This is a genomic window from Streptomyces sp. NPDC048644 (assembly GCF_043199105.1).
Taxonomy (GTDB): Bacteria; Actinomycetota; Actinomycetes; order Streptomycetales; family Streptomycetaceae; genus Streptomyces.
Genome location: NZ_JBICVO010000002.1, coordinates 616,011 through 673,254, shown reverse-complemented (window position 1 = coordinate 673,254; position 57,244 = coordinate 616,011). Strand labels below are relative to the sequence as shown.

Below are 57,244 nucleotides of genomic sequence, written 5' to 3'. Positions count from 1 at the left end.
CCGTGGACCCCGGCCCATGCGCTGCTGTCCGGTTCGAGCGTCGCGGTGTCGTCCTGGTCGCCGAGGTCGATGTCGTAGCTGTCCGAGTCGTCCGAGTTCTCCGGGATCTTGACCGCGCAGCGCACGACGGTGTGGTCGCCCTGCGTGGGGTACGTGCACGCGTCTGCGCTCGCGGCACTCGCGTCGATGGCGATGTCGTACCGGTCGTGGAAGGTGAGGACGTAGTACGAATCGAACTCGCCGCGGTGCTCGATCTCTTCGCCGACCGTCAGCCTATTCTGCTGCCCGGGGGCGGCTTTGTACCAGAGTTCACTGTCCTCGTGGACGACGGTGGCCGTGGCCTTCGCGGCTGCCTGGGCGGCCGGCGCCGCGAGAGCGGTCGAGCCGAGAGCGAGGGCGAGGGCGGCTGTGGCGGTGAGGATGCGGTAGCTGCGCATGCGGAAGTGGCCCTTCGGGGTGTCGGTGCGCCGTGGTGCCTGTGGTCACCCCGTTGGACCGGAGGCTCTACACGGGAGTTGTGCCGTCGCTCGTGAACAACGGCGGGCCGGGCAGTGGCCGGGACATGGACGGCTCCGCGGGGACGCCGACCCCCGTGACGGCACCCGCCCGGGGCGTGCCCGCGCTCCCGCTTCCCGCCGGTCTCAGCGGTCGGCGCAACATCTGGACGAACGGAACGGACGGCACGGAAGATGGCACAACGACCCTTGGCGGTCTTCGACTTGGACGGCACGCTCGCCGACTCCGGGCACCGCCAGTACCTCATCGAACGCACCCCGCGCGACTGGCGCGCCTTCTTCGCGGCGGCCACCGAAGACCCCCCGCTGCCCGAAGGCGTGGCGCTGGCCCTGGACAGCGCCAGGGACTGCGAGGTCGCCTACCTCACCGGCCGCCCCGAACGCTGCCGCCGCGACACCCTCGCCTGGCTCGCCGCGCAGGGCCTGCCGGACGGCCGCCTCTGGATGCGGGCCAACGACGACCGCCGCCCGGCCCGGCAGGCCAAGCTCGACCTGCTGCGCCGCCTCGCGAACGGCCGCGAGGTCCGGCACGTCGTCGACGACGACGAACTGGTCTGCGACGCCTGCGAGAAGGCGGGCTACCCGGTCGTCCGCGCCCGCTGGGCCGCCTCGTCGGACGCGATGAAGGACGCCCAGGAACGGGAGGGGCGTACGTAGGGCGGCGCCTCGCGAGGGGTTTCCCGAAGCTGTTCCCTCAGGGATACCGACCGCTTAGTATGCCCGTGGCGCCGGAGCCCGTACGGTCCCGCGCCACCCGCGAACCCGAGGTCTGTGGAGGCACCAGGTGAAGGCATGGCGCGTACACGCGAACGGCGAGCCGCGCGAGGTGATGCGGCTGGAAGAGGTGCCACAACCGCAGGCGGGTCCTGGGCAGTTGCTGCTCCGGGTGCGGGCCGCGAACATCAACTTCCCGGATGCGCTGCTGTGCCGCGGCCAGTACCAGGTACGGCCGCCGCTGCCGTTCACCCCTGGTGTGGAGATCTGCGGCGAGGTGCTGGACGTCGGCGAGGGCGCGGCGGGCGAGGTGGGAGCGCGGGTGCTGGCCCAGCCGCCGCTGCCGGCCGGCGGTTTCGCCGAACAGGTGGTCGTCGACGCCGCGACGGTGCGCCCCGCCCCTGAAGCACTGGACGACGCGGAGGCCGCCGCCCTGCACATCGGCTACCAGACGGGCTGGTTCGGCCTGCACCGCAGGGCACGGCTCCAGCCGGGCGAGACCCTGCTGGTGCACGCCGCGGCCGGTGGCGTGGGCAGCGCGGCCGTCCAGCTCGGCAAGGCCGCGGGCGCCCGGGTGATCGGCGTCGTCGGCGGCGAGGAGAAGGCCCGCACCGCCCGCGCACTGGGCTGCGACCTCGTCATCGACCGGCGCGGCGACGACATCGTCGCGGCCGTCAAGGAAGCCACCGGTGGCCGCGGCGCCGACGTGGTCTACGACCCGGTCGGCGGCGACGCCTACGCCAAGTCCGTCAAGTGCATCGCCTTCGAGGGCCGGATCGTCGTCGTGGGCTTCGCCGGCGGCGCGATCCCCACCCCCGGGCTCAACCACGCCCTGGTGAAGAACTACGCCATCCTGGGCCTGCATTGGGGCCTCTACAACACCAAGGACCCGGACGCCGTCACCGCCTGCCACGAAGAGCTCACCAAGCTCGCGGCCGGCGGCGTCGTCAAGCCGCTGATCGGCGGCCGGGTGCCGCTTCAGGACGCGGCGGACGCCGTCCAGCGGGTCGCCGACGGCACCACCACCGGCCGCCTCGTCGTCATCCCCGGAGCGGAGCAGGCCCGATGACCGACGCAGCCGACCTGCGCGGGCGCGCCGCCGAACTGCTCGCCGCGCATCCGCCCGCCACCACCGCACCACTCGACTTCCTGCGCGCCCGCTTCGACGCCGGACTCGCCTGGATCCACTTCCCCGAAGGGCTCGGCGGGCTCGACGCGCCCCGCGCACTCCAGTCCGTGGTGGATGCCGAGCTGACCGCCGCCGGCGCCCCCGACAACAACCCAGGCCGGATCGGCATCGGCCTGGGCATGGCGGCACCCACCCTCCTGCGCTACGGCACCGACGCACAGCGGCGGCGCTTCCTGCGCCCCCTGTGGACCGGCGAAGAAGTCTGGTGCCAGCTGTTCAGCGAGCCGGGCGCGGGATCCGACCTCGCGGCGCTGGCGACCCGCGCGGTGCGCGCGGAGGGGGAAGGACCCGAGGGCACGGGGGACTGGCTGGTCGACGGGCAGAAGGTCTGGACGTCCGGCGCCCACCAGGCCCGCTGGGCCATCCTCATCGCGCGCACCGACCCCGGCCTGCCCAAGCACCAGGGCATCACGTACTTCGTGTGCGACATGACCGACCCCGGGGTCGACATCAGGCCGCTGCGGCAGATCACCGGCGAGGCGGAGTTCAACGAGGTCTTCCTGACCGGCGTGCGGATCCCCGACGCGCACCGGCTCGGCGAGGTCGGCGAGGGCTGGCGGGTCGCGCAGACCACCCTCATGAACGAGCGGGTCGCCATCGGCGGTGCCAGGACACCGCGCGAGGGCGGCATGATCGGCGTCGCGGCCGGTGACTGGCGCGCCCGCCCCGAACTGCGGACCCACGACCTCCACCAGCGGCTGTTGTCCCTATGGGTGGACGCCGAGGTCGCCAGGCTCACCGGTGAACGGCTGCGCCAGCAGCTCACCAAGGGGCAGCCGGGCCCGGAGGGCAGCGGCATGAAGCTCGCCTTCGCCCGGCTCGCCCAGCAGATCAGCGGCTGGGAGGTGGAATTCCTCGGCGAGGACGGGCTGACGTACGACGACTGGACGCTGCGCCGCCCCGACGGCGTCGACTTCACCGGGCGCGAGGCCGGCTACCGCTATCTGCGGGCCAAGGGGAACTCCATCGAAGGCGGCACATCCGAGGTGCTGCTCAACATCGTCGCCGAGCGCGTACTGGGGCTGCCGCCCGAGCCACGCAACGACAAGGACGTCGCCTGGAAGGACCTCCCCCGATGACTGCATCCACACCCGGCCCCGACCTCCTCTACAGCGAGGCCGAGGACGATCTGCGGGCCGCCGTCCGCGCGCTGCTCGCCGACCGCTGCGATCCGGCCATCGTGCTCGACGGCCTGGAATCGGCCACCGGGTACGACGCCGGCCTGTGGCGGGCGCTCGGCACGGACATCGGCACCGCGGGCCTGCTGGTGCCGCAAGCGTTCGGCGGCGCGGGCGCGAGTGCCCGCGAGGCCGCGGTCGTGCTGGAGGAAGTGGGCCGCTCCGTGGCGCCCGTCCCGTACCTGACCAGCGCCGTCATCGCGGTGACCGCACTGCTGGGCTGCGAAGGGGAACTCCCGGACGTGGCCGCCCTGCTGACCGGGCTCGCCGATGGCCGCACCGTCGCGGTGCTCGCGCTGCCGCTGCCCACCGCGCCTGGCACCGCGTACCCGCAGCGGGTGCGCGCCGACGCGCAGGGTGCGCTCAGCGGCCGGATCACCTCGGTCGCCGACGCCGCTGCCGCCGAGGTCCTGCTGGTACCGGCCGAAGGCCCCGAAGGCCCCGCGCTGTACGCGGTCGACGCCACGGCCGACGGCGTCCGGCACGACCCGGTGACGCCGCTCGACCTGACCCGCCCGCTCGGGCACCTCACCCTCGAAGGCGCCGCCGGCCGGCCACTGGCCACCGGCGAACGGGCCCGCGCCGCGGTCGGGCGGGCGCTGCTGACCGGGGCGGGCCTGCTGGCGTCCGAACAGCTCGGCGTCGCCGAGTGGTGCCTGGCCGAAACCGTGCGGTACACCGCCGAACGTAAACAGTTCGGCCGCGCCGTCGGCTCGTTCCAGGCGCTCAAGCACCGGCTCGCCGCGCTCTGGCTCGACGTCGCATCCGCCCGCGCGGCGGCCCGCAATGCCGCCGACGCGCTGGCCACGGACAGCCCCGACGCGCCGGTCGCGGTGGCCGTCGCCCAGGCGTACTGCGCGCCGGTGGCGGTCCGGGCCGCCGAGGAGTGCATCCAGCTGCACGGCGGGATCGGCATGACCTGGGAGCACCCGGCGCACCTGTTCCTCAAGCGCGCCAAGAGCGACGAGATCGCACTCGGGGCGCCGGGCCGGCACCGCGAAACCCTGGCGGACCTGGCGGCACTGCCCGCACCGTAGCGGCGCCCCGGCCGTACGGAGGCGCCCCGGCCACGGCACCCCTGTACGGCCGGCACCCGCATAACGGACCGCGACCCCGGCGGAACACTCCGCCACCTCATCGGTCCGGCGGCCCGCCGATGCGCCTGCCCGCGCCCGTAGCCGTGTCCAAAATGGGGCCTTCGGGTAGCGTCGTAGGTATGAAGACCGCACGTCGTAGCGCGCTGCTCCTGCCGGTTCTCGCGCTGGTGGCCCTCCTGTTGGCGGCGGTCGCCGCGCTGGCGCCGGGCGCCAGCGCGGCCGGAGGGCTCGATGAGGCCGCCGCGGCGCTCAAGAAGGGGCCGGTCTACGTCGATTCACGGGCGTCGGACCAGCTCTCGTCCGGCCAGGCGGACGCGCTGGCCAAGAAGATCAAGGACTCCGGCAAGCCGATCTTCGTCGCCGTGCTGCCCAAGGCCGCCGAGTACCAGCCCAGCACCCTGCTGCGCGACCTGCGCACCAAGGTCGGCATCAGCGGCGTCTACGCCGTGGAGCTGGGCGACGGCTTCAACGCGGGCGCCGACGCGCGCGTCATGTCGTCCAGCTCGGTGAAGAACCTCGTCGGCGCGGTCAAGAACTCCCAGTACCCGACCGTCAACGAACGCCTGAACAGCTTCGTCGACACCGCCGACCAGCAGGCCAACGGGCACGCCCCGGCGTCCTGGGGCGGCACGGGCAACGGCGGCGGCTTCGGCACCGGCACCGCCGTTGGCATCGGCGTGCTGGCCGTCGTCGGCGGTGGCGGCGCGTACGCCATCGCCCGCCGCAACCGCAAGCGGCGCGCCGAAACCGAGCGCGCGGCCCTGGAAGACCTGCGGGTGGTGGTCGACGAGGACATCACGGCGTTCGGCGAGGAACTGGACCGGCTCGACTTCCAGCCGGGCGAGCCGGGCGCCGACGACGCGATGCGCGCGGACTACAGTCACGCGCTGGACGCGTACGAGAGCGCCAAATCGGCGATGGCGGCGGCCGAGCACCCGCGCGACGTACAGCCGGTGACCGAGGCGCTGGAGGACGGCAGATTCTCGCTCGCCACCCTCGCCGCACGCCGCACCCAAGCCCCGCTCCCCGAGCGCCGGGTGCCCTGCTTCTTCGACCCGCGGCACGGCCCGTCCGTCGTCGACGTGTCCTGGGCCCCGGCCGACGGTGCCCAGCGCACCGTCCCGGTCTGCGCCGCCGACAAGGTCAGGCTGGACGACGGCAGGGAGCCGATGGCCCGTACGGTCAGGACCGCGGAAGGCGACCGCCCGTACTGGGACGCGGGACCGTCCTACGGTCCCTGGGCCGGCGGCTACTTCGGCGGCGGCATGCTCCCCGGCCTGCTGATGGGCACCATGCTCGGCAACATGATGATGGCCCCGCACGCCTACGGCGCCGACCTCGGCGGCCCCGGAGGCACGGAAGGCGGCGACTTCTCCGGCTCCGACTTCAACGCCGACGACTTCGGCGGCGGTTTCGGTGACGGCGGCGGTTTCGGTGACGGCGGTGGATTCGGCGGAGGCGGTGGCTTCGGAGGCGGCGACGGAGGGTTCTGAGGGCCGCCCCCGGGCCGCGCCCGACGGACCGCCGCCACCCGACGGCCACGTGTCGGACACGTCCTACAGGCCCGGCGGACGGACACCCCCACGCACCCGCTTCGTGCCCAGCAGCCGGGCATAGCGGGTGCGCGCCGCGAAGTCGGCGGGACGCCAGACCACGGGCCGGCCGACCTCCTTGCACAGGTGCAGCACCTGATCGGGGCCGAGCCGTACCCCCACGTGCGCCCCGTACCCCTCCGGCCGCCCTGCCACCGGGCCGCCGTCGAAGAGCAGCAGGTCCAGCGGCCCCGGCCGGTCCACCCGGTACGTCGCCCGCACGTCGGCCCACAGTTCCGCCGACCGCAGCGGCGGCACCCACAGGCCGAAGTGGTGGAGCACCGCGTACGCGTACCGCTGGCAGTTCGCGCCGCCGCTGAGATCAGGCGCGCCGGGGGAGCCGCCGCCCGTCCGCAGGTCGCCGCCGCCCCGGGCCGTGGGTGACGCCTCATCAGGTGCCCCGGCTCCCGGATGGCGGGCGGCCGAGTAGGCGACGTTGCGCAGGGCCGCGGGGAGGCCGCCGAACGGGTCGGGGCCGTATGGCCCGGGGGCGGCGGGCCGGGTCTCGGGTGGCATCCCCTCATGATGCCGGGTGATCTTTCCCCTGCCGCGAGCGGCGAGGTCGAGCAGGCTCAACGAGCCGGAACGACGCGAACTCGACCCCCCGCGAGGAGAGATCCCATGCACCGCCGCTACCGCCAGGCAGCCGTCTGGGGCGCGACCGCTGCCGCCGTCATGGCAGCCGTCGGCCCGATCAACCCGGCGCACGCAGCGCCGCCCCCCGACCCGACGCCGACGCCGGGTCCTGCGCAGCGCGGGATGCTCGACGCGATGCGCAGGGACCTGGGCCTGACGCCCGAGCAGGCGCGCGCCCGGCTCGCCCAGGAGGCCGAGGCGCAGCGCACGGCGGCAGCGGTACGCCACGCGCTGGCCGGTCCGGCCGCCGGAATGTGGTTCGACAAGACCACCGGCAGGCTGGTCGTCGCGGTCACCGGGGCCGACGAGGCGCGGCGGGTGGAAGCGGCGGGAGCGGTCGCTCAGCGGGTCGGGCACAGCCACGGCCAACTCGCCTCCCTGGTCCGCCAGATCTCGGTGAAGGCGGGCAACGGCGTGGCAGGGGTGACGGGTTGGGGCGTCGACGAGCGCGCCAACGGCGTCGTGGTGCGCGTCGACCGCACCGCCCGTACGGAGGCCACCGACACGTTCGCCGGCACCGTGCAGCAGCTCGGCGCCGCGGCGGGCATCCCGGTGCGCGTCGCCCGCGGCGACCAGTCGCCCCGCCGGCAGGGCGGCAAGGTCGTCGGCGGCGAGAAGTGGCTGCCGGGCAACGAAGGCATCTGCTCCATCGGCTTCTCGGTCACCGGGGCCGCCGGGTTCCGGGGTTTCCTGACGGCCGGACACTGCACCGCCGAGGCCGACCAGCCGGCGTACGGCAAGGACGGCAGCCGGCTGGGCACCTCCAACACCGGCGGCACGCACAGCGTCAACGGGCGGGAGGGCGACTTCGGCCTGGTCACGGTGGACCGGCCGGAGTGGACGCTGAGCGCCGACGTGGCCGGGCAGGGCGGCGCCCCGGTCGCGGTCACCGGCTCGCAGCAGAGCGTGGTGGGCACCTCCGTCTGCCGCTCGGGCGAGGCCAGCGGCTGGCGTTGCGGCGAGATCACCGCCGTCGACCAGACCGTGGACTACGGCACCGACATCGTCGAGGGCATGGCGTTCACCAACGCCTGCTCCACGGCAGGGGATTCGGGCGGCGCCTACGTGACCCAGCCCGGCGACCCGAAGGCCATCGGCGTGCACTCCGGGGGCGGCACCGCGGGCTGTGACAGCGACGGCGAGACCCTGACGATCTTCCAGCCGGTCGACGAGGCCCTGGCGAAGTGGCAGCTCACGCTGAAGACCGGCAGCGCCTGACGGACGGCGTCCCGCCCGCGCCGCCGCGCCGGTGTCTGCGCCCCAGGACACCGGCAGGCGGGCGCCGGGGGAGAACTGGAACATCCGGCCGGTTGATGACCCCACCTTTACGTTTGCTTTAATTGCATTGAATATGCAAGAGCAGTCGATGCGCAGAGGAGAGTGGGGATGACGGCCCGGTCCATACGGGGAGCCGCCGCGGTGACGCTGGCGGCCACCATGGCACTGACAGCGACGGCCTGTTCGACGCCGGACGACGGCAAGGGCGCCGCGGCGGGGCGCGCGGATTCCGCCGTGGTCGGCATCGCGTACGAACCGGAGACGCTCAGCCCGCTGCTCGGCTACGGCAAGGACGGCAACTCCAAGATATTCGACGGGCTGCTCACCCACGACGCCGAGATGCGGCTCAAGCCGGCCCTGGCAGCCGCCCTCCCCGAGATCACCGACGGTGGCAGGACCTACACCTTCACCCTCCGCAAGGGCGTGAAGTTCAGCGACGGCAAGCCCTTCACCGCCGACGACGTCGTCTTCACCTACGACACCATCCTCGACGAGAAGACCAACAACGCCTCCAAGGCCGAACTGGACGCCGTCAAGGACGTCAAGAAGAAGGACGACCACACCGTCGTCTTCCACCTCAAGTACCCCTACGCGCCGTTCGCCGAGCGCACCGTCCTGCCCATCGCCCCGCAGCACATCGCCGGCAAGCAGGACGTCAACCACGGCAGCTTCACCACCAAGCCGGTCGGCACCGGCCCGTACGTCCTCACCCGCTGGTCCAAGGGCGAGAAGCTCGCCTTCAAGGCCAACCCCTCCTACTGGGGCGGCGCGCCGAAGGTGAAGAACTTCACCATGGCGATCATCAAGGACGACGACATCCGCGCCACCCGGCTGCGCTCCGGCGACCTCGACGGCGCCATCCTGCCGCCGCAGCTCGCCGCCACCTTCAAGGACGACAAGGCCCGCACGACGCTGACGGCGAAGACCTTCGACTACCGCAACGTCACCCTGCCCAGCGGCAACCCCGTCACCGGCGACCGCTCCGTACGCCGGGCCCTGGACCTCGCCGTGGACCGCGAGGCCATGGTCAAGGGCATCCTGAACGGCGCGGGCAAGCCCGCCTACGGCCCGGTGCCCACCGACAGCCCCTGGTTCGCCAAGGGCACCGAACGGCCGCACGACCTGAAGAAGGCCGAGCGGATCCTCGACGACGCCGGCTGGAAGAAGGGCGGCGACGGCATCAGGAAGAAGGACGGCACGCGTGCTTCCTTCACCCTCTGGTACCTCTCCGGCGACAAGCTCCGCCAGGAGCACGCCCTCGCCTTCGCCTCCGACGCCAAGAAGGCCGGCATCGAGGCCAAGGTCGAGTCCGGCACCTGGGAGGCCATCGAGCCGAACATGACCAAGGACGCGGTACTCGCCGGCGGCGGCAGCCCCGCCGACCCGGACTTCGACCAGTACCTCCTGCTGCACTCCTCGCTGGCGGGCGACGGCTTCAACAACATGTCGAGCTACGCCGACAAGACCGTCGACGCCAAGCTCGTCGAGGCTCGCCGCACCGACGACAAGGACGCCCGCAAGGCCGCCTACGACGCGATCCAGAAGCGGCTCGTCGACGACCCCGCCTACACCTTCCTCACCCACGTCGACCACGTCTACGTGCTCGCCGACCGCTGGAAGGACCTCACCACCCAGACCGAGCCGCACGACCACGGCCTGGCCTCGGGCCCCTGGTGGAACGTAGAGGACTGGCAGCCCGCCACGTGACCCCCACGTCTGTGCCCTGGGGGCCGATGGCGCGGATGACGGCACGGCGGGTCCTGCTCGCCGTGCCCGTTCTGCTCGCCGTCACCCTCGGGGTGTTCGCCATCGCCGCCGCCTCACCCTTCGACCCGGTACGGGCCTACGCGGGCGACGCCGGGCTCACCGCATCGCAGCAGAACCTCGACCAGCTCCGGCACAACCTCGGCGTCGACCAGCCGCTGCTCGCCCGCTGGTGGGACTGGCTGACCGGCGCCCTCACCGGCGACCTCGGCGACTCCGCCACCCTGCGCGCCCCCGTCTCGCAGGTCATCGGCGAGCGCATCGGCTGGTCCGTGCTGCTGTGCGCGCTGGCCTTCGTGCTCGCCGTCGCCGTCGGCACCCTGCTCGGCGTGCTCGCCGCCCGCCGCCGCGGCGGGCTGCTCGACCGCGCCGTCACCTCCGTCGCCTACGCGCTGGAGGCCGCCCCGCCGTTCTGGCTCGGCCTGCTCGCCGTCTGGCTGTTCGCCCTCAAGCTGGGGGTACTGCCGGCCGGCGGACTCACCGACACCGGCAGCGACGTCGCATCGGCCGGACAGATCGCCCGGCACGCCGTCCTGCCCGCCCTGGTACTCGCCGTCTCCCAGCTCCCGTGGTTCGTGCTCTACGTACGGCAGGGCGTCGGCGACGCCCTGGAGGAGGACCCGGTACGCGGCGCACGGGCCCGCGGCCTGAGCGAGCGGACCGTCCTGCTCCGGCACGCGCTCCGCTCCGGGCTGCTGCCGGTGCTCACCCTGATCGGCTCCCGCGTGCCGGAACTGATCACCGGCGCGCTGCTGGTCGAGACGGTCTTCAGCTGGCCCGGCATCGCCGCGGCCACCGTCGACGCGGCGACCTCGGTGGATTTCCCGCTGCTGGCCGCGCTCACCGTCCTGGCCACCGCAGCCGTCCTCGCCGGCAATCTCCTCTCCGACCTCCTGTACGGACTCGCCGACCCGAGGGTGGGTTTCGATGGCTGACCCCACACCGACCGCGAAGGCCCCCGCGGCCCCCGTCACCTGGCACCGGCGCGGCACCGGCACCGCGGCCGGACACCGCAACCGCACCCTCCGGGTGCGCACCTCCGCCGTCCTCGTCGCCGCCGTCGTGCTCGCCGTCCTCGTCGTCCCGCTGCTGATCCCCCTCGACCGGCAGGCCGTCGACCTGGCACTCAAGCTCAAGCCGCCGTCCTGGGCCCACCCCTTCGGCACCGACGAGGTCGGCCGCGACCTGCTGCTGCGCTGCGTCTACGGGCTGCGGGTCTCGCTGCTCGTCGGCGTGGTCGCCGCGCTCGCCGCCGCGGTCATCGGCACCGCCGTCGGCGCGCTGGCCGGCGCGCTCGGCGGCTGGGTGGACCGCGCGGTGATGCGGGCCGTCGATCTCTGCTCCTCGGTGCCGCACCTGCTGCTCGGCATCTTCATCGTGGCGATGTTCCGGCCCGGCGTCTGGCCGGTGATCATCTCGGTGGCGCTGACCCACTGGCTGTCCACCGCCCGCATCGTCCGCGCCGAGGTCCTCTCGCTGCGCTCCCGCCCGTACATCGACGCGGCGGTCTCCGGAGGCGCCTCACGATGGCGGGTGGCGCTGCGGCACCTGCTGCCCGGCGTACTGCCGCAGGCCGGCCTCGCCGCCGTGCTGATGGTCCCGCACGCCATCTGGCACGAGTCCGCCCTGTCGTTCCTCGGGCTCGGCCTGCCCGCCCACGAAGCGAGCCTGGGCATCATGGTCAACTCCGCCCGCAGCTCCCTGCTGGCAGGCGACTGGTGGCCGACGCTCTTCCCCGGCCTGTTCATCATCGTGCCGACCCTCGCCATCGCCGGCCTGGCCGGCGCCTGGCGCGAGCGGCTGAACCCACGCCGCCGATCGGAGCTGATGCTGTGAACGCGCAGGAAACCACGCACCCCGAGCCCCCGGTGCTGTCCGTACGTGGCCTGTCGGTCCGCTTCCGGATGCGTGGTGGCGGGCAGGTCGAGGCGGTATCGGACGCCTCCTTCGACCTGGCGCCCGGCAGCTGCCTGGCGCTGGTCGGCGAGAGCGGCTGCGGCAAGTCCGTTCTGGCGTCCGCCCTGCTCGGGCTGCTGCCGGGCAACGCCGAGACGGCGGGCTCGGCCCATCTGGCGGGGCAGGCGCCGGGGGAGCCAGCCGTCGAGCTGCTGACCGCGTCCGAACGGCAGCTGGCCCGCACCATCCGTGGCCGGCGCATCGGACTCGTCCCGCAGAGCCCCGCCGCCCACCTCACGCCGGTCCGCACGGTCCGCGCCCAACTCGAAGAGACCGTACGCGAGTTGACCGGGCGGCGCGGCGCGCGGTCCGAGCTGCGGGCGGCGGCCGAGGCGGCGGCGGAACGCGCCGCCTTCCCGCTCGACCACCTCGACCGCTACCCCCACCAGCTCTCCGGCGGTCTCGCCCAGCGCGCGGCGAGTGCGCTGGCCCTCGTCGGCGACGCCCGGCTGCTGCTCGCCGACGAACCCACCACGGGACTCGACCGCGACCTCGTCGAGCGCACCGTCGACGCGCTGCGCCGGCACGCCGACGACGGCCGCGCGCTGCTGATGATCACCCACGACCTGGCGGCGGCCGAGCGGATCGCCGACCGGGTCGCCGTGATGTACGCCGGACGCATCGTCGAACTCGCCGACGCCACCGCCTTCTTCGGTGCCCGCGGCCCGCGCCACCCGTACGCCCGCGGACTGCTTGACGCGCTGCCGGACCGCGGCTTCACCCCGATCCCAGGGCTGCCGCCGGAACTCGGCGCGCTCCCGGCCGGCTGCGCCTTCGCCGCCCGCTGCGACCGCGCCACCGACCGCTGCGCGACACCGCCCGTGCCGTCCGGCGGCGTCGCCTGCCACCACCCCGAAGGCGCGCCGGCCACCGCCGGCACCCCCGTCAAGGAGCCAGGCCGTGCTCGAACTGCGTGACATCACCGCCGGATACGAGCGGAAGCGGCCCGTCGTGTCCGGCATCTCGCTGACCGTCGGCGCGGGGGAATCGGTGGGCCTGCTGGGCCCCAGCGGCTGCGGCAAGTCGACGCTGGCACGGGTCGCGGCGCTGCTGCACAGGCCCGAAGGCGGCACCGTCGTCATGGACGGCGGGACGGTACGGGCCTGGCGGCACCGCGCCCCGCGCGAGCTGCGGACCGCGTTCGGCGTGATCTTCCAGCAGCCGCGGCTCTCCGCCGACCCCCGGCTGCGCCTCGCCGACCTGATCGCCGAACCGCTGCGCGCGACCGGTCGCCGCACGGAAGCCGCCGCGTCCGTCGCACAGTGGGCGCCCGCCGTCGGCCTCACCGACGACCTGCTCGCCCGCCGCCCGCACGAAGTGAGCGACGGGCAGCTGCAACGCGCCTGCCTGGCCCGCGCGTTGGTGCTGCGCCCGCGCTGGCTGATCTGCGACGAGATGACCGCGATGCTCGACGCGTCCACCACCGCCGCCCTCGTGCGGGCCGTCGAGGACTACCGGGAGATGACCGGCGCGGGACTGCTCGCCGTCGGCCACGACCGCACGCTCCTGGAACGCTGGTGCGACCGCACGGTCCGCTGGGATCAGCTCCAGGAGACGAACGGCCCGGCGGGCCCGCCCGATCAGGCCCGCTGACGATCAACGCCGCCTACGATGGGAACACACGGCCGGAACGTGCCGCCGGCGGACCGCCGGACCGGTACCGAGAGCAGCGGGAGCGATCGTGACGGATACGGCAGCCGGGAGCGCACTCTTCACCGTGAGTGTCACGGTCCGCGGCTACGAGACCGACACCCAGGGCCACCTCAACCAGGCGGTCTACCTCCAGTACGCCGAACACGCCCGCTGGTCGGCGCTCCGGGCCGCCGGTGTCCCGCAGAGCACCCTGGTGGAACGGGGCATGGGCCCGGTGACGGTGGAGACCACCATCCGCTACCTGCGGGAGCTGCGGGCCGGCGACGAGGTCGAGGTCAGCTGCGCCTTCGTCTGGGGTGAGGGCAAGTCCTTCCGGATCGAGCAGCGGATCGTCAAGACCGACGGCACTCCCGCCGCCGAGGTGCACGCGGTCTGCGGCCTCCTGGACCTCACCACCCGCAGGATGCTCACCGACCCGCGGGGCCGCTTCACGGCGCTGGCCACCGACCCCGCACTGCTCGGCATCGAGACGGTCTGACACCACTGCGCGCCCTCCCGGTGGAAGGGCGCGCAGTGGCGGTTGCGGTGGCGGTGCTCAGCGGCGCCGCACCAGCGGGAACGGGAGCGTCTCGCGGATCGACAGGCCGGTGAGGAACATGACCAGCCGGTCCACGCCGATGCCGAGGCCGCCGGTGGGCGGCATCGCGTATTCGAGTGCCTGGAGGAAGTCCTCGTCCAGCTCCATCGCCTCCACGTCGCCGCCGGCCGCCAGCAGGGACTGTGCGGTCAGCCGCCGGCGCTGCTCCACCGGGTCGGTCAACTCCGAGTAGGCGGTGCCCAGTTCGGTGCCGAAGGCGACCAGGTCCCAGCGTTCGGCGAGCCGGGGGTCCACCCGGTGCTGGCGGGTCAGCGGCGAGACGTCGGTGGGGAAGTCCTTGTAGAAGGTCGGCAGCGTCGTGCGCTCCTCCACCAGCCGCTCGTACATCTCCAGCACCAGGTCGCCGCGGCCCATCTCCGGCTTCACCGGCACCGCAGCGGCATTGCACAGCCGCCGCAGCACATCCGGGTCGGTGTCCGCGTCGACCGCCTCGCCCAGCGCCTCCGAGATCGCGCCGTAGACGGTCTTGACCGGCCAGATACCGGAGATGTCGTGCTCGACCAGGCGGCCGTTTGCATCCGCCTTGCGCGCGGTCGCACTGCCGAAGGCGGCCACGGCCGCGCCCTGGATCAGCTCCCGGGTCAGGTCGAGCATCACGTCGTAGTCGGCGAACGCCTGGTACGCCTCCAGCATCGTGAACTCGGGGTTGTGCTTGTAGGAGATGCCCTCGTTGCGGAAGGTCCGGCCCATCTCGAAGACCTTCTCCATGCCGCCGACGCACAGCCGCTTGAGGTAAAGCTCCGGCGCGATCCGCAGATAGAGGTCGAGGTCGTAGGCGTTGATGTGGGTGTGGAAGGGACGGGCGTTGGCACCGCCGTGGATCTGCTGGAGCATCGGCGTCTCGACCTCCAGGTAACCCCGGTCGATCAGCCCCTGCCGCAGCGCCTGCACGGCCGTGCTGCGGGCCCGTACGGTGTCCCGCGCGTCCGGCGAGACGACCAGGTCGACGTAGCGCCTGCGGACCTTGGCCTCCGGGTCGGACAGACCGCGCCGCTTGTCGGGCAGCGGGCGCAGGCACTTCGCCGTCAGCCGCCACGTCGTGACGAACACGGTCAGCTCGCCGCGGTCGCTGGTGCCGACCTCGCCCTCGGCCTCGACGTGGTCGCCGAGGTCGATGTCGGAGCCGAAGCGGTCCAGCAGCGCGTCGCCGCTGCCGTCCCGGGTCAGCGCGATCTGGAGGTCGCCCGACCAGTCCCGCAGCACGGCGAAGAGCACCCCGCCGTGGTCACGGGTGAGCAGCACCCGCCCGGCCACGGTGACCGACTTGCCGGTGTGCTCGCCGGCCCCGAGCCCGGGGTGCTCGGCGCGGACCTCGGCGAGCGTGTGGGTGCGCCGCACGCCCACCGGGTACGGGTCGGTGCCCTCGGCCCGCAGCCGCTCCAGCTTGCGGTGCCGGGTGCGCACCTGGTCGGGCAGCGCGGCCAGTTCCCGCTCACGCTGCTCCTCCTCGGTGGCCGGCTCGCTGACCAGGCCCAGTTCGTGCAGCGAGGGCAGGCCCGCGGTGCTGGCCGGGGCCAGCAGCTTCTTCTTGTGGCCCTTGCCCCACAGCTTGCCCAGGCTCGGTACGGCGACGAAGCCCTCGGCGATGCCGGAGGCCAGGCCGATCCTGGCCAGCGCGCCGGCGTCCGCGTAGCACAGGAACCGCGGGTACCACTCGGGGTTGTACTTGGCGTTCGAGCGGTAGAGCGCCTCCAGCTGCCACCACTTGGAGAAGAACAGCAGCAGCTTGCGCCAGAACTTCAGCACCGGGCCCGCGCCGATCCGCGCGCCCTCCTCGAACGCCGACCTGAACACCGCGAAGTTCAGCGAGACCCGGTGCACACCGAACTGCCCGGCCTGCGCGCACAGCTGCGCGACCATGAACTCCATGACGCCGTTGGGTGCGCTGCGGTCGCGGCGCATCACGTCCAGCGAGATGCCGTCGTCGCCCCAGGGCACGAACGACAGCAGCGCGATCATCTTGCCGTCGCCGTCGAACGCCTCGGCCAGCAGGCAGTCGCCGTCCTCCGGGTCGCCGAGCCGGTCAAGCGCCATCGAGAAGCCGCGCTCGGTCTCGGTGTCGCGCCAGGCGTCCGCCCGGTCGATGACCTCGCGCATCTCCTCGTCCGACAGTGCCGCGTGGCGCCTTATCCGGAAGGTGGCGCCGGTGCGCTGCACGCGGTTGACGGCCTGCCGGGTCACCCGCATCTCGCGGCCGTCCAGCTCGAAGTCCTTGATGTGCAAGATCGCTTCGTCGCCGAGCTGCAGCGCGCCGAGACCGCAGCGGGCGAACGCCTTCGCGCCGTCCTCGCTCGCGCCCATGACGGCCGGCTGCCAGCCGTAGCGTCCGGCGACCTCCAGCCACGCCTCGATGGCCTGCGTCCACGCCTCACGGTCACCGACCGGGTCACCGCTGGCCAGGCAGACGCCGGCCTCGACGCGGTAGGTGACGGCGGCCTTGCCGCTGGGGGAGAAGACCACGGCCTTGTCCCGGCGGGTGGCGAAGTAGCCGAGCGAGTCCGCGCCGCCGTAGCGCGCGAGCAGCGCGCGGATGCGGGCCTCTTCGTCGCCGTGCAGCGCCGCTTCCATGCGCTGCGAACGGAAGAGCGTGGCGGCGGCGTTCAGCAGTGCCAGCGCGCCGAGCAGGCCGAGCAGGGCGCCGAGCCAGTGCGGCGGGTAGCCCTCGACGAGCCGGCCGCCGACCAGCCCGCCGCAGACGCGGTTGGCCGTCCACAGCAGGCGGTTGCCGCCGCCGGCCTCCAGCGAGCCGGGGAACAGCGAGACCAGGCCCCAGCCCACCAGCACCGCCGCGACAAGACCGCCGACCAGCACGAGCGCGGCACGGGCGAAGGCGCCGCGCCGGGTGATGGCGTAGAACTCGCGGTGCGAGACGACCAGCAGGAGCAGCGCCGCGGTGCACAGCACCAGCGAGAACGCGTACTCCCAGTAGCCCGCGGCGAGGAACAGCGCGTCCGCGAGGGCGACCAGCAGCATGTACGCCACCACGAACCACAGCACCACCTGTTTGCGGGCGGTCATCGCCGCGCCCAGGAGGAACAGGAAAACGGCGTAGGCGAAGTTGGGCGCCACGGGGATGGTGAGGGTGTCCAGCCAGTAGATCACCGGATGGAGTCCGCGTCGCAGCGGTCCGAACAGCGCCGTGATGGCGCAGAACAGCCCCAGCACACTGAAGATGATGGCGAAGCCGTTGGGGACGCGGCGCCGGAAGCGCCGCCACCCCGTGAGTTGATCCTGGTCCTGCACGGTGCTCATTCCGTCACATTAGGCTCTGAAGGGGTCAGTTGGTCGGCGCGAGGGCGCTCAGGCGCTGCCAGCGCGACCAGTCGATCGTCCAGTCTGGGGTCCGGTGGTCGGTCTCGGCACTCCCTCCCGCGGATGAACCGGTGATCTCGAAGGGGTCGCCGGGTGCCAGGCGGGCGCGCAGCCAGTCGGCGGCCTCCTGCGAGACCCCGATGCAGCCGGCGCCGGCCCGGACCCGGTGCGGTGCGTCCCCGGGTGCCGCGGGCGCGGGCCTCCCGGAGGGCGCGGGGCGGACGGCGTGGTGCGGCGCGCGGTGGCAGGCGGCGCCCGGCAGTACGGACCCGGAGGGACCGGCGGCCGAGACGTCGCGGGCGGTCAGCGGGAAGACGCCGGTCCGCGGCGGCTTCGTGCCGTCAGCTCCGGCCGTGACCGGGAACCGCTTGACGGCCTTGCCGTCCTCGACGAACGTCAGCCGCCCGTGGTCGAGGTCGACCTTGACGATCCGGCTGCGGCCGATGGTGAAGTGCAGGTCGTGGTCCTTGGCGAAGTAGCGCCCGCCACCGGAGTCCACCCCGTCGAGGCCGGCCTGGACGCCGACCCGGGTGCCGGGTTTCCAGTAGTCCTTGGGGCGCCAGTCGACCCGGTCCCTGCCCGATGCGGTGCGCACCCAGCCCCACGACCCGGTGGTGTGGTTGTCGGTGGTCACCTTCAGGTGCTTCTCCACCTCGGCCCGGTCGGTCACCGGGAAGTCGAAGGTGACCGAGACGGGCTGCGCGACCCCCGCGACGGCGCCCTGCGAGCCGGGCCGCAGCGTCACCTTGTTGAACTTGCCCGCCTTCGCGGTGGTCACCGATTCCTTGGCCTCGCCGGTGCCGCCCTGCGGGTTCCTGGTCCGCGCCAGCACCGAGTATTTGGTGCCGGGCGCCGTCCTGGCCCCCGAGGTCCAGACGGTCCCGCCGTCCCCGAGCCCGCCGGTCAGGTGCCGGCCCTCCGGGTCGGTGACCGTCACCTCCGTCAGTACCCCGCCGGACGCCGTCACCGTGAGCCGGTCGCCCGCCCGCACGGTGGCGGTGCCGCTCGCCGCGCCCAGTGTCACGCGTACCGGGTCGCCCTTGGCGGGGGACGCGGCGGCGGAGCCGCAGGCGGTCAGCGCGCCGAGGCCGAGCACCGGGAGCAGCGTGAGCACGGCGTGCCGCAGCCCGGTGGGCCGGGTGCGGCGGCTGGGGCACGGATTCTGGCTCATGGTGGTGCTTTCGTCTGCGGTAGCGGTACGTCGAGGCGGGGGAGTATCGGCGCCGTCGGCCGCTAAGACGGCGGAAGGCGAAGACTCGTTGCCCAAAGTGACGTGATCCACGCCACACTGCGGCCCGTGGTGCCGGGGCCGCGGACGGACCGTGGAGCGTGACCCGCAGTGATCACCTGATCGGCGCACCTGGTGACGAAGCTGATATACGCCGAAATACGCCAAACTGGCCACTCGTAGCCGTCCGTTCGGGCGGCGGTCCAGGAGGTGTCCCATGGCTATTTCGATCTCGGTCATCCTGCTGCTGCTGATTCTGACGGTGATCTTTCTGCGCAGCGGAAAACTCAAGCTCTCGCACGCCATCGTCTGCGGCATGCTCGGCTTCTACCTGGCGGGCAGCAGCCTCGCCCCCGACATCCACAACGGCCTGTCCGGAGCGGCCGACGTCGTCAGCAGCCTGCGCCCGTGACCGCGGCGGCGCCCCGCCGTCCCGCCGCCGGTGGCCTCCCGGGCGGCGCGGCCCTTCATCCGGCCGAGAAGACCCCGACCGCGTTGGCCACCGGCCGCTCGGCGCCGCCCGACGGGTGATTGCGGACGACGGTGTCCGTGCTGCCCGGTGCGCGGGTGACCAGGGTCGACGAGCCGCCACCGTCCAGATCCATGCCGTCCCGTGCCCCCAACCTGCCCAGTGCGTCGGCCAGTTCGGCGATCGTGAGCCCCGGTTCGCCCCGCGTGCCGTCCAGGGACAGCAGGTAGAGCCGACGGCCGCCGTCCCCGATGCCGGCGCCGGTCCGCACCGCCCGGGTCGCGGTGTCCAGGCCAGGCAGCGGGCGGCTGTCCCGCAGGATGGGGAAGCCGCCGACCGCGAACCGCAGCGGCGAGCCGCCTCGGCCGACGAGCCGGTGGCGGACGCGCACCGGGTCGCCGGGCCGCAGGGCACGCAGCCGGCGCGCTCCCTCTTCCCGGCCGACCAGCACCACGCTCCCCGGAGCGATCGCGCCGCTGCCCGGCCGCCGCGCCACCGCGCGCACCCGGCCGCGGCGGACCGTGACCTCGTACGTCGTGTCGCTGCACGGCGCGGCGCGGTCGGTGTCCGTGCCGCAGGTGGCGCGCACCCGGGAGGCCGGGCCCCAGCGGGAGGTGTACGCGCCGATGCCGTTCACCGGCAGCGCGTACTGGTTGAGCCCGCGCAGTGGCAGCGTGCGGCGGGCGGTCAGGACCGCGCCGCGCAGGGTGAGCCGGTCCAGGCGTGCCCGCCGGTCGCGGCCGACGCCGAGCACGTCATGGGTGGTCGTGCCGGGTGGCAGGGCGGGGCCGAAGCGCTGGCCGTCGGGTACCGCGGCCTTCAGGGTGCGTCCGGAGGAGATCGCCGGGCCGACCGATGCGCCGGTCGGCTCGACGCCGGGGTGCTGGGTTTCGGTGATGTGGAAGAAGTCGCCGTTGACGGCGCCGACCGCGCGGCGCGCGGCGGCCAGCCGGGACACCGGGGACCGTGCGCCGACCGCCCCCGGGTACAGCAGGTCCACCGACACCTGCGGCGCGCCCAGGTCCACCGTCAGCAGATGGCCGTGTGCGACGCCGCCGGGCACCGTCATGCGGAACGCGTTGTACTGCACGCCGGGTGCCAGCCGGACGGCAGGTAACCGGTGCAGCGTGCCGGGCGCTGCGGTGGCCCGCGCGCCCTCGGCCGCTCCGGCGCCGGCCAGTACGCCCCATGCCGCCACTACCGTCAGCGCCGCCCGGAGATGTCCATGCCGCCGTCTCACGATGCCCCCTGAGGTCACGCCAACTGTCCCATGTGTCATGGAAGTTCACTATGGACCGGAGATGTCGTGAATCCGTAGAAGCGGTGAACGGCCGCCGTGCCGCCCGGCCGCCGGGGTGCCGGCGGCCGGGCGGAGTGTCAGGACGACGCGTCGGTGACCAGTTGCATGTAGCGCGCCCAGTCCCAGTACTGGCCCGGGTCGGTGTGGTCGGTGCCGGGCACTTCGACGTGGCCGATGATGTGGGTGCGGTCCTTGGGGATGCCGTAGCGGTCGCAGACGGCCGCGGTCAGCAGGGCGGACTGCTGGTACAGCGCGTCGGTGAACCAGGTGGGATCGTCCACCCAGCCCTCGTGCTCGATGCCGATACTGCGGGTGTTGTAGTCCCAGTTGCCGGCATGCCAGGCGACGTTGCGTTCGCGTACGCACGAGGCGATGTAGCCGTCGGACGACCGGACGACGTAGTGCGCCGCCGCTTGGTGTGCCGGGTCCTGGAAGAGCTTGATGGTGTCGGTGTACGTCTCCTGCGTGACGTGCACCACGACCATGTCGACGGGGTATTCCGTCGGGCGGTCGGCGGCCGTGTAGTTGGCGGTGTCGGCGGGGTTCCAGTGGGTGGGGGGATACGCCGTGGCGCGCGGGGTGCGGGTGCGGGGTGTGGCGCGGGCCGATGCCGCAGACAGGGGGGTGAGGGCGGCGGCAGCGGCGAGCGCGGCGGCGCCGGTGAGCAGTCGCCGGCGGGCCGGGGGCTGGCGGTCGGGCTCCATGAGGACTCCTGACAGGGCCGAGGGGGCGCGTACATGACATGTGCGGCCTGTGTTCATGATGCGCAACGGCGCGTTGCCTGCCAAGGGTGTGGCCGATCCGTCAATGGCCCGACCAAAGAAGAAAATCCGCAGGTCAGAACTGTTCGGAAAAGTGACACCGGATCACCCGGATGCCGTAGCGCGGCGCGTGGGCCGAGCGTGGACGGGCGGCGGCGTACGGGCCGTCAACGCCCGTTCCAGGGGCGGCGGGACACCGGACCCGGCACGCGCCCCGGCCGGCGGCGGGGCGCGGCGGGCGCTCACCTGCGCAGCAGCGTGTCCCCGTCCGCCAGCGTGCCGGCCAGCCGTTCCCAGGCGCTCGCGTCCCGCTCCCGCGCCGCGTACCGCGCACCGCGGGCCGTACCCCAACGACGCGCCACCGCCGCCGGATCCTCGCCCAGCAGCAGCCCCGCCGCCTGCGCCGCGGCGCCGAGCGCGACCAGCTCCTGCGCATCGGGCACCGCGACCGGCCGGCCGGACAGCCGCCGTACGGTCTCCCGCCAGGCCCTGCCCTTCGCGCCGCCGCCGATCAGCAGCAGCGGGGCACCGGCTGCCGCGTCCTCGTCCAGCACCTGGTCCAACGCCTTCAGCAGCGCGAACACCGCGCCGTCGTACGCCGCTTGGAGAAGCTGCCCGGCCGTGGTGTCGTGCCGCAGACCGTGCACCAGGCCCGAGGCGCCGGGCAGGTTCGGGGTGCGCTCGCCGTCGAGGAACGGCAGGACCACCGCGTCGCCACCGGGCTCGACGGCCTCACGGTCCCTGCCCAGCAGCGCGGCGATCCGGTCCACGGCGAGGGTGCAGTTCAGGGTGCAGGCGAGCGGCAGCCAGTCGCCCCGGGCATCGGCGAAACCGGCGACCGTACCGGACGGGTCCGCGGGACGGCGCCCGGAGACCGCGTACACCGTCCCCGACGTCCCCAGGCTCAGCACCGGCTGCCCCGGGAGCAGGCCGAGGCCGAGGGCAGCCGCCATGTTGTCGCCGGTGCCGGCCGCCACCAACGCACCGCGCGGCAGCGGCAGATCACCGGTGTGGACGGTGCCCGCCGCCTCTCCAGGGAGGGCGACCCGGGGCAGCACCGCGGGATCAAGACCGACGTGGTTGAGGATCGCGGTGTCGTAGGACTCGGTCGCCGAAGCCCACCAGCCGGTTCCCGACGCGTCGCCGCGGTCGGTGACGGCTTCGCCGGTGAGCCGCTCGGTGAGGTAGTCGTGCGGCAGCCGCACCGCCCTCGTCGCGGCGGCAGCGGCCGGCTCGTTGGCCCGCAGCCAGGCCCACTTGGCCACTGTGAAGGCGGGGGCGGGCACGCTCCCGACCCGATCGGCCCACGCCTTCGGACCGCCTAGCTCCTCGATCAGCCGCGCGCTCTGCGGCGCCGGGCGGACGTCGTTCCAGAGCAGCGCGGGGCGTACCGGCGCGCCCGCGGCATCCAGCGTGACCAGGCCGTGCTGCTGCCCGGCGACGGACAGCGCGGTGGCCTGCCGTGCCGCGGCGCCGCACTGCCGCAGCGCCTCGCCCAGCGCCCGCCACCACTGCGCGGGATCGCTCTCCTTGCCGTCACCGCCGCTGACCGTGTGCGGCGCCTGCCCGCGGGCGACCACCACGCCGGTATCCGCGTCCACCACCAGCGTTTTGGTGGACTGGGTCGAGCTGTCCACGCCGACGACGAGCGGTCCCGCCGACTGTGCGCCCATCGCGCTGCCTCCCTCTGCCCGGCCGGTGCCCCGGGCCTCGTTCCTGAGGTGTGTGTCGGAGCCGGGGCCCGGATCGGGCGGACGGCCGGACGCCGACGGCGCTTCCGGGAGCCTCCCCGGCGCGCTGCCGCATAGTAGTGCGGCCCTCCGGGAAACGCGGCGGGCCGGGACCACCGGTCAGCCGTCGGCGGCTTCCCCGGTGGCGTCCCGGCCGAACAGGCGGCGCAGGAACGCGATCTGTTCCTCCCGCTGGTGCCCGCCGCCGCCCTCGTGCCCGTTGAACCGCCACACCCGCTGCTCCTTGACGCCCGCATAGTGGTGGAACGCGGCGAAGCCGGTGGACGGCGGGGTGACGGCGTCCCGCAGCGCGGTGCCGAAGAGCGCGGGGGCCTGCGCGCGGGCGGCGAAGTTCAGCCCGTCGACGTGGTCGAGGGTCGCCAGGGCGTGGTCGACGCGGTCGCGCTCGCCCGCGAAGTAGCGGGCCAGTTCGCCGTACGGGCCGGCGTCGGTGAGGTCGAGTGCGCGCCGGATGTCGGTCAGGAACGGCACGTCGATCAGGGCGGCGGCCAGATCAGGCACCAGCCCCGCCACCGCCAGCGCGCACGCGCCGCCCTGGCTGCCGCCCGCGACCACGATCCGGTCCGCGTCGACCGTTTCGTGGGTGCGTGCCGCCTCCACCGCGCGGACCGCGTCGGTGTAGAGCCGCCGGAAGTAATAGGCGTCGGGATCCAGCAGACCCTGGGTCATCTTGCCGGGGACGCCCGGATTCGGGGAGGCGACGGGGTCGGGGGTGTCCCCGGGCCGGTCGGGGCCGCTCTGTCCCCGGGTGTCCATCACCAGCGTCGCGTACCCGGCGCACGGCCACCGCAGCCAGTCGTGCGGACGCTGCCGGCCGCCGCCGTAGCCGAGGTACTGCACCACACACGGAAGCAGCCCGTCCGTTTGCCGTGGTGCCAGGAACCAGCCGCGGATCCGGTGACCGCCGAAGCCGGAGAACTCCACGTCGGCGACGTCCAGTACGGGCAGCCCGGCGGACACCTCGGTGAAACGGGCATCGAGGGCGTGGGCGCGCGCCTCCTCCAGGGTGCGCTGCCAGAACGCGTCGAACCCGGCGGGCTCGGGCAGCGGCGGGCGGTATCCACGCAGTTCGTCCAGGGGCAGGTCGATGAACACGGGAATCCTCCGGGCCGTAGGGTGGGAACGGACGGCTGAGGCCAACCGTGCCCAGTCGCCGGACATTTCAGCCGTTGTATGTACCAGCTCGGTCACGGACTTTCCCAAGACCCCGCAAAGAAGCGATCATTTCTGCCATGAGCTTTCCGCCGCCTCCGCCCCCGCCGCCGAACCAGCCCCCGAACGACGGCTCGGGCGGCTTCGGCCCGCCCGCAGGCGGCTACGGCACCGGCGGACCGGCGCAGGGCGGCTACGGACAGGGCGGATACGGGCAGGGCGGCTACCCGCCGGCCGGCGGCCCGCCGCCCGGTGGCTTCGGCCCGCCCGCAGGCGGCGCGGGCTACGGCCCCGGCGGACCCGCGGGCCCCGGCGGACCCGGCGGCTGGCAGCAGCCGCCAGGACCGCCCCCCGGCGGCGGCAACGGCAAGACCATCGCGGCGATCATCGGCGGCGGGGTCGTCGTGGTGGCCGCCGTGATCGTGGCCGTGGTGATGGTCAACGGCGGCGACGACGACCACAACAACCGGGCGCAGCCCGCGTCGAGTTCCACCACCGAAGCCTCCCCGACCGAGGACGCGACACCCAGCGACGAGCCCTCGCCGACGACGGACCCGGCGAGCGCACTGCCCTCGCCGAGCGACGGCACCATACCGTTCTTCCGGCTCAAGGTCGGCGACTGCTACGACCTGGCAGCCGACGGCGGCGGCAACAACGACGCCGCCTCCTGCAACGGACCGCACGACGCCGAGGTCGTCGCCACCCACCAGCTCGACTCCGGCTTCACCACCAGCTCCGCCATCAAGCAGAAGGCCGCGTCCCTCTGCAAGAGCGAACTGGAGAGCAAGGCAGCCGCGCAGCCGACGGGCACCGCCGAGGGCACCTACGTCCAGTTCCCCAACCTCAGCGGCTACAAGATCGGCATCAAGACCGTCAGTTGCAGCCTGATGGGCAACAGGACCGGCACCAAGAAGCTCAGCAAGCCGCTGAGCTGAGCGGGCCGCCCGGTGGTGGTCGCCTCCTGACACCGTCCGCGACCACCACCGTCAACGCCGCAACTGCGCCGCCAGTCCGGCGATCACCTCCGGGCCGACCCGGCAGCAGCCGCCGATCAGCCGGGCACCGGCCGCCGCCCATCCGGCGACCTGATCTGCGCGGAACGCCGCGGTCCCGCACCACGTCCGCGCCCGCGCGTCCCAGCGCTCCCCGCTGTTGGGATAGACCACCACCGGCTTCCCGGTGACCCGCGCGGCCGTCTCCACCGCACGGTCCACGTCCTGCGGCGCACAGCAGTTGACACCCACCGCGATCACCTCGTCCACGTCGGCGGCCACCGCGAACGCCTCGTCCAGCGGCTGCCCGGCGCGGGTCCTGCCGCCCTCGATGCTGTACGACAGCCAGGCCGGCGTGCCCAGGCCGCGGATCGCCCGCAGCAGCGCACGGGCCTCGTCCGCGTCCGGCACCGTCTCCAGCGCCAGCACATCGGGCCGCGCCGCCGCCAGCACCTCAAGGCGCGGGCGGTGGAAACGCTCCAGCTCCCCGACCGAGAGGCCGTAGCGACCGCGGTACTCCGAACCGTCCGCCAGCATCGCCCCGTAGGGCCCCGCCGACGCGGCCACGAACAGCGGCCCCGCCGCCCCGCCGGCCGTGGCACGCCGCGCCGCGTCGCGCGCCAGCTCCACGCTCCGGGCCAGCAGCGCCGCCGCCTCATCGCGGCCGGTGCCGCGCCGGGCGAAGCCCTCGAACGTCGCCTGATAGCTGGAGGTGATCGCCACCTGCGCCCCCGCCTCGTAGAAGGCGAGATGCGCGCGGACCACCGCCTCCGGATCCTCGGCGAGCAGCCGCGCCGACCACAGCGCGTCACTCAGATCGTGCCCCGCCGACTCCAGCTGCTGGGACAGACCGCCGTCCAGGACCACCGGGCCCGCTGCGAGCGCATCGGCGAACGACGGGAGCGCGCTGACCATGGGACACAACCCTTCCTGCTGCGGTACGACCGCGGTTTCCGGCCTGCTCCGGATCGTACGTCCGCCGCCGCGGCGGGCTCACGCCGCCGTCGGCACGAGGGCGGCCCGCAGCCGCTCCAGGAGCGATCTGGCAGCCGGGCTCGCCGGCCCGTCCGCCCGCCAGACCAGCGCGATCCGGCCACGCGGCTGCGGCTCGCTGATCCGCAACGTCCGCAGCCCGGAATCCGCCGCCGTACCCGGAGGCAGTTCGGGGACGACGGCCACCCCCAGGCCACGGGCGGCGAGCCGGATCAGCAGCAGCGGGGACGCCGCCTCGAAGGCGATCCGCGGCCGGAAGCCCGCCTGCGCGCAGGCACGGTCGAGCACACCGCGCAGCCCCGTGCCGCGCGGCAGACTGATCAACGGCCGGCCCTCCAGGGCGGCCAGCGGGATGCCGGCCTGCCCCGCTTGCGCGACCAGCGGATCGCCGGGAGCGACCGCGACGACCAGCGGCTCGTCCACCACCATCTGGAGGGCGAGGCCGGGCGGCGGCTCCTCGTCGACGAGTCCGGCCGCGGCGATGTCCAGTTCACCGCGGCGCACCGCGGCCAGCATCCGCTCCGACGAGTCCTCCGTGAGACCGATCTCGACCTGCGGATGCCGGTCGTGGAAGTCGGCCAGGACGGACACCACATCGAATTCGTGCGTGGCCGCACCGGAGACCAGACCGATCCCGACCCGGCCGCGCAGCAGCCCGCTGAACTCGTCCACGGTCTGCCGCACCCCGTCCGCGGCGGCCAACGCGGCCCGCGCGTACGGGAGTACCGCATCGCCGGCCTCCGTCGTCGTCACCGAACGCCCCGAGCGGTCCAGCAGCGACTGCCCCAACTCCCGCTCCAGCCGCCGGATCTGGGCGCTCACCCCGGGCTGCGCCACGTGCAGGCGGGCGGCGGCACGGGTGACGTTCGCCTCCTCGACGACCGTGACGAAGTACCGCAGCTGCCGAAGCTCCACAACCAGGGATTCCAGCGACGAGAAAGATCAGCTCTTGGACCGATGGCACCGTCACCCGACACCCTTGGGACAGGGAGACACCCGGACGTCACCGCCACACCACGGGCCTCCCCGCCGACTGCCGACGAACCAGGAGAACGCGATGGACATCCGCACGGCGATCGCCGCCGAACGCCGCGAACTGGCCGACGTACTGGACGGCCTGCCGGCCGGGGCATGGGACGCGCCGACCCTCTGCGCCGGATGGCGGGTACGCGAGGCCGCCGCCCACATGTCACTGGGGTTCAGATACCCGCTGCCCCGGACGCTGTGGGAAATCACCAAGGCCCGCGGCAGCCTCCACCGCATGACCGGCCGCTGCGCCCGCAGGGACGCGGCCACCCACACCACGCCCCAACTGGCCGCGTTCCTCCGGGACAACGCGACGCACCCCTGGACGCCGCCGGTCGGCGGGACCGCGGCGGCACTGGGCCACGACGTCGTCCACGGCCTGGACATCACCGTCCCCCTCGGCATCGACCGCCGGATACCCGAGGACCGCCTGCGGCTCCTCCTGGACCGCGTCACCCCCAAGTCCGCCGCCTTCTTCGGAGCCGGACTCGACGGCGTCCGGCTCCGCGCCCACGACCTCGACTGGTCGTTCGGCACCGGCACGCTCCTGACCGGCCGTGCGCAGGACCTCCTGCTGCTCGCCTTCGGCCGCAAGCTCCCCGCCGGCCGCCTCCACGGTGAGGCCGGCGACCGTTTCCTCGCCGTCTGAAGCGCGCGGTCACCGGCCCCGCGGCTCACCGCACGGTCGAGAACGTGAAGGCGAACCCGGCGGGTGCCGCCTCCAGCCGGTGCTGCGGCAGCACGCCGGGACCGCACGACCGGCTGCCGATGCCGTGCTGCGCATGGTCGAGATGCAGCCACAGCACCTCGCCCGGCGTCAGATCGGTGGTGTGCCGCGCCGCCGTCAGCTCCGCGTCGCTCCACCGCCGCGCCGTGAAGAAGAAGTCGGGCTCGCCGTCGATCCGGAGGCCCGTCCCGTCGGCCCGGGTCAGCGTGGCCCAGCGGACGTCGGGCCGCGCACCGTTCTCCTGGGGCCGGACGTACGGCGTCTGCAACGCGTCCACCGGCAGCTCCCAGCGCCCCACCCGGCAGGCCGCCCGGGTGTCCGGATAGCCCTCACCTGGCCCGCCGCCGAACCACCGCGCGAGACCCAGACTGCCGCACACCGCCATCCGCACACCCAGCCGCGGCAGCGGAACCGGCCAGTCGCCCGTCGGCTCGACGGCCACCTCAAGACGCAGCAGCCCCGCCCGCGCCGTCCAGCGGTAGACCGTGCGCAGCGCGAAATCCACCCCGGCAGGCGCCACCCGGGTGCGGACCACCAGCGCGTCACGGCCCGCATCGACTGCGTCGACGCGGTGCCGCACGCGGTCGAGACCGGCCCGCCGCCACTCGGTGGCAGGCCGCGGACCCGCCTGCCACGCCGCCGCCTCGTCGTTGTCGGTCGGCGCCCGCCACACGTCCAACTGCGGCCCGGTCAGCGCCGATCCGTCGAGCGAGACGAGCCGGCCCGTCACCGCGTCGAAGGCACCGGGGCCGATGACGAGCAGACCGCCATCGGCGCGCCGCACCGCCGCTGCCGTCCCGGACGGGACGACGTGCGTTCGACGGGTGCCCGCAGGCAGCTGCCCCCACGCGACCTCGTGCCCGGCCGCCGCCCACGCGGTGTCGTCGGCCAGCACGGCACGGACCGTCCACCACGCCTCGCCGCCCCCGCGCCCGGCGTCCGGCACGGCGGGCAACGGCACCTCGGCCTCCGCGCCCGCCGTCACCTCCGGCACGGACAGCGTGCCCGCGCCGTACACCTCGCCCGCCACCTCGTATGTCCAACGGAAGGCGAGGGCCGAAAGATCCGCGAAATCCTGGAGGTTACGGATCCGGACGGTACGCGCCGCGCCGCCGGGCCCCGCGCTCCCGGCCTCGATCCGTACCGGCTCGACGACCTTCTTCAGCTCCACCAGGCCGGGCGACGGCACCCGGTCGGGAAAGACGAGTCCGTCGCAGACGAAGTTGCCGTCGTGCAGCTCCTCACCGAAGTCGCCGCCGTACGCGTACCAGACCTCGCCCTGCGGTGTCCGCCGCCGCAGCCCGTGGTCGATCCACTCCCAGACGAAGCCGCCCTGGCAGCGCCGGTACGTCTCGAACAGCCGCTGGTACTCGCTCAGCCCGCCAGGGCCGTTGCCCATCGCGTGCGCGTACTCGCAGAGCAGGAAGGGGAGTTCGCGCCGCCTGGCGTCCAGCGCGGCGTCCGCCAGCGGCTCCTCCGCGCGCCGCCCGATCCGCTCGACCTCGGCGTGCTCGGCGTACATCAGTGAGTAGACGTCGGTGTCGGCACAGCTGCGGTCGCCCTCGTAGTGCAGCGGGCGGGACGGATCGCGCCGCCGCATCCAGGACGCCATCGCGGACAGCCCCCGCCCGGTGCCGCACTCGTTGCCCAGCGACCACAGGATGATGCTCGGGTGGTTCTTGTCCCGCTCGACCATCCGGCGGGCCCGGTCGAGCAGCGCGGGCTCCCAGCGCGGATCGTCGACCGGATTGCCCTGCCACTCCTGCCGGCCGAAACCGTGCGTCTCCAGGTCGCATTCGTCGACGACCCACAGCCCCAGCTCGTCACAGAGCCCCAGGAACGCCGGGTGCGGCGGATAGTGGCTGGTGCGCACCGCGTTGATGTTGTGCCGCTTCATCAGCAGCAGATCGCGCCGCATCGTGCCGGGCCCCACGGCACGCCCGTCACGCGGGTGGAACTCATGGCGGTTGACGCCACGCAGCAGGATGCGACGCCCGTTGACCTTCAGAAGTCCGTCCTCGACCCGCACCGTACGGAACCCGATCCGCAGCGGAATCCGCTCGCCGGGCACCGTCAGCTCGCCGTCGTACAGGACCGGGGTCTCGGCCGTCCACGGCAGTACGGGCACGGTCGCACGCTCACCGGTCGCCAGATCGAGACCGAGCGCGGGCACGGTCACCCGGCCGGCCGGTTCGGAGGTCACGCACAGCGTGCCCCGGCCGGTGAGATGGTCGAACCCGGCGTGCACGGCATGGTCGACTGCCGCGCCGTCGGGGCGGCTGTGGAGCGAGACGCCCCGGAAGATGCCCGGCAGCCACCACTGGTCCTGGTCCTCCAGATAGCTGCCCGACGACCACTGGTGGACCCGCACCGCCAGCACATTGCGGCGCGGTCGCAGGAACTGCCCCACCGCGAATTCGTGCGGCAGCCTGCTGCCCTTGAAATGCCCCAGCTCCTGCCCGTTGAGCCACACCCGGGCGCAGGACTCCACCCCGCCGAAGTGCAGCACGGCGGGCCCGCCCGGCCAGTCGGCGGGCAGGTCGAAGCGGCAGCGGTGGTCACCGGTCGGGTTCTCGTCCGGCACCCGGGGCGGATCGACGGGGAACGGATAGGCGGTGTTGGTGTACGCGGGCGCGCCGTGTCCCGCGAGCACCCAGTGCCCCGGCACCCGCAGCTCCGCCCAGGAGGAGTCGTCGAAATCCGGCCGGGCGAACGCGGCGTCCTCGGCGTCGGCGCGCCCCGACAGCCGGAACCGCCAGGTGCCGTCCAACGACAGCCGCGCGGCATCCGACCCGGCGTACCAGGCGCGCGGCGGCAGCACCCCGCTACCGGGGGACGGGTCCTCGAAGTACGGCAACCCGGTGCCGGGGGGCGGCTCGACGGCGTGCGATGCGGTGCGCGGCGCGTGACGTGGGGTGCCGGTCACGTGTCCTCCTCGCTGCGGGGCGACGGCCTGGCGGTGGGGGATCGCCCCAGCGAACCACGGCCACGGCGCGCACCGCAGCCGGACGGGGCGGAACGGCCGGTACGGGGGAGGCGGGAATCCGCCCCTGTACGGACCGGCCGGCCGGGAATGCACGAAGGGGTGGCGGGTGCGCACCGCATCACCGAATATCGCGCGGAGGCGGACCGGTGTTACCGGTTCATGAACGCGTAATTCCCTCTTCATCGTGCGTCATATTCCGGAAACGGAAATTCAGTGAACCGGAGAGAAATGCTCCAATTCCGTGTGCCATTCGTCGAGTTCGGGGGCGATGTGTATCGCCGAACCGGTGATAGGGTTTTCCTTGAATTGCTGCCCGGCGGTCCGGTCGGGATGATTATCGACGCCGGAGGTGTGTTCTCGTGCGGATCGAGCAGTTGGAATACATCGCCGCCGTGACCAGGCTCGGTTCGCTGCGCAAAGCCGCGGAGGAACTGCATCTCTCGCAGCCGGCGCTGAGTGAAACCGTCCGCAATCTGGAGCGTGAACTCGGCGTCGACATTCTCGAACGCAAGCGTTCCGGCGCGAAGATCAGCGACGACGGCAGGGAACTGCTGCCGCACATCATCGGCGTCCTCGACTCGGTCGACAAGCTGCGCCGGGCGGCCGACGACCAACTGCACATCAGCCGCATGGTGCGATTGGGCACGGTCAATGCGGCCACCGTCCCGCTGCTGGTACCGACCATCCGCGAATTCCGGGCCGGCCATCCGGCGACGCAGGCCGAGGTCATCGGCGCGCAGCAGGCCGAAATACACCGCTCGCTCCTGGAGGGCAGCCTCGACCTCGGCCTCGTCAACTACCTGCGCGGCGACGACCTGCCGCCGGACGTCCACACCACCGAACTCCTGCGCGGCCGGCCGGTGGTGTGCATCCGGCCGGACAACCCCCTGGCCGAGCTGAGCGAGGTGGGAGTGGGCGACCTGCTGTCCCAGCCGCTGATCGTGATGCGCTCCGGCTATGTCATGCACCGCTTCGTGCACCGCCTCCTCAAGGGCCGCGAACCGTCCTTCTCCTACTCCACCGACGGCGCGGAAATGGGCAAGCTGATGGTGGCCGAGGGGCTGGGGGCCACGGTGCTGCCCGACTACAGCGTCATGGGCGACCCGCTGGAACGCAGCGGCGCGCTCACCTGCCGCCCGTTGGCCGGCGACGGCACCGAGGTCCTGATGGTGCTCCAGCGCCCGCGCTCCGCCTCCGTGCCGAAGGCCGCCCGGGACCTCCACGAGATCTTCGTACGCCGGGCCGCCGCGCACCGCGAGGCACGCGGCTGACCCCCGGCGGGGCCCGCACGCCGGAACGTCCACCCGCCGTGCGGGGCACTCCACCCGCCGTGCGGGGCGCGCCCTAAGCGCCGTCATCCGCCGCCGACAAGGGCGCCAGCGCCGCCGCCGGATCGTCGGACGCCGGGCCGGCCGGCACCCACCTGCCGTGTTCCTTGCGGTACGGCCACCAGCGTCCGTCCCGCCCGTACCGGATCTGGGTGTCTTCGCCGACCACCGTCCAACGGCCGCGTGCCGCCCGCAGCCGGGGCCGCGGCTCGCCCTCGTCCCAGGCGGCGGCGAGCCGGTCATCGGCACGTGCCAGCGCGTCGGGGCCCGGCACGTGATCCTCTTCCAGCACATCCAACGCGGCGGCGCCACCCAGCCGCCAGGCCCGCACGGCCAGGGACAGCGCCCGCGCGTCGCGCCCGGAACCCGCCGCGAGCCGCGCCGAGACGGCCGCGTTGGGGCCCGCAGCCGCCAGCCGTACGGCGTCCTGCGCGGGGGACAGCGCGGGCGCGGGCGGGGTGTCCGCGTGCCAGGGGGTGAGCGCTTCCGCGAGCAGGCCCAGGGCCCGTATCGCGGTGTCGGCCGTCAGGAACTCCAGGCACGGCACGTCGACGCCCGGCGCGGGCGGGGCGCCGCCGCCCAGCGAGGGCGCGGGGCCCGGAACATCGACGGGCGGCGGCGGGGCGGGCAGCGGAGGCAGGATGTCGCGCGCGGCGAACACCTCGGCGGCCTCTACCCCGGCCGGTGCCGTCGCCCGCGCCCCGCCGCCGCCCGGTGCAGGCTCGGCGCGGGCCGCGCTGCGCGCCTGCAACTCGTCCAGCAGTTCCCGCTCGCCGCGGCCCCGCATCAGCAGCAGGAGGAACGGATCCTCGTCCAGGAGACGGGCCAGCTGGTAGCAGAGCGCGGCGGAGTGCGCGCAGTGATCCCACGCCTCGCAACTGCACGCCGACTCCAAGTCGCCGATCCCCGGCAGCAGGTCGATGCCGGCCGCCGCCGCGTCCTCGACCAGCACCGGCGGCATGTCGCGGTCAAGCAGCGCGGCGATGTGCCCCGCCCGGTCCGCCATCACGTCCAGGAGACGGTCCCAGTCGGCGTCGTCGAGCTGTTGCAGCAGGACATCGGACCGGTGACGGGTGTGGTCACGGTCCTGGACGACGGCCGTGATCCGGCCCGGCCGCACCGACACCGCGCCGACCGCACCGGCCCGCGCGTGCCGCCTGCCGAGTTTGACCTGTGCACCGTCCAGCGCGCTGTCCTCCAGGGCCTTCAGCCAGGCCCGGCCCCACCAGGTGCGCGCGAAGGCCCCGCCGCGCACCGGTGGCAGCGCGGCGAAGGTACGTTCCGGCACCCGCGCGCCGTCGCTGCCCCGCACGCTCTCGTCTCCACGGTTCTCCGCCTCGGTCATCGCTCGCTCCCTCGCAGTGCGACCAGGTCCGCCAGTTCGGCGTCGGTGAGTTCGGTCAGCGCGGCCTCGCCGGAGCCGAGCACCGCGTCGGCAAGCTGCTGCTTACGGGCGAGCAGCCCGGCGATCCGGTCCTCGACCGTGCCCTCGGTGATCATCCGGTGTACCTGCACCGGCTGCGTCTGCCCGATCCGGTAGGCGCGGTCGGTGGCCTGAGCCTCGACCGCCGGATTCCACCACCGGTCGAAATGCACCACATGCGAGGCACGGGTGAGATTGAGCCCGGTGCCGGCGGCCTTCAACGACAGGAGGAACACCGGCACTTCGCCGTCCTGGAACCGCCGCACCATCTCCTCGCGCCGGGCGACCGGAGTGCCGCCGTGCAACAGCTGCGTGGGCACGCCACGCGCCGCGAGATGCTGCTCCAGCAGCCGCGCCATCTGCACGTACTGCGTGAACACCAGCACGCTCGCCTCCTCGGCGAGCAGCGTGTCGAGCAGCTCGTCCAGCAACTCGATCTTTCCCGAACGCCCGCCGATCCGCGGCGCGTTGCGCCCGGTGCCTGACTCCTTCAGATACTGCGCGGGGTGATTGCAGATCTGCTTGAGCGCGGTGAGCAGCTTGACGACCAGCCCGCGCCGGGCGAAACCGTCCGCCCCCGCGATATCACCGAGCCCCTCACGCACCACCGCTTCGTACAGACCGGCCTGTTCGGCCGTCAACGCCACCGCACGGTCGGTCTCCGTCTTCGGCGGCAGCTCAGGGGCGATGCCGGGGTCGGACTTACGGCGCCGCAGCAGGAACGGCCGCACCAGCCGGGACAGCCGCTCCGCCGCGCCGGCCGCATCCGCCGACGCCGCCGTCCCGCCCTCGATGACCTGCGCGTAACGCGAACGGAAGCGGCCGAGCGGCCCGAGCAGGCCCGGCGTCGTCCAGTCCAGGACCGCCCACAGTTCGGACAGGTTGTTCTCCACCGGAGTGCCGGTCAGCGCGACCCGGGCCCGCGCGGGGATCGCCCGCAGCGCCCGCGCGGTCGCCGAGAACGGATTCTTCACGTGCTGCGCCTCGTCGGCGACGACAAGACCCCACCCCGCCTCCGCCAGCCGCGCGGCATCCAGCCGCATGGTGCCGTACGTGGTGAGGACGAATTCGCCGTCCACCAGGCCCGTCAGATCGCGCCGTCCGGCATGGAACCTGCGCACCGGAGTGCCGGGCGCGAACTTCTCGATCTCCCGCTGCCAGTTGCCCATGAGGGACGTGGGACAGACGACGAGGGTGGGTCCTGCGGTCTCCGGCGCGCTCGCGCGGTGCAGGTGCAGCGCGATCAGCGTGACCGTCTTGCCGAGGCCCATGTCGTCGGCGAGGCAGCAGCCGAGACCGAGCGAGGTCATCCGGTGCAGCCAGTCGAGGCCGCGCAGCTGGTAGTCGCGCAACGTCGCGGCGAGCGCCGGGGGTTGTGCGACGGGCGCGGCACCGGCGCGTTCGGGATCCGCCAGCCGGTCCCTGAGCGCGGCAGGCCACCCGGAAGCCTCGACCGCGACCCGCCCGCCGTCGTCGGTCTCGGCGGACCCGGTCAGGGCGGCGCCCAGCGCGTCCAGCGGCGCGATCGTACGGTCCCTGCGGTCCCGTGCCGCCCGTAGCGCCTCGGGATCGACGAGCACCCACTGGTCACGCAGCCGCACCAGCGGCCGTCCGGCCTCGGCGAGCCGCTCCAGCTCCGCCCTGCCGATCTCCTGGCCGCCCACGGCGAAGCGCCAGCTGAACGAGAGCAGCGCATCGGCGGAGAGCAGCGACGGCGGACCGGACCTGGCACCGCTGCCGCTCCCGGAGCCGGCCACGTCCTCGGTACCCGCCACGTCCTCGGTTCCGCCTCCCGTGCCGTACGGGGGAGTGCCGCCGGAACCGGCAGGGCCCACCACGGCGCGGCTGGTGAGACCGCGGGCCAGCTCCTTCGGCCAGTGCACCTGCACACCGGCGGCGGCCAGCGCACGCCCGGCCGGTCCCAGCAGCTCGCCGATCTCCTCGTCGGCCAGCTCGATCATGTCCGGTACGGCCGCGGAGAGCAGCGGCGCGAGCGGCGCCCAGGTACCGGCGGCCCGGCGCAGAGTGAGCAGGCTGTCCATCCGCGCCCGCGGCCCGAACGCCTCACCGGCCGCTGACACCCCGGCCCACACCTCGGCCGCGTCCGCCACCAGGGAGGGATCGGTGACGCTGTGCACCTGGAGGACGGCGGCGAAGGCCACATCGGGAGCGGTGCCCCCGGTGCCGGACGGTGGAGGGGCGGCGGCTTCGGATGCCGTGGACGCCGCGGATGCCGTGGACGCCGCGGCAGGGCCGGTGGCTCCGGAATTCGGGCCGGGGGAAGGGACGACAGGACCATTCGCCCCCGCCCCGCGTACCTCCACGCGCAGCGAGATCCGTACACCCGCGTCGTGACCTGCGGCGACGTCCGCCGCCCAGGCGTGCTGCTCCGGGACGTGCTGCGGGGCGGCTGCCGCGAAGGCCGGGCCGCCGGTGGCGAGCGGAGCGGCGGGGGAGCGTGGCAGCCCGTCGGCGACCGCGTCGAGAAAGGCCCGCAGATGGCGTTCGGGTTCGGGCAGCCGCACGGGCCCTTCGCCGGGCAGCGGTGTGGCGTGCGCATACGGCGGCATGGCCGCGGCCAGCTCGCGCAGCCGCTCGACGTCGGCGGTGTCGAGCGGGCCCAGCCGCCAGGCGTCGTGATCGCCGGGGCTCAGGCCCGGGAGCAGCCGCCCCCGGGCGGCGAGCTGGAGCGCGAGCAGGACGGCCGAGCCCCAGAAGACGGCGGCCGGATCGGCGGTCCCGGCGGCACGCGCGCGGGTCAGAATCGGCAGCGCCTCGGCAACGGACAGGACGACGGCCGGGACCTCGTCCACCACGACCCCACCGTCCCCGTCCGGCAGGACGACCGTCAGACGGCCGCCGTCCGCTTCGTTGCCGCGCGCTTCGTTGCCCCTCGCGTCGTTGTCGCGCCGGTGGTCGTCGCTTGGGCGGCCGTCGCTCTGGCCGTCGCTCTGGTTGTCGTTGCCCGGGAGGCTGCCGAGGGGTGCGCCGTCGGGGCGCCAGAACGCGATCCGGCCGGTCCGCGGCGGGTCCGACGGCAGGAACGTCGCCGCACAGTGGGCGAGATCGGTGAGGGAGGAGGGCGAAGGAACGGCTGTCGCCGAAGGGAAGTGAGGCACTGCGCCGATGGCTCCTCAAATTTGACTACTGGCGGCTGTGGCGGCCGAGGGTACAGGAAGCCACGATCGTTGAGGGAACCTCCGGAGCCGAAACGGCGTTCAATGGAATACACGAGGCGCGGCACGCGCCGCGGAAGGGGTGTGAAGGATGTCCACACGGGCGAAGGTCGCAGTCGGCGGCGTCGCGGTGGGAGTGATCCTGCTATGGCTGCTGCCCCTTTGGGCGGCTCTTCTGGTCATGGTCGGGGTACCGGCGGTCGCCTACCTGACGCTGGACCCCTCGCAGCGACGCAGGCTGCGCCGCGCCGGCCACAAGCAACTGGGGCGCTGATCCCCCGGGACGGCCACCCCCGGGAGGCGAAATCGCCGGGCGGATGCCCTGGAGCGGGAGGCTCCGGGGCCCGTCGCTGCTGAGCGGCCGACGCGTGGCACGGAAGCTTCGGGCGACGGCCGACGTGCGGCTCTGGACGGCCGAGCCCGATGCGGTCGGCCGCATGTTGTGGCCGACCGGACGGCTGGCATCCGCGCGTCTCAAGGCGCCGAGGCTGACGACGATCCCGACGGTGGCGTGCCAGGGCCGGTGGCATGCTGCTCGCTATGCATGAAGACCCACAGGACAAGGCAGCGCCGGGGGCGTGGGGGCGTATCGCATGTGCCTGGGCGGTCGCTTTCGCCGTGCTGCATTTCTACTGGGCACTGGGCGGCAGTTGGGGCCTCAGCGTCTCGGCCGGGCCCCTGGCCGAGGAACGCCCCGGCTGGTTCGTGGCGGTGGGCTTGTGGGGCGTGGGACTGCTGTGTCTTGTCGGCGGCTCACTGGGATGGCTTCTCGCCGGACCCCGGCCTCGCCGTCCGGCAGGCCGAGTGATCACGGCTCTGGGCTGGTGTGCCTGCGCCGTGCTGCTGGCGCGCGGCATCCTCATCGAGGCGCTGCTGCTGACCGACGCTGCGGGCCAGGAGATCAACGTCAGCCCGCAGCAGCGGCTGTGGACGCTGCTGTTGTGGAACCCCTGGTTCCTGGTCGGTGGCCTCGCCTTCGGTTTGGCCGCATGGAAGTCCGGCAGGCCCGGCAGGCCCGGCAGGTCCGGTAGGTCCGGCCGGGCGGAGCGCCCGAGCGGAAGCGCCGCCTGATGGTGCGCCGGGGACCGCGAACGGGGGCATCCATGCTCGTGACATGAACCGCCGACGAACTGGGACGGGACGCACCGCTCCCGTCGCCTCTCGTCCTCTTCTCTTCTCCTCCTCTCCTCCCTTCCCGTCCCGCCGTTGGGCCCGCCCCGTTGTCGTGTGACGTGCTGCCGGCGTCTTCCAATGACTGCGTTGGGCTGTCGCCGGTCGCCGGTCGCCGGTCGCCGGTCGCCGGTCGCCGGTCGCCGGTCGCCGGTCGCCGGGGGCCAAGGGCCGGGGGCCGGGCGGTGGCCGGGGCGCCGGTGGCGGCAACTCCGCCGTTCCAGCGCTCCGGCACCACCCTCCTCAGCCGAATGTCGTCAGCTCTGCGAATACGTCAGCCAGGGCCTGGCACGCCTCCGAAACGTCCCCCCAACGTGCCCTGCCTCGGCGCCAGCCGCTATCCGCCGCCCACTTCCCCTACCCGCAGCCCATCACCCAAGGGCCGGGCCGCAGCCCCGTACCGGCCGTCGTTGTGCCACTACGGCTGTCAGGCCGCGCAGACCGCCGCCCTGTCGGTGCCTGCCGCACGGCACTTCGGCCGTGGTGCGAACGGCCGGTTGCTGTCCGACCAGTTGCCGTCCGCGCCGCGCCGCGCGGTTGCCGTACGGAACCCTGCTATCGGTTTCGGCCCACGCCGCTCCACCCGGCCCTGCTCCTGGGCCAGCCCCCGGATCCCTCCCCGCGTCGAAGTGGTCATTTGATTGCGCGCACCACTGTTCACCTGCATCAATGCCTCCCCGTGTGTCTTGCTCGATCGATGCAGGACAAGTCCATCACAGGGGTCTGACAATCGCCGTCGGCGAGCGCGGCAGGGCAGCCCGGAGGGTCAGACGGGACGGGTCGGAGGGTCAGACGGGGCGGGCCGTAGGGTCAGACGGGGCGGGCCGTAGGGTCAGACGGGGCGGGCCGCCAGCTCGTCCAACGACGTGAGCAGGGCAGGGAGTTCGGGCCCGCGGCCCACCGGGTGGACCTCGCCCGGTTCCTCGTCGAGGAGCACGAACGCGATGTCGTCGGTGCGCGCCACCATGCTCCAGCCGGGCCCGTCCACGCGCAGGGTGCGCGCCTCGCCCGCGGCGAACGAGGACCGGACCCGGCCGGGCGGCGGCGGCTCGGTCACGTATCCGTGCGCCTCCGCCATGACCCGCCGCACTCCTGGATGCGGCTGCTCACCTGGGCCCACGAAAGTGACGTCGTCGTCCACCTGTTCACGCCACGCCGCCCACTGGAGCGCGATCTCGTCGGCCCCCAGGCGCCGTTGGGCGGGCCCCCATTCGGCCGCGTCCGGAGGCGTCAGCGGCGCCGGGTCTCCGTCCTCGGGTTCGGGATCGTGCGGCTCCGGGACGCCGGGGGCCGCCACGGCCAGCGCGAGCGGCCAGCCGGGCAGGGCAGCGACGATGCTGTCCTCCCCGGGTGAGAGGTCGTATTCCACCCCGCAGTCCCAGGCGGCGACCGCGCAGGCGACCAGCGACACGTCCTCCGTGGCCACCGTCCAGCGGGCGCCCTGCCCGTCCTGCCCGAGAACGAGCCCGTAGCCCTCCGCGTACGGTGCGAGGCCGAGCCCGGCGCACACCTCGGGGTAGTCGTCGCCGAGCACGCTGGGGAACTGGGCGGGTGTCAGCAGTACCGCCGTCAGCACGAACAACTGGTCGTTGTCGGTGCTCTCGGTCGTGGACACGCGAGCCTCCCATCCGTTCCGTCCGACGTTTGTCGGCGCACCCTAATTGGCTGGGTACGCCCTTGTCACCAGCCGCGGTCACTGCCCCTGTGATTCCCCGGCCACCGCCTGCACCGTGCGCGCCGGGAACGCCGGGTCTCCTATGAGAAAGCCCCGGTCCGCCCGTGGAGAAGGCACCGTCCTGCCCGAGCTGCATGCCGATCCGGCCACGCCGCCCCGCAGACCGGCCGTACTTCCCTGCGCCGCCCGTGAAGCACCCCCGAAACACCTAGAATTGATGTTTCGGCGATGGAAGGGGCGGGACACCAGGTGCGGCGCTATGACTGGCTGAAGGAGATCCGGCGGCTCGACCCGGAGCGCGACTTCCTGCGGATCTACCGCATCACCGCGACGTACGAATTCCCCTGGGACCTCACCCGGGCCCTGGAACTCGCCCTCTACCGCACCTATGCGGTGCCGAGCATCGGCCGGCTCCTCGCCAGGACCGCGGAGCTGACGGACCGCCCCCAGAAGCGCTACGACGACACCGCGCTCCTCCTGGACGCCGTCGTCGAGCACGGTTTCGACGGCGAGGACGGCCGCGCGGCGATCCGCCGCATCAACCAGATGCACCGCAGTTACGACATCAGCAACGACGACATGCGCTACGTCCTGTGCACCTTCGTGGTGGTGCCCAAACGCTGGCTCGACGCGTACGGCTGGCGGCGCCTGAGTACGCACGAGACGCAGGCGATGGCCGCGTACTACCGCACTCTCGGCCGCCACATGGGCATCACCGAACTCCCGCAGACCTACGAGGAGTTCGCGCGTTGCCTGGACGACTACGAGGAGGCGCACTTCGACTGGGACGAGGGCGCCCGCAAGGTTTCGGACGCCACCTTGGACCTGATGGCGGGCTGGTACGGCCCGCTCGCACCGGTGGTACGCGGCGCCAGCATGGCCCTCCTGGACGACTCCCTGCTGGCGGCTTTCCGGTACGAGCGGCCCAGGCCCGCGGTCCGTACGGCCGTCCGCTCGGCCCTGCGGCTGCGCGCCAGGGCCGTGCGCCTGCTCCCGCCGCGCCGCAAGCCGCACTACGCCCGGCAGAACCCCGAGATCAAGGGCTACCCCGACGGCTTCCGGGTCGCCGACCTCGGCACGTTCCCCACCTCGCGGCGCACCGGCGCCTGCCCGGTGCCGCACACCGAGCATCCCGATGCGCAGCAGGAGCCCGGCCGCCCCGTGTGACCGCTCAGTCCCTGCGGACCGCCAGCGCCAGGAAACGGCTGTCCTCGTCGGCGTACCGGACGAGGTCCCAGCCACTGTCGGCAAGGAGGGGCCGCAGATTCGGCTCCGCCCGTAGGTCGTCGTGGGTGAGCGGGTGGCCCTTGCGCGCGGCGAGGGCTGCCCGCCCGATGGGGTGGAACAGCGCCAGTCGGCCTCCGGGGCGCACGGTTCTGGCGAGTTCGGTGAGGTTGCCCGCCGGGGCCGGCAGGTGGGAGACGAGCCCGGCGGCGAAGACGGCGTCCAGCGTTCCGGCGCCGAGCGGCAGCCGGCCCGCGTCCGCCAGGAGCAGGCAGGCGGCGGCGTCCCGTCCGGCCCGTACGGCGGCGTGCAGCATCTCGGGGGTGAGGTCCGCGCCCAGGACGGTGCCGCGCGGGCCCACGGCGGCGCGTAGCGCGGGCAGGGCGCGTCCCGTTCCGCAGCCGGCGTCCAGGACCCGGTCGCCCTCCCGCAGGCCCAGTTCGGCGACGCCTGCGGCGTAGGCGGGGCCGTCGTCGGGGAAGCGGCTGTCCCAGCCGGCCGCGCGCGGCGCGAAGAACGCCCGGACGTGCTCCGTGCGGTGGGTGTGGTCGTCGGTCATCGGGCTCCTTCGGTGGCGGCTCGGCCCGCCAGGGGTGCGGTGGCGGCGTAGAGGACGGCCGCGACGACCAGTGCCACCACGACGCCGAGGTTCATGGCGCCCAGTGTGCCGTGAGCGGCGGATTCAGAGAGCAGGAAGCCCACCGCAGAGGCGATGTTGGGGTCGGCGGAGGTGATCAGCCGACCAGGAGGAACGACAGCACGTACCCGGCGGCCCCGGTGACGACGGCCTGCCACGGACTCAGGCCGAGCCCCACGATGTACACGCCGTAGGCGATGGACAGGAGGGACAGTCCCGAGGCTGCCCACGGCCAGAACAGGGCCCGGGGCGTCCCGTGGCGTTCGGATTCCGGCACGGGGCCGATGCCGTTGCGTTCGACCACGCCTGCTGACGGGTTCGCCGTGGTGCCACATTCCGGGCGTTCCGGCGACTCCTGCTGCGTCATGCGCCCATGATCCCGCACGATCCCCTGCGAAAGGGAACGATCGCCATCAGCCAATTCCGGTCAGTGGGTGGTGAGTCGACGGAGGTGATGCCCAACTACACCGGCCAGTAAGCGAATTGATCATGTGTATACGGAAGAGCTTTCCCGAAAATCAAGGAATTCCTCATGGGGCGGGGGTACGGTCCTCGCCATGGATTTCGGACGGCGCTCAGCCGCCCGCGGCTCCGGTCACCGAGCCGTGCATCCGATCGCCCCGTGACGCACGGGGACCTGCATCCTGGAGGAAACGGCCGATGACAGCCGCACAAGGGGATCCGAACGGCGCTGCCCCGGACCCCGGCCCCGACCTGGCGCTGAAGATCCTGGTGGCCGGCGGCTTCGGGGTGGGCAAGACAACGCTGGTGGGATCCGTCAGCGAGATCCGGCCGCTGCGCACCGAGGAACAGCTCACTTCCGCGGGCGAATCGGTGGACGACACGGAGAAGGTGGACCGCAAGACCACCACTACGGTGGCCATGGACTTCGGCCGCATCACCATCAGGTCGGGCCTGTCGCTCTACCTCTTCGGAACGCCGGGCCAGGACCGCTTCTGGTTCCTGTGGGACGACCTTTCGGACGGTGCCCTGGGAGCCGTGGTGCTGGCGGACACCCGGCGCCTGGAGGACAGCTTCCCGGCGGTCGACTACTTCGAACGGCGCGCCATCCCGTTCCTGGTCGCCGTCAACTGCTTCACGGAAGCCCGCTCCTACGGCGCCGACGAAGTGGCCCGCGCACTCGACCTGGACCGCGGCACTCCGGTGGTGCTCTGCGACGCCCGTGACCGCGACTCCGGCAAGGAAGTGCTGATCAGGCTGGTCGAGCATGCCGGACGGCGGTACACATCCCGCGTACTCGATTCGGTCGGATGAACCCCGGGCCGGGCGGGACCGCCCGGCCCCACCGCGGCCTACGGGGCGTACGCGCCGGGTGTCCCGCACGGGGAGGCGGTCGGTCTGCGGCGCACCGTGTGCGCGCCGCCCCGCCTGCCGCTCGCCCCTCAGGAGGCGAGTTCCGCCACGGCCACGGCATGGTCGATCGTGACCCGCACCACCAGCTCCCCGGGCACCCCGTTCCGCGTGCCGTACTCCTCTGCACGCTCCTCACCCATGTAGCGCGCCGCGATACGCGTGGCCCAGTGGAGCACCTCCGCCACCTCGTCATTGATCTCCGCCGTCCCCTGGAGGGTGACGAACGTGAAGGGCGGCCGTTCGTCGTCGACGCACAGCGCCACCCTGCCGTCGCGCAGCAGATTGCGGCCCTTGACCGTGTCCTTTCCCGTGTTGAACACCAACTCGTCGCCGTCCAGGAGGAACCACACCGGGGCCACGTGCGGGCTGCCGTCGGCCCGTACGGTCGACAGCTTGCCGGTGCGGGTTCCCTCGGAGACGAACTTCTGCCACTCGTCCTTGGTCATCTTTCGTGCCATGTGCACATACTCCCCATCCGGAGCTGCGGCGCGGAGCAGGGCACGCCGGGCGGTGGGGCCGCACTGCAGGGCCGCTTGCCGAGACGCCGGAGGTGGGCCACGCTGGCACGGCAGTTGTGGACGGGCTGCCGACCGCGTCGCGGGCGCGGACGGGGACACGGGGAGGAACCGGCATGGCACTGACCAGCGGACTCGACTGGCTGCTGGACGATCTGACCAACCGCGTGGAGAAGGTACGGCACGCGCTGGTGCTTTCCAACGACGGGCTGGTCACGGGCACGAGCCAGGAGCTGACACAGGAGGACGCGGAACATCTGGCCGCGGTCGCTTCGGGACTGCACAGCCTCGCGAAGGGGACGGGGCTCCATTTCCGGGCCGGGCGGGTCCGGCAGACGATGGTCGAATTCGATGACGCGGTGCTGTTCGTGACCGCGGCCGGCGAGGGCAGCTGCCTGGGCGTACTCGCGGGCGCGGAGGCCGACATGGGACAGATCGCCTACGAAATGACCCTGCTCGTCAACCGCGTCGGCGAACACCTCGCCGTCGCGGCACGGCAGCCGCAAAGTTATCCACAGGCTTGAGGCGTGGGTTGACCGACTGTCATCCCCCCTCGCTACAGTCGTGACTGTCAGTGATCGACCGAGCTGTGGGGGAACAGACATGACTGTGATGTGCGACGGGCAGCAGACGCTCGCCACGGGGCGAGCCGCCCGCGAACTGGAGCTGAGGACCGGCGAGTTGGAACTCGCCACCCAACTGGGGGAAGTACGCACCGTACCCGCAGGAACCGACAACCGGCCCGGCGGCGGTGCCCCACTGAACCGCCGCCGCGTCCCGGCGGAGGAGATCGCCAGGCTGCAGGCCGAGCCCGGCTTCCCGGACACCCTCCGGGAACGGATCCGCACCGTCGGGACAACGGAAGCCGCCGAACTCATGGGCATCGCACCCAGCCGCTTCCTGCGCCTGACCAGGTCCGGCTGCTTCGGCCCGGTCAGGTTCTACGTCAACCGCTACGGCGCCCTCGTCTGGCTCTACCTCGCCGCGGAGGTGGCCGACTTCGCCGACCGCGAACCCGAACTCCTACGGGGCAACACCCCCGCGGCGATGCGCGTCATGCTCGACGACGGACAGGACTGGCGCGCACGCCAGTGGCGCGGGCGCCGCGTCGCCCAGCTCATGGGACAGACGGCGGACCCCTGGGAATCAGCCGCGGTCATCGCCGCCGTACTGCCCCCGGAAGAATGCGCATCCGTCGTCGGCGACCCGCTGGAGCGGTCCCTGCTCCGCCGCCTCAAGCCACACTTCGCCTCCGTGATCACGGCCACCGCCGCCGCACGGGAATCCTTCGAACACGTCCTGACCGCCGAGGAGTTCGACGAAGTGCTGTGGTACCGCGTCAACCTCTCCCGGGCCCTGGAGGAGGCCCGCCGGGAAGCCCCCGACCGCCTCCGAGCGGCCCCCGGGCCTTCCACGGCACGCCGACGTCAGCCGCCCAGCTTCCTGAAAAGCCCTTCCTGGACGACGGACACCAGCAGCCTGCCCTCACGGTCGTAGATCGCCCCACGGGCCAGCCCACGGCCGCCCGTGGCGATCGGTGACTCCTGGTCGTACAGGAACCACTCATCCGCACGGAACGGCCGGTGGAACCACATCGCATGGTCGAGGGAGGCCATGTCGAATCCGCGCGGGCCCCACAGCGGTTCGACCGGGACACGCACCGCGTCCAGCAGCGTCATGTCACTGGCGTAGGTCAGCGCGCAGGTGTGCACCAGCGGATCGTCACCCAACGGGTCCACCGCCCGCATCCACACCGTGCTGCGCGGCTCGGCACCCTCGACCTCGTCCGCGGTCCACCGCAGCCGGTCGACATACCGCACGTCGAACGGCTGCCGGCGGGCCATCCGCTGGAGCGCATCGGGCAGCGCACCCAGCCGCTCGCGCACCTCTTCCGAGATCGTCGGCAACCCCTCAGGTCCGGGCACCCGACGCATCGGCAACTGATGATCGAAGCCGGGTTCCGGCTTGTGAAAGGAGGCGGTCAAATTGAAGATCGTGCGTCCCTGCTGGACGGCGACGACCCGGCGGGTGGTGAAGGACCGCCCGTCGCGGACCCGCTCCACCTGGTACACGATCGGCACCCCGGGACGGCCCGGCCGCAGAAAATACGCGTGCAGCGAATGGACCGGCCGGTCCCCTTCCGTGGTCCGCCCGGCAGCCACCAGCGCCTGCCCGGCGACCTGCCCGCCGAACACCCGCTGCAGGGACTCCTGCGGGCTGCGACCACGGAAAATGTTGACCTCGATCTGCTCCAGATCCAGCAGATCGACCAGCTTCTCGGCCGAACCCGTCATGACCGGTGACCCCCCATCGCCTCCGGGGCCGGCGTCCGCCGAACCCCTTTCACAGCTGACCCACATCCGTGACCCGCACCACCGCGCGCCCCTCCTCGTCGGAGGCGGCCAGATCCACCTCCGCGGAGATGCCCCAGTCATGATCGCCGTTCGGGTCGGCGAAAGTCTGCCGCACCTTCCACAGCCCGTGCTCGGCGTCCTCATCGATCTGCAGCAGCTTCGGGCCCCGCGCATCCGGACCGGTGCCCAGCTCGTCGTACTCGTCCCAGTAGGCGTCCATCGCATCGCCCCAGGCGTCGACGTCCCAGCCGGAGTCGGCATCCATCTCGCCGAGCTCCTCCACCTTGTCCAGCGCCGCCAGCTCCACCCTGCGGAACAACGCATTGCGGACCAGAACCCGGAACGCCCGCGCATTCGACGTGACCGGCCGGACCTGATCGGCCCGCTCCGCGGCCTGCTCCGCCGTCTCCACCTCGGGATTGGCCAGCTGCTCCCACTCGTCCAGCAGGCTGGAGTCCACCTGGCGCACCATCTCGCCGAGCCACGCGATGATGTCCTGGAAATCCTCGGACTTCAGATCGTCCGGCACGGTGTGATCCAGCGCCTTGAACGCGCTCGCGAGGTAACGCAGCACGATCCCCTCGGTACGCGCCAGCTCGTAGAACGACGTGAACTCCGTGAAGGTCATCGCGCGTTCGTACATGTCGCGGATCACCGACTTCGGCGACAGCGGATGGTCACCGACCCACGGGTGGCTCTTGCGGTACAGCCCGTAGGCGTGGAACAGCAACTCCTCCAGCGGCTTGGGGTATTCGACATCCATGAGGCGTTCCATGCGGTCCTCGTACTCGACCCCATCCGCCTTCATCTGGGCGACGGCCTCGCCACGCGCCTTGTTCTGCTGCGCCGCGAGGATCTGCCGCGGATCGTCCAGCGTGGACTCCACGACCGAGACCATGTCCAGCGCGTACGACGGCGACTCCGGATCCAGCAGGTCGAACGCCGCGAGCGCGAACGTCGACAGCGGCTGGTTCAACGCGAAGTCCTGCTGAAGGTCCACGGTCAGCCGTACGATCCGGCCCTCCGCGTCCGGCTCGTCCAACTGCTCCACGATGCCGCCGTCCAGCAGCGACCGGTAGATCGCGATGGCCCGACGGATGTGCTTGAGCTGGTTGCGGCGCGGCTCGTGATTGTCCTCCAGCAGATGACGCATCGCCGTGAAGGCATTGCCCGGCCGGGCGATCACCGACAACAGCATCGTGTGCGTCACCCGGAAACGCGAGGTCAGCGGCTCGGGATCGGAAGCGATCAGCTTCTCGAAGGTGTTCTCGCCCCAGTTGACGAAACCCTCCGGCGCCTTCTTGCGCACCACCTTGCGGCGCTTCTTCGGATCGTCACCGGCCTTCGCCAGCGCCTTCTCGTTCTCGACGACATGATCTGGAGCCTGCGCCACGACAAACCCCGCCGTGTCGAAACCGGCCCGCCCCGCACGCCCGGCGATCTGGTGGAACTCCCGCGCCCGCAGCGTCCGCACCCGGGTGCCGTCGTACTTCGTCAGCGCCGTGAACAACACCGTGCGGATGGGCACGTTGACCCCCACACCCAGCGTGTCCGTACCGCAGATCACCTTCAGCAGACCCGCCTGCGCCAGCTTCTCGACCAGCCGACGGTACTTGGGCAGCATGCCGGCGTGGTGCACACCGATGCCATGACGGACGTAACGCGAAAGATTCCGACCGAACTTGGTCGTGAACCGGAAATTCCCGATGAGCTGCGCGATCTCGTCCTTCTCCGCACGCGTACACATATTGATGCTCATCAACGCCTGCGCCCGCTCCACCGCCGCGGCCTGCGTGAAATGCACGATGTACACCGGCGACTGATGCGTCTCCAACAGCTCCGTGAGCGTCTCCGTCATCGGCGTCGCACGGTACTCGTACGACAGCGGAACCGGCCGGGTGGCCGACCGCACGACCGACGTCGGCTTCCCGGTACGCCGGGTCAGATCCCCCTCGAACCGCGACATGTCGCCGAGCGTCGCCGACATCAGGATGAACTGCGCCTGCGGCAGCTCCAGCAGCGGAATCTGCCACGCCCAGCCCCGGTCCGGCTCCGCGTAGAAATGGAACTCGTCCATCACGACCTGCCCGATGTCGGCATCCTTGCCGTCCCGCAGCGCGATCGAGGCCAGCACCTCCGCCGTGCAGCAGATCACCGGAGCGTCCGCGTTGACGGACGCGTCACCGGTCAGCATGCCGACGTTCTCGGTGCCGAACAGCTTGCACAGATCGAAGAACTTCTCCGACACCAGCGCCTTGATCGGCGCCGTGTAGAAGGTGACCTGATCATGGGCGAGCGCGGTGAAATGGGCGCCCGCCGCCACCAGACTCTTACCGGAGCCCGTGGGCGTGGACAGGATGAGATTCGCCCCCGAGACCACCTCGATCAGCGCCTCCTCCTGGGCAGGGTAGAGAGTGATCCCCTGCTGTTCGGCCCAGCTCGAAAAAGCTTCGAAGAGGGCATCGGGGTCGGCGTCTTTCGGCAAATGATCGATAAGGGTCACGCCCCCATACTGCCTGCCCTCGACCCGTATCCGGGAACCGGCCACTCATATGGAGATCATCTGACGCTACGCTGTGTCGCCGACCGGGCGTCAGAAACGCGAGATCCAAGAAAACAAGGGGTGGAGAACGACCATGATGGGACCGGCGCATTCGCTGTCCGGAGCCGCGGCCTGGCTGGGAGTGGGAGCGGCAGCCGCGACCGCCGGGTATCCGATGCCCTGGCCCGTGCTCGTCTGCGGAGCTCTGATCTGCGCCGGGGCGGCGCTCGCGCCCGACCTCGACCACAAGTCAGCCACCATCTCGCGAGCCTTCGGACCGCTCTCGCGCATGCTCTGCGAACTCGTCGACACCCTCTCGCACGCTGTGTACAAAGCCACCAAGATGCGTGGCGACTCAAACCGTGCCGGAGGGCACCGCACGCTCACCCACACCTGGCTGTGGGCGGTCCTCGTCGGCGGTGGAATGTCCCTCCTCGCCACCCAGGGCGGACGCTGGGCGGTGCTCGGCATCCTCTTCGTCCACATGGTGCTCGCCATCGAAGGTCTGCTGTGGCGCGCGGCACGCGTCTCCAGCGATGTCCTGGTGTGGCTGCTGGGCGCGACCATGGCCTGGATCCTGGCCGGCATCCTCGACCAGCCGGGCAACGGCGCGGGCTGGCTGTTCGCCGAACCGGGCCAGGAGTACCTCTGGCTCGGCCTGCCGATCGTCCTCGGTGCACTGGTCCACGACATCGGCGACGCCCTGACCGTCTCCGGCTGCCCCGTGCTGTGGCCCATCCCGATAGGCCGCAAGCGCTGGTACCCGGTGGGCCCGCCGCACGCCATGCGCTTCCGGGCCGGCAGCTGGATCGAGCTGAAAGTCCTGATGCCCGCCTTCATGCTGCTCGGCGGCATCGGCGCCCTGGGAGCCCTCGGCTACCTCTGACCGCCCTGCCACAGCGCTGCCGCCACCACCATCATGGCGACGGGTGGGCCGAGTCGGCTCACGGTGCCCGGAGGCGGGAAGGCCCCGACATTCGCCTCGGCCCGCCCGATGCGGCGGGGGCGGCGGCCCACGGCGCCTCACGGCGACCGGCTGTCCGTAACGCCGTAGCCCGTTTCCGCCCGAGGGGCGGAGAACCGACGCTGACGGTCCACGCGCGCCAGAAGCACTACGGCGCCACGGTCCCGAGCCGGAGGACGGCTCAGGACCGGAACGGTCCGCCGCCGTCAGCTGTGCCAGGAGCGCCAGAGAGCTGCGTAGGCACCGTCCGCGGACACCAACTCCTGATGGCTGCCGAGTTCGCTGATCCTGCCCTGCTCGACAACGGCGATCACATCCGCGTCGTGCGCGGTGTGCAGGCGATGGGCGATGGCCACGACCGTCCGCCCGTCCAGGACCTTGGCCAGGGACCGTTCCAGATGCCGGGCCGCCCGAGGGTCGAGCAAGGAGGTCGCTTCGTCCAGTACCAGTGTGTGCGGGTCGGCCAGTACCAGACGGGCCAACGCGATCTGCTGGGCCTGGGCCGGGGTCAGCGCATGGCCACCCGAACCGACCTCGGTGTCCAGCCTCTTGTCGAGAGCCTTGGCCCACGCGGCGGCGTCCACCGCGGCCAGCGCCGCCCACAGTTCGCCCTCACTCGCCCGCGCGCGGGCCAGCAGCAGGTTGTCACGGAGCGACCCCACGAACACGTGATGTTCCTGATTGACCAGCGCCACATGCTCACGGACCCGTTCCGTCGGCATCTCGGAGAGCGCGGCGCCTCCCAGGGTGACCGTGCCGGCACGTGGCCCGTAGATACCGGCCAGCAGCCGCCCCAGCGTCGACTTCCCCGCGCCGGATGGCCCCACCAGTGCCACCCTCGCGCCGGGACGGACCCGCAGCGACACCTCGTGCAGCACGTCCACCCCCGCCCGATAGCCGAAGTACACCTCGTCGGCGTGCACGTCCCGGCCGTCGGGTGCCGTCGTCTCGTCGGCGGCTTCCGGCTCGATTTCCCGCACACCGACGAGCCGGGCGATGGACACCTGCGCCACCTGCAACTCGTCGTACCAGCGCAGGATGATGGCGACGGGCTCGGCCATCATCTGGGCGAGCAGCGCACCGGTCGTCAGCTGACCGGGGGTGATCCAGCCCTTCAGGACGAACACCCCGCCCAGCATCAGCACCGAACCGTGGAGCAGCACATGGGTCACGTTGATGACGGGGAACAGCACCGATCGAAGGAACAGTGTGTATCGCTCCCACTGTGTCCACTCGCGTACCCGGCGTTCGGAGAGCGCCACCCGCCGGGCGCCCAGCAGGTGCGCCTCAATGGTGCGTCCGGCGTCCACGGTCTCGGTGAGGGCCGCGGAGACCGCGGCATAGCCGGCGGCTTCGGAGCGGTAGGCGCTCGGGGCGCGGGTGAAGTACCAGCGGCAGCCGATGATGAGCAGAGGGAGGGCGACGAGAACGGAGAGGGCGAGCGGCGGCGCGGTCATGGTGAGTCCGCCGAGCAGAAGGATGATCCACACCGCGCCGATGGCCAACTCCGGCACGGCCTCGCGCATCGCTTCGGCGAGCCGGTCGATGTCGGTGGTGATCCGCGACAACAGGTCGCCGGTGCCGGCCCGTTCGAGGACGCTCGGCGGGAGCGCCACCGACCGTACGAGGAAGTCCTCGCGGAGGTCCGCCAGCATCCGTTCGCCGAGCATCGCCCCGCGCAGGCGCACGAGGCGGACGAAGACGGTCTGGAGGGCCAGTGCGACGGCGAACACCGCGATGGTCGGCGCCAGTTCGAGTTGCCGTGCTCCGGTGGACAGATCCTCCACCAGCCCGCCGAGCAGATAGGGGCCGACCATTGAGGCCACCACGGCTGCCGCGTTCACGCTGATCAGCACGGTGAAGGCGCGGCGGTGGCGGCGGATGAGGCCGCCCACATAGGCCCGTACGGTCGCGGGGGAGCCGACGGGCAGGGTCGTGGCGGTCTGCGGGGCATCCGGATCGTGCGCCGGCGGCGCCAGGCCGATCATGAGGTCTCCTCGGAGTGGGCGGCTTGGGTGGCCTGGGCAACCTGGTCGGTTTGGCTGGTTTGGCCGGTCTCGTTGGTGTGGTTGGTCGGGGTGTCGGCAGGTGGGGCGTGTTCGGGTGCGGGGGTGGTGAGGGCGCGGGTGCGGGTGCCGATGGGGGTGTTGGTGCCGGGGCCAACGCCGGTGTTGGCCCCGGTGCCAATGCCGGTGTCGGTGCTCGTGGTGGGGCTGATGCTGTTGAGGGGGGTGGCGTGGGGAGGGGAGGCGGTGGGAGCGGGGGAGGCGGAGGGGGGTGGGGCGGGGGCGGGGGCCCCACCCGGACGGGCCGGTGCGGCCGACTCAGTGGGCTCGGCGGGTTCGGCGGGCACGGCGGACTCAGCCGACCCAGCCGACTCGGCTGACTCGCTGATCCCGCCGGGTTCAGCAGGGTGACCGGGTTCGGTCTCGCGTGTGACGACGGCACGGTAGGCGGGGGTGGTGTGCAGCAGTTCGCGGTGTGTGGCCTCGGCGGTGACCTTGCCCTCGTGGAGGAAGACCACGTGGTCCGCCCTGTCCAGGAGGAGGGGGCTGGAGGTGAGGACGATCGTCGTGCGGCCGGTTCGGATGTTGCGGAGGCTGTCGGCGATGCGGGCTTCGGTGTGTGAGTCGACGGCGCTGGTCGGTTCGTCGAGCACCAGCACCTCGGGGTCGGTGACCAGCGACCTGGCCAGGGCGAGCCGCTGGCGCTGGCCGCCGGAGAGCGACCGGCCGCGTTCCGTGATGCGGGTGAGCATCGGGTTGCCGGACTCGTCGACGGATGCCTGGGCCAACGCCGTCAGGACATCGCCGCATTGCGCGGCCGACAACGCCTCGTCGATGCCGATGTGACCCGACGAGGGCACGTCGAGGAGTTCGCCGAGGGTGCCGGAGAGGAGCGTGGGGTCCTTGTCCTGGACGAGGACGGCGGCGCGTGCGGCGGTGCGCGGTACGTCGTCGAGTGGGATGCCGCCCAGGAGTACGGAGGTGGCTGTCCCGTTGAGGTGAGTTGTGGTGGGTGGGCCGTAGGTGAGGTCCGGGGTGATGCCGGGGCGAGGGGTGGGGGACTCCGCGATGTCGGCGGTGGTGGGGGGAAGCTCCGGGTTCGACGCGGCGTCACCAACACCCTTGGTGTCGGCGGTGTGTTGGTCCTCGGGGTCCGGGGCGGGGTCCGGTGGGTGTCCGCCGAGGCGGTCGGCGAGGCGTCCTGCGGCGTCGGGGTCGCCGCAGACCACGGCGGTGAGCCTGCCTGACGCGGCGGTGAGGCCGGTGACCGGGTCGTGGAGCTCCCCGGTCAGCGGTCCGTGCTCGGTGAGCCGGCCGCCGGTGGGGCGGCTCAGAGCCAGTACGCGGGCGGCGCGGTTCGCCGATGGCCTGGAGAAGGAGTACGCCATGGCGATCTCCTCGAAGTGCCGGAGCGGGAAGAGCAGGAAGGTGACCGCGCTGTAGATCGTGACGAGTTCGCCGACCGTGATGCGGCCGTCCAGCGCGAGCCGGACCCCGTACCAGACCACCGTGATGAGCAGCAGTCCTGGCAGGGCTACCTGGACGGCCGAGATCAGCGACCACATCCGGGCGCTGCGGACGGCGGCCTTGCGGACTTCCTGGGAGGCGCTGCGGTAGCGGCCGAGGAACAGTTCTTCGCCGCCGATGCCGCGAAGTACGCGGAGTCCGGCGACGGTGTCGGAGGCCAGTTCGGTTGCCCGGCCGGCCTTTTCGCGCTGGGCGTCGGCGCGTCGGGTGGCGTGCGGCAGCAGCGGGAGCACGGCCAGTGCCAGGACCGGCGTGCCGATCGCCACCACGATGCCGAGGGCCGGTTGGTAGAACACCAGCCAGACACAGACGCCGACCGAGGTCACGGCAGCCGAGCCGAAACGGGAGATCCCCTCGACGAACCATCCGATCTTTTCGAGGTCGCCGGTGCTGACGGCCACGATTTCTCCGGCGGCCACCTGCCTGGTCATGGCGGAACCCAGCTCGGTCGTCTTGCGGGCGAGCAGTTGCTGGACCCGGGCGACAGAGGTGATCCAGTTGGTCACGGAAGAGCGGTGCAGCATGGTGTCGCCGAGTGCGACCAGGGCGCCGAGGAGGGCGAGGAGGCCGCCGGCCAAGGCCAGTTGGTCACCGGAGCGGTCCACGACGGCTTGCACGGCGAGGCCGACCGGCAGCGGAAAGGCGGCCAGAGCGCCGGTGTGTACCAGGCCCCAGAGGAGGGCCTTGATCTGCCCGCCGAGCTGCTTCTTGTAGAGCCAGAGAAGGAATTTGCCGCCGGTTCGTACGTCTGGGTCGCCGGGGTCGGTGAACGGAAGATCGCGAATCTGCATGATGTCCAGGGGCGTGGTTGTGGTGGGTGGGGCGAACTGCCAGTGGGGGGATGTGAGGTGCCGACCGTCGCAATCGGTGACCGGTATTCGGTAACCGGCCGGTGTGAGGAGCAGGACGAGTAACACGCCGTCACCAAGCGGTTGTTGACGGCAGGTATGCCACGGTCGGCCGCGTATGACCGACCGTGCATGACCGACCGTGCATGACCGACCGTGCATGGCTGGCCGCGTATGACCGGCCGCGCATGGCCGACGGCAGGCCCAGCCCGAGCGGTCACCCTTCAGGAAGCGGCAGGCGCCGCCCTCCCCAGCGAGCGCCGACGACCGGAGCGGAGCCGTCCGCCTCCACTCCGGCTCGTGTCCGCCCGCGTCCTGACCCGCTCACATCGGTTCGTCGCTCACATCCGTGTCCTTCGTGCCTGGCCTGGCTTGGCTCGTGTGCGTGTCGGTCGGTGCGTATCGCCACGGTCGTTCAGGGGGGCGGCGCTTCGTGCCTGCGATACCAACTCGTCCACCAGCCTTCGGTTGTGGGACGAGCGCTCGCCCCTGTTGCTCGTCGCATCCCGTACGAACCGGCCCCCTTGGCCATGACCGTGCCCGTGGCTCCGCGCCACAGGTCTGTTGCCGTTGCCGGTATGCGTGTGCGGTGTGCGGTGTGCGGTGTGCGTGTGCGGTGGACCGTGCGGGGGCGAGTCATGGAAGGCTGGCGTGTCGGGCGGTCGATTTCAAACGGTTTTTCCGGGCGTCGGGCGGATCGGGCCAGGCGCGTGCCGTACCGGCGTAACGGGCGGTCGCCGAAGGTTGTTCGGGCCTGCGGTGGGACCATGGGGCTCATGCGAAGCGTGGGCAGTGCGATGCGGACGGCGGCGGTGGCCGCGGCGGGGCTGGTTCTCCTGGCGGGCTGTGGGGGCGGCACGAGCGGTGGCGAGGGTGGGCAGGGCGACGGAGCGGGACAGGGGAAGCGGCAGGGTGGGCAGGCGCACGCCTCCGCCACCACGCATCTGCGGAACGTCCCCGGTGTCGGCGCGACGCTGCGCGCCCGCATCCCGTCCGGCTCGCGCCAGGTGGTGGCCGTCTACGGGAAGGGTGCGGATTCCGCCGGCTCCACCGTCGTGTTGTACGAGAAAGGCGCCAAGGGGTGGGACCAGAAGGGGAGTTGGCCGGCACACAACGGTCGGCACGGCTGGAGCGTGGATCACCACGAAGGTGACAAGCGCAGCCCGGTCGGTGTGTTCACGCTGACCGACGCCGGCGGTGTGCTCGCCGACCCGGGTGCCCGTCTGCCGTACACGCACACGGCCGCGTTCACGCCGCCTGCGTACTGGTCGAAGAACACCCGGCACGACTTCGACTACGTCGTCGCCGTGAACTACAACCGCGTCAAGGGCACCTCCCCGCTGGATCCGGTACGCCCCGAGGGTGAGTCCAAGGGGGGCGGGATCTGGCTGCACATGGACCACGGGAGCGGTACGTCCGGCTGCGTCAGCATCTCCGAGTCGGGCATGGCGACGCTGCTGCGCTCGCTCGATCCGGGGCGGCACCCGGTGGTGGTCATGGGGGACAGGGCGCATCTTGCGAAGTGAGGCCGGGTGGGGCTGAATCCGGCCGGGCCGGCCCCCCCGGCGGGCGGGGGAGGACGCCACCCGCCTCCCCCCACCCGCCTATTCCGCCTTCTCCCCCTCCTACTCCTCCGGCCTGGCCGAATCCATCCCCGTCCGGGCGTGCTTCCACTGTCCGCGGGTGAAGTCGGGGAATTCCTGGGGCTCGCCCTTCGCCCTGAGTGAGGCGTCGCTCAGCGGGACCGGGGCGGTCCAGGTGGCCGCGTCGTAGACGTCGAAGTCAGGTACCAGGCCGAGCCGCATGCACTGCATCAGCCGGAAGACCATCATGTAGTCCATGCCGCCGTGGCCGCCCGGCGGGTTGGCGTGCTCCTTCCAGAGCCAGTGGTCCCAGTCCGCGTACCGGGCGAAGTCGCCCCACTCGTCGTTGTTCTGGTCGGGCTCCAGGTAGATCCGTTCCGGGTAGTCCTCGAAGACGCCCTTGGTGCCGCCGAGGCTGTTGATGCGGCTGTAGGGGTGCGGCGTCGACACGTCGTGCTCCAGCCGGATCACCCGGCCCTTGGCGGTCTGTACGAGGCTGATCGTCCGGTCGCTCTCGACGTACGACTCCTTCCAGCTCGGGTCGCCGGCCGGCATGTGCTCCTTGCGGTACGCGGCGAGCCCCAGCGCCGGTGTGCCGAAGCTGGAGATCCGTACGGCGCGGTCGCCGCGGTTGACGTCCATGTAGTTGGCGACCGGGCCGAAACCGTGGTTGGAGTAGAGGTCGCCGCGCAGCCGGGTGTGCCACAGGCGGCGCCACGGGCCCTCGTAGTACTCCGGGTCGAACATGAGGCCGCGCAGGTCGTGGTTGTACGCGCCGGCGCCGTGCAGCAGGTCGCCGAAGAGCCCGGCGTGTGCCATGCGCAGGACCCGCAGTTCGTTTCTGCCGTAACAGCAGTTCTCCAGTTGGAGACAGTGTCTGCGGGTGCGTTCGGAGAGGTCCACCAGCTCCCACAGCTCGTCGAGCCGGAGCGCCAGCGGGCATTCCACGCCGACGTGCTTGCCGTGCAGCATCGCCGTTCTGGCCATCTCGAAGTGCCAGTCCCAGGGAGTCGCGGCGTAGACGAAGTCGAGGTCGCCGCGCTTGCACAGGTTCGCGAAGTCGTGCTCGCCGTTGGTGTAGACGGCGGGTGCGGGCTGTCCGGCGTCGGTGACCTTCTTGGCGGCCTTGGCGGTCTTTTCCTTCACCGGGTCGCACAGCGCGACGACGCGGACGCCGGGGACGGCGAGGAAGAGATCGATCATGGAGCCGCCGCGGTTGCCGAGGCCGATGATCCCCACGCGTACGGTGCGGCGCCCTTCGAACGGTACGCCGATCATGGTCCGGCCCCGTGCCTCGGGTGCCGCCGTGCCGGACGCCCCGGCGCCCGGCTTCGCGGCGTCCGTGGTGGCCGCCGCCGCGCTGCCTGTCGTGAGCCCGCCGAGCCCGAGGCCCGCGCCGGCCGCGCCCGCGGTCCACAGGACCGAACGGCGGCTGGGGTGCGGCCCGTCGGGGCGGACGGCCTGTTCCGTGTCGTGGGTCCGTGGCGGATCGGCCTGCGGGTGCTCCGTCCTGTGGTCGCCGTCGGGCCGGTTCTGCGGGGGGTGGTGAGGGTGGTTCTGCGAATGGGCCTCGTTCATCGGTCCTCCAGGGATCGGATGGCGCGGTGCATACGTGAACCTCGGTCAGGACCCTGGCGGTTGGGCGGTACGACACACAAGAGGGCCGGTTGGATTCCTCGTTCGGCCCCTTGGACTCTTGTTCCCGGGGCCTGGCGCGGAGCGGGAACCGTGGTGTGTGAGGGGTGGCTGAGGCGGGCGGGACGGCCGCAATTTCTTTCGCAAGGCGTTGGAAAAAATTGCGGGAACCCTTGACGTGTGCACACGGAAACCGGCAGGCTCCGACCCGGAAACCCCCCACGGCGGCCCGGCGCCTGGCTGCTCTTCGTGGGCGCGGTGCGCCGCGCCCGACTGCCGAAGGAGCCGCAAGATGCAGCATCGTTCCCGTGTGCTGGGCGGGACGCTGGCCGGGGTACTGGCCGCGGCCGGCCTCGCCTCGTTCGCGCCCTGGACCTCGCAGGCCACCCCGCCGGG

46 protein-coding genes and 1 pseudogene (2 of these 47 only partly in view) are annotated in these 57,244 nt (G+C 72.4%); 25 read left to right on the top strand and 22 right to left on the bottom strand.

From position 1 onward, the window contains the following. Nucleotides 1-437: the 5' portion of a calcium-binding protein gene (locus tag ACGFNI_RS07155; protein ID WP_393681366.1), read on the bottom strand. Its footprint begins 409 nt before the window's first position; the window shows 437 of its 846 coding nt (coding positions 1-437); it begins with the start codon at nt 435-437; its stop codon lies off the left edge, out of view. Between the two features lie 252 nt (nt 438-689). Here ACGFNI_RS07155 and ACGFNI_RS07150 point away from each other — a divergent pair, with 252 nt between their 5' ends. The 5 genes from ACGFNI_RS07150 to ACGFNI_RS07130 all read left to right on the top strand — a co-directional run bounded on the left by ACGFNI_RS07150 (nt 690) and on the right by ACGFNI_RS07130 (nt 6,186). Next, nucleotides 690-1,172, top strand: coding sequence for a hypothetical protein (locus ACGFNI_RS07150; RefSeq protein WP_393681364.1), 483 nt, complete (start codon nt 690-692; stop codon nt 1,170-1,172). 127 nt (nt 1,173-1,299) lie between these two features. Continuing rightward, nucleotides 1,300-2,298: an NADPH:quinone oxidoreductase family protein gene (locus ACGFNI_RS07145; protein WP_393681362.1), complete on the top strand. Its 999-nt coding sequence runs from the start codon at nt 1,300-1,302 to the stop codon at nt 2,296-2,298. Then, nucleotides 2,295-3,497 carry an acyl-CoA dehydrogenase family protein gene (locus tag ACGFNI_RS07140; RefSeq protein WP_393681361.1) on the top strand — a complete coding sequence of 401 codons (1,203 nt, stop codon included), beginning with the start codon at nt 2,295-2,297 and terminating at the stop codon, nt 3,495-3,497. The genes ACGFNI_RS07145 and ACGFNI_RS07140 overlap by 4 nt, the downstream gene beginning before the upstream one ends. Further along, the gene (locus tag ACGFNI_RS07135; protein WP_393681360.1) at nt 3,494-4,633 is read left to right on the top strand and encodes an acyl-CoA dehydrogenase family protein; all 1,140 of its coding nucleotides are present in this window, start codon (nt 3,494-3,496) and stop codon (nt 4,631-4,633) included. The genes ACGFNI_RS07140 and ACGFNI_RS07135 overlap by 4 nt, the downstream gene beginning before the upstream one ends. 179 nt (nt 4,634-4,812) lie before the next feature. Continuing rightward, on the top strand, nt 4,813-6,186 hold the full coding sequence (locus ACGFNI_RS07130; protein WP_393681358.1) for a hypothetical protein: 1,374 nt from the start codon (nt 4,813-4,815) through the stop codon (nt 6,184-6,186). 63 nt (nt 6,187-6,249) lie between these two features. Here the strand turns inward: ACGFNI_RS07130 and ACGFNI_RS07125 are convergent, their stop codons facing one another. Then, complete coding sequence (locus ACGFNI_RS07125) at nt 6,250-6,801, bottom strand: cell wall hydrolase (RefSeq protein ID WP_393681356.1); 552 nt, start codon at nt 6,799-6,801, stop codon at nt 6,250-6,252. Between the two features lie 105 nt (nt 6,802-6,906). Between ACGFNI_RS07125 and ACGFNI_RS07120 the strand changes: the two genes are divergently transcribed. The 7 genes from ACGFNI_RS07120 (at nt 6,907) to ACGFNI_RS07090 (ending at nt 14,050) form a co-directional block, all read left to right on the top strand. Further along, nucleotides 6,907-8,139 (top strand): S1 family peptidase, encoded by a 1,233-nt coding sequence (locus ACGFNI_RS07120; RefSeq protein WP_393681354.1) that lies wholly within the window; start codon nt 6,907-6,909, stop codon nt 8,137-8,139. 168 nt (nt 8,140-8,307) lie between these two features. Then, entirely contained in the window at nt 8,308-9,906 is a 1,599-nt protein-coding gene (locus ACGFNI_RS07115; protein ID WP_393681353.1) for an ABC transporter substrate-binding protein, read from the top strand. 35 nt (nt 9,907-9,941) lie between these two features. Next, nucleotides 9,942-10,898, top strand: coding sequence for an ABC transporter permease (locus ACGFNI_RS07110; RefSeq protein ID WP_393681487.1), 957 nt, complete (start codon nt 9,942-9,944; stop codon nt 10,896-10,898). Next, nucleotides 10,891-11,799, top strand: coding sequence for an ABC transporter permease (locus tag ACGFNI_RS07105; RefSeq protein WP_393681352.1), 909 nt, complete (start codon nt 10,891-10,893; stop codon nt 11,797-11,799). Before ACGFNI_RS07110 ends, ACGFNI_RS07105 begins: the two co-directional genes overlap by 8 nt. Nucleotides 11,800-11,867: 68 nt before the next feature. Continuing rightward, nucleotides 11,868-12,836: an ABC transporter ATP-binding protein gene (locus ACGFNI_RS07100; protein WP_393681486.1), complete on the top strand. Its 969-nt coding sequence runs from the start codon at nt 11,868-11,870 to the stop codon at nt 12,834-12,836. Further along, entirely contained in the window at nt 12,820-13,512 is a 693-nt protein-coding gene (locus ACGFNI_RS07095; protein ID WP_393681350.1) for an ABC transporter ATP-binding protein, read from the top strand. The genes ACGFNI_RS07100 and ACGFNI_RS07095 overlap by 17 nt, the downstream gene beginning before the upstream one ends. An 85-nt stretch (nt 13,513-13,597) precedes the next feature. Next, nucleotides 13,598-14,050, top strand: coding sequence for an acyl-CoA thioesterase (locus ACGFNI_RS07090; protein ID WP_393681484.1), 453 nt, complete (start codon nt 13,598-13,600; stop codon nt 14,048-14,050). A 57-nt stretch (nt 14,051-14,107) separates the two neighbouring features. Here the strand turns inward: ACGFNI_RS07090 and lysX are convergent, their stop codons facing one another. Next, complete coding sequence (gene lysX / locus ACGFNI_RS07085; protein WP_393681348.1) at nt 14,108-17,422, bottom strand: bifunctional lysylphosphatidylglycerol synthetase/lysine--tRNA ligase LysX; 3,315 nt, start codon at nt 17,420-17,422, stop codon at nt 14,108-14,110. A 25-nt stretch (nt 17,423-17,447) separates the two neighbouring features. Next, on the bottom strand, nt 17,448-18,653 hold the full coding sequence (locus ACGFNI_RS07080; RefSeq protein ID WP_393681346.1) for an Ig-like domain-containing protein: 1,206 nt from the start codon (nt 18,651-18,653) through the stop codon (nt 17,448-17,450). A 274-nt stretch (nt 18,654-18,927) separates the two neighbouring features. Between ACGFNI_RS07080 and ACGFNI_RS07075 the strand changes: the two genes are divergently transcribed. Further along, nucleotides 18,928-19,122, top strand: coding sequence for a hypothetical protein (locus tag ACGFNI_RS07075; protein WP_393681344.1), 195 nt, complete (start codon nt 18,928-18,930; stop codon nt 19,120-19,122). A 55-nt stretch (nt 19,123-19,177) separates the two neighbouring features. On the opposite strand, the gene ACGFNI_RS07070 is transcribed toward ACGFNI_RS07075, so the two are convergent. From ACGFNI_RS07070 to ACGFNI_RS07055, 4 genes are all read right to left on the bottom strand, one after another. Further along, nucleotides 19,178-20,458: a phosphodiester glycosidase family protein gene (locus ACGFNI_RS07070; RefSeq protein ID WP_393681343.1), complete on the bottom strand. Its 1,281-nt coding sequence runs from the start codon at nt 20,456-20,458 to the stop codon at nt 19,178-19,180. 98 nt (nt 20,459-20,556) lie between these two features. Next, complete coding sequence (locus tag ACGFNI_RS07065) at nt 20,557-21,183, bottom strand: N-acetylmuramoyl-L-alanine amidase (RefSeq protein ID WP_393681341.1); 627 nt, start codon at nt 21,181-21,183, stop codon at nt 20,557-20,559. 299 nt (nt 21,184-21,482) lie between these two features. Next, nucleotides 21,483-22,913 (bottom strand): xylulokinase, encoded by a 1,431-nt coding sequence (xylB, locus tag ACGFNI_RS07060; RefSeq protein ID WP_393681339.1) that lies wholly within the window; start codon nt 22,911-22,913, stop codon nt 21,483-21,485. Between the two features lie 177 nt (nt 22,914-23,090). Beyond that, a complete protein-coding gene (locus tag ACGFNI_RS07055) occupies nt 23,091-24,086 on the bottom strand; it encodes an acetylxylan esterase (protein ID WP_393681337.1) in 996 nt (331 codons plus the stop codon). Nucleotides 24,087-24,223: 137 nt separating this feature from the next. On the opposite strand from ACGFNI_RS07055, the gene ACGFNI_RS07050 reads away from it, so the two are divergent. Further along, the gene (locus ACGFNI_RS07050) at nt 24,224-25,078 is read left to right on the top strand and encodes a hypothetical protein (protein ID WP_393681335.1); all 855 of its coding nucleotides are present in this window, start codon (nt 24,224-24,226) and stop codon (nt 25,076-25,078) included. A gap of 51 nt (nt 25,079-25,129) precedes the next feature. Here ACGFNI_RS07050 and mmuM read toward each other — a convergent pair whose 3' ends face one another. Continuing rightward, the gene (gene mmuM, locus ACGFNI_RS07045; RefSeq protein ID WP_393681333.1) at nt 25,130-26,050 is read right to left on the bottom strand and encodes a homocysteine S-methyltransferase; all 921 of its coding nucleotides are present in this window, start codon (nt 26,048-26,050) and stop codon (nt 25,130-25,132) included. Between the two features lie 78 nt (nt 26,051-26,128). After that, a complete protein-coding gene (locus tag ACGFNI_RS07040) occupies nt 26,129-27,043 on the bottom strand; it encodes a LysR family transcriptional regulator (protein ID WP_393681331.1) in 915 nt (304 codons plus the stop codon). A 142-nt stretch (nt 27,044-27,185) separates the two neighbouring features. On the opposite strand from ACGFNI_RS07040, the gene ACGFNI_RS07035 reads away from it, so the two are divergent. After that, complete coding sequence (locus ACGFNI_RS07035) at nt 27,186-27,803, top strand: maleylpyruvate isomerase family mycothiol-dependent enzyme (protein WP_393681329.1); 618 nt, start codon at nt 27,186-27,188, stop codon at nt 27,801-27,803. Nucleotides 27,804-27,828: 25 nt separating this feature from the next. Here ACGFNI_RS07035 and ACGFNI_RS07030 read toward each other — a convergent pair whose 3' ends face one another. Beyond that, nucleotides 27,829-30,807 (bottom strand): glycoside hydrolase family 2 TIM barrel-domain containing protein, encoded by a 2,979-nt coding sequence (locus ACGFNI_RS07030; RefSeq protein ID WP_393681327.1) that lies wholly within the window; start codon nt 30,805-30,807, stop codon nt 27,829-27,831. Between the two features lie 419 nt (nt 30,808-31,226). Here ACGFNI_RS07030 and ACGFNI_RS07025 point away from each other — a divergent pair, with 419 nt between their 5' ends. Further along, complete coding sequence (locus ACGFNI_RS07025; RefSeq protein ID WP_393681325.1) at nt 31,227-32,138, top strand: LysR family transcriptional regulator; 912 nt, start codon at nt 31,227-31,229, stop codon at nt 32,136-32,138. Between the two features lie 73 nt (nt 32,139-32,211). On the opposite strand, the gene ACGFNI_RS07020 is transcribed toward ACGFNI_RS07025, so the two are convergent. Continuing rightward, nucleotides 32,212-33,540, bottom strand: a complete 1,329-nt coding sequence (locus ACGFNI_RS07020) for an SWF or SNF family helicase (protein ID WP_393681323.1) — start codon at nt 33,538-33,540, stop codon at nt 32,212-32,214. Continuing rightward, nucleotides 33,537-36,737: a DEAD/DEAH box helicase gene (locus tag ACGFNI_RS07015; protein ID WP_393681321.1), complete on the bottom strand. Its 3,201-nt coding sequence runs from the start codon at nt 36,735-36,737 to the stop codon at nt 33,537-33,539. The genes ACGFNI_RS07020 and ACGFNI_RS07015 overlap by 4 nt, the downstream gene beginning before the upstream one ends. Nucleotides 36,738-36,885: 148 nt before the next feature. On the opposite strand from ACGFNI_RS07015, the gene ACGFNI_RS07010 reads away from it, so the two are divergent. Both ACGFNI_RS07010 and ACGFNI_RS07005 read left to right on the top strand, forming a co-directional pair. Beyond that, nucleotides 36,886-37,068, top strand: a complete 183-nt coding sequence (locus ACGFNI_RS07010; protein WP_393681319.1) for a hypothetical protein — start codon at nt 36,886-36,888, stop codon at nt 37,066-37,068. Nucleotides 37,069-37,334: 266 nt separating this feature from the next. After that, entirely contained in the window at nt 37,335-37,865 is a 531-nt protein-coding gene (locus ACGFNI_RS07005; RefSeq protein ID WP_393681317.1) for a DUF3995 domain-containing protein, read from the top strand. Nucleotides 37,866-38,796: 931 nt separating this feature from the next. On the opposite strand, the gene ACGFNI_RS07000 is transcribed toward ACGFNI_RS07005, so the two are convergent. After that, nucleotides 38,797-39,579, bottom strand: a complete 783-nt coding sequence (locus ACGFNI_RS07000) for a hypothetical protein (RefSeq protein WP_393681315.1) — start codon at nt 39,577-39,579, stop codon at nt 38,797-38,799. A 309-nt stretch (nt 39,580-39,888) separates the two neighbouring features. Between ACGFNI_RS07000 and ACGFNI_RS06995 the strand changes: the two genes are divergently transcribed. Then, nucleotides 39,889-40,806 carry an oxygenase MpaB family protein gene (locus ACGFNI_RS06995; protein ID WP_393681482.1) on the top strand — a complete coding sequence of 306 codons (918 nt, stop codon included), beginning with the start codon at nt 39,889-39,891 and terminating at the stop codon, nt 40,804-40,806. Between the two features lie 4 nt (nt 40,807-40,810). On the opposite strand, the gene ACGFNI_RS06990 is transcribed toward ACGFNI_RS06995, so the two are convergent. Together ACGFNI_RS06990 and ACGFNI_RS06985 are read right to left on the bottom strand one after the other, a co-directional pair. Then, the gene (locus ACGFNI_RS06990; protein ID WP_393681313.1) at nt 40,811-41,422 is read right to left on the bottom strand and encodes a class I SAM-dependent methyltransferase; all 612 of its coding nucleotides are present in this window, start codon (nt 41,420-41,422) and stop codon (nt 40,811-40,813) included. 175 nt (nt 41,423-41,597) lie between these two features. Continuing rightward, the gene (locus tag ACGFNI_RS06985; protein ID WP_393681311.1) at nt 41,598-41,867 is read right to left on the bottom strand and encodes a cytosine permease; all 270 of its coding nucleotides are present in this window, start codon (nt 41,865-41,867) and stop codon (nt 41,598-41,600) included. A gap of 293 nt (nt 41,868-42,160) precedes the next feature. Between ACGFNI_RS06985 and ACGFNI_RS06980 the strand changes: the two genes are divergently transcribed. Continuing rightward, entirely contained in the window at nt 42,161-42,775 is a 615-nt protein-coding gene (locus tag ACGFNI_RS06980; protein ID WP_393681310.1) for an ATP/GTP-binding protein, read from the top strand. Between the two features lie 128 nt (nt 42,776-42,903). On the opposite strand, the gene ACGFNI_RS06975 is transcribed toward ACGFNI_RS06980, so the two are convergent. Then, complete coding sequence (locus ACGFNI_RS06975) at nt 42,904-43,332, bottom strand: PPOX class F420-dependent oxidoreductase (protein WP_393681308.1); 429 nt, start codon at nt 43,330-43,332, stop codon at nt 42,904-42,906. Between the two features lie 173 nt (nt 43,333-43,505). On the opposite strand from ACGFNI_RS06975, the gene ACGFNI_RS06970 reads away from it, so the two are divergent. Then, on the top strand, nt 43,506-43,913 hold the full coding sequence (locus tag ACGFNI_RS06970) for a roadblock/LC7 domain-containing protein (protein ID WP_393681306.1): 408 nt from the start codon (nt 43,506-43,508) through the stop codon (nt 43,911-43,913). A 79-nt stretch (nt 43,914-43,992) separates the two neighbouring features. Then, the gene (locus ACGFNI_RS06965) at nt 43,993-44,886 is read left to right on the top strand and encodes a DUF6397 family protein (RefSeq protein WP_393681304.1); all 894 of its coding nucleotides are present in this window, start codon (nt 43,993-43,995) and stop codon (nt 44,884-44,886) included. Here ACGFNI_RS06965 and ACGFNI_RS06960 read toward each other — a convergent pair. Then, nucleotides 44,817-45,683, bottom strand: coding sequence for an acyl-CoA thioesterase (locus tag ACGFNI_RS06960; RefSeq protein ID WP_393681302.1), 867 nt, complete (start codon nt 45,681-45,683; stop codon nt 44,817-44,819). The two genes, ACGFNI_RS06965 and ACGFNI_RS06960, sit on opposite strands and share 70 nt — an antisense overlap. A 49-nt stretch (nt 45,684-45,732) precedes the next feature. Next, a complete protein-coding gene (locus ACGFNI_RS06955) occupies nt 45,733-48,246 on the bottom strand; it encodes a DEAD/DEAH box helicase (RefSeq protein WP_393681480.1) in 2,514 nt (837 codons plus the stop codon). 133 nt (nt 48,247-48,379) lie between these two features. Between ACGFNI_RS06955 and ACGFNI_RS06950 the strand changes: the two genes are divergently transcribed. After that, the gene (locus ACGFNI_RS06950) at nt 48,380-49,171 is read left to right on the top strand and encodes a metal-dependent hydrolase (RefSeq protein ID WP_393681300.1); all 792 of its coding nucleotides are present in this window, start codon (nt 48,380-48,382) and stop codon (nt 49,169-49,171) included. 284 nt (nt 49,172-49,455) lie between these two features. Here ACGFNI_RS06950 and ACGFNI_RS06945 read toward each other — a convergent pair whose 3' ends face one another. Next, nucleotides 49,456-51,237 carry an ABC transporter ATP-binding protein gene (locus tag ACGFNI_RS06945; RefSeq protein ID WP_393681298.1) on the bottom strand — a complete coding sequence of 594 codons (1,782 nt, stop codon included), beginning with the start codon at nt 51,235-51,237 and terminating at the stop codon, nt 49,456-49,458. A gap of 434 nt (nt 51,238-51,671) precedes the next feature. Then, a pseudogene (locus tag ACGFNI_RS06940) lies at nt 51,672-53,573 on the bottom strand (ABC transporter transmembrane domain-containing protein); the annotation flags it as partial. An 833-nt stretch (nt 53,574-54,406) separates the two neighbouring features. Between ACGFNI_RS06940 and ACGFNI_RS06935 the strand changes: the two are divergent. Beyond that, the gene (locus ACGFNI_RS06935) at nt 54,407-55,156 is read left to right on the top strand and encodes a L,D-transpeptidase family protein (RefSeq protein WP_393681296.1); all 750 of its coding nucleotides are present in this window, start codon (nt 54,407-54,409) and stop codon (nt 55,154-55,156) included. Between the two features lie 99 nt (nt 55,157-55,255). Here the strand turns inward: ACGFNI_RS06935 and ACGFNI_RS06930 are convergent, their stop codons facing one another. Continuing rightward, the gene (locus ACGFNI_RS06930) at nt 55,256-56,791 is read right to left on the bottom strand and encodes a Gfo/Idh/MocA family protein (RefSeq protein ID WP_393681294.1); all 1,536 of its coding nucleotides are present in this window, start codon (nt 56,789-56,791) and stop codon (nt 55,256-55,258) included. A gap of 349 nt (nt 56,792-57,140) precedes the next feature. Here ACGFNI_RS06930 and ACGFNI_RS06925 point away from each other — a divergent pair, with 349 nt between their 5' ends. Next, on the top strand, nt 57,141-57,244 hold the 5' portion of the coding sequence (locus ACGFNI_RS06925) for an alpha-amylase family protein (protein ID WP_393681292.1). 1,276 nt of this gene lie beyond the right edge of the window; the window shows 104 of its 1,380 coding nt (coding positions 1-104); the start codon lies at nt 57,141-57,143; the stop codon falls past the right edge of the window.

Coding starts and splice junctions, on each gene's coding strand:
- ACGFNI_RS07005 (WP_393681317.1), top strand. CDS start 37,335: ATGCATGAAGACCCACAGGACAAGGCAGCGCCGGGGGCGTGGGGGCGT.
- ACGFNI_RS07075 (WP_393681344.1), top strand. CDS start 18,928: ATGGCTATTTCGATCTCGGTCATCCTGCTGCTGCTGATTCTGACGGTG.
- mmuM (WP_393681333.1), bottom strand. CDS start 26,050: ATGGTCAGCGCGCTCCCGTCGTTCGCCGATGCGCTCGCAGCGGGCCCG.
- ACGFNI_RS07140 (WP_393681361.1), top strand. CDS start 2,295: ATGACCGACGCAGCCGACCTGCGCGGGCGCGCCGCCGAACTGCTCGCC.
- ACGFNI_RS06930 (WP_393681294.1), bottom strand. CDS start 56,791: ATGAACGAGGCCCATTCGCAGAACCACCCTCACCACCCCCCGCAGAAC.
- ACGFNI_RS07120 (WP_393681354.1), top strand. CDS start 6,907: ATGCACCGCCGCTACCGCCAGGCAGCCGTCTGGGGCGCGACCGCTGCC.
- ACGFNI_RS07105 (WP_393681352.1), top strand. CDS start 10,891: ATGGCTGACCCCACACCGACCGCGAAGGCCCCCGCGGCCCCCGTCACC.
- ACGFNI_RS07130 (WP_393681358.1), top strand. CDS start 4,813: ATGAAGACCGCACGTCGTAGCGCGCTGCTCCTGCCGGTTCTCGCGCTG.
- ACGFNI_RS07100 (WP_393681486.1), top strand. CDS start 11,868: ATGCGTGGTGGCGGGCAGGTCGAGGCGGTATCGGACGCCTCCTTCGAC.
- ACGFNI_RS06960 (WP_393681302.1), bottom strand. CDS start 45,683: ATGACGGGTTCGGCCGAGAAGCTGGTCGATCTGCTGGATCTGGAGCAG.
- ACGFNI_RS07070 (WP_393681343.1), bottom strand. CDS start 20,458: ATGACACATGGGACAGTTGGCGTGACCTCAGGGGGCATCGTGAGACGG.
- ACGFNI_RS07110 (WP_393681487.1), top strand. CDS start 9,942: ATGACGGCACGGCGGGTCCTGCTCGCCGTGCCCGTTCTGCTCGCCGTC.
- ACGFNI_RS07080 (WP_393681346.1), bottom strand. CDS start 18,653: ATGAGCCAGAATCCGTGCCCCAGCCGCCGCACCCGGCCCACCGGGCTG.
- xylB (WP_393681339.1), bottom strand. CDS start 22,913: ATGGGCGCACAGTCGGCGGGACCGCTCGTCGTCGGCGTGGACAGCTCG.
- ACGFNI_RS06935 (WP_393681296.1), top strand. CDS start 54,407: ATGCGAAGCGTGGGCAGTGCGATGCGGACGGCGGCGGTGGCCGCGGCG.
- ACGFNI_RS06980 (WP_393681310.1), top strand. CDS start 42,161: ATGACAGCCGCACAAGGGGATCCGAACGGCGCTGCCCCGGACCCCGGC.
- ACGFNI_RS07135 (WP_393681360.1), top strand. CDS start 3,494: ATGACTGCATCCACACCCGGCCCCGACCTCCTCTACAGCGAGGCCGAG.
- ACGFNI_RS06990 (WP_393681313.1), bottom strand. CDS start 41,422: ATGACCGACGACCACACCCACCGCACGGAGCACGTCCGGGCGTTCTTC.
- lysX (WP_393681348.1), bottom strand. CDS start 17,422: ATGAGCACCGTGCAGGACCAGGATCAACTCACGGGGTGGCGGCGCTTC.
- ACGFNI_RS07050 (WP_393681335.1), top strand. CDS start 24,224: ATGAGCTTTCCGCCGCCTCCGCCCCCGCCGCCGAACCAGCCCCCGAAC.
- ACGFNI_RS07020 (WP_393681323.1), bottom strand. CDS start 33,540: ATGACCGAGGCGGAGAACCGTGGAGACGAGAGCGTGCGGGGCAGCGAC.
- ACGFNI_RS06985 (WP_393681311.1), bottom strand. CDS start 41,867: ATGACGCAGCAGGAGTCGCCGGAACGCCCGGAATGTGGCACCACGGCG.
- ACGFNI_RS07115 (WP_393681353.1), top strand. CDS start 8,308: ATGACGGCCCGGTCCATACGGGGAGCCGCCGCGGTGACGCTGGCGGCC.
- ACGFNI_RS06950 (WP_393681300.1), top strand. CDS start 48,380: ATGATGGGACCGGCGCATTCGCTGTCCGGAGCCGCGGCCTGGCTGGGA.
- ACGFNI_RS07010 (WP_393681319.1), top strand. CDS start 36,886: ATGTCCACACGGGCGAAGGTCGCAGTCGGCGGCGTCGCGGTGGGAGTG.
- ACGFNI_RS06970 (WP_393681306.1), top strand. CDS start 43,506: ATGGCACTGACCAGCGGACTCGACTGGCTGCTGGACGATCTGACCAAC.
- ACGFNI_RS06975 (WP_393681308.1), bottom strand. CDS start 43,332: ATGGCACGAAAGATGACCAAGGACGAGTGGCAGAAGTTCGTCTCCGAG.
- ACGFNI_RS07065 (WP_393681341.1), bottom strand. CDS start 21,183: ATGGAGCCCGACCGCCAGCCCCCGGCCCGCCGGCGACTGCTCACCGGC.
- ACGFNI_RS07150 (WP_393681364.1), top strand. CDS start 690: ATGGCACAACGACCCTTGGCGGTCTTCGACTTGGACGGCACGCTCGCC.
- ACGFNI_RS07125 (WP_393681356.1), bottom strand. CDS start 6,801: ATGCCACCCGAGACCCGGCCCGCCGCCCCCGGGCCATACGGCCCCGAC.
- ACGFNI_RS06945 (WP_393681298.1), bottom strand. CDS start 51,237: ATGATCGGCCTGGCGCCGCCGGCGCACGATCCGGATGCCCCGCAGACC.
- ACGFNI_RS07035 (WP_393681329.1), top strand. CDS start 27,186: ATGGACATCCGCACGGCGATCGCCGCCGAACGCCGCGAACTGGCCGAC.
- ACGFNI_RS06965 (WP_393681304.1), top strand. CDS start 43,993: ATGACTGTGATGTGCGACGGGCAGCAGACGCTCGCCACGGGGCGAGCC.